The sequence below is a fragment of the Enterobacter cloacae complex sp. IR5459 genome, from assembly GCF_049238005.1.
In the GTDB taxonomy this organism is placed as follows: domain Bacteria; phylum Pseudomonadota; class Gammaproteobacteria; order Enterobacterales; family Enterobacteriaceae; genus Enterobacter; species Enterobacter hormaechei_C.
The window spans coordinates 1-56798 of the sequence record NZ_JBMKIG010000006.1; the positions used below are offsets into that span (position 1 = coordinate 1).

Consider the following 56798-nt stretch of genomic DNA (forward strand, 5'->3'; position numbering starts at 1 on the left):
AGCTGAACAGGAGGGACAGCTGATAGAAACAGAAGCCACTGGAGCACCTCAAAAACACCATCATACACTAAATCAGTAAGTTGGCAGCATCACCGAGCATTCGTAATCACCCTGATTTTGAGACTAAGTATAAAAATAATCCTGATCCACATAACAGAAACTTGGCTTTTGAAAAGATGCTCAAAGAGATTATGTTGCAACGACGTAAGGATGAGCTGGAACTTTATAAGCTGTTCGCAGGAGACTCAGCATTCAAAGCATCCTGGACGCAAAGCATGCAACGAATGATCGGAGAGTAAATAGTAGTGCTATTTTGCTGGAAACAATATCGGATTTGTTTGTAGTGAATTACTCAAGCTGGCCTCGAGTCTGTAGTTTTAATTGTGTAACTGCCCGTTGATGTGTTCATTCCAACAACAAAGACAGGCAATTTATGGACGAAAAAAACTCAGAGTCCTTGCGGTTAAACTGGTTAGAGGTCGCCGATCTCAACCAGTTTTGCCTGATGTTGACGAGTTAACTATATCAGCTCAAACTGTACAGATATTTTTATAAATAATCAGTGGCTGTCAGGTTTGATCTAATTTTGTTATTTATAAAATCTGTGATCTTCTTCCAAGTAATGACATAAAGTGCCAATTCTGGGGCATCCCCCCCAAACAAAACCTCACAACCCATTACTTTTCAATAGATTAAACGAAAAGGCGAGTCCGGCATAGAAAAAATGGTGTAAAACCCTGCTGAACAGAACGATATGGCTGGAGTTAAAATCACGATTTTCCTGGCGGAGGGTTATGCTTATATTATGTATGTTCTCTTTTTTATAGAAGTTATTAATAAAAAAATGGAGGAGAATAGAGACTTAATCTTTTACTTGAATTACTAAATATATCATGAACAATTGTATAAAATAAGTCCCGACGAAGACTAGGTAAAATGAAAGAATGATTGAATGTCTTTTGAGGTAATTCCTGATGCTGATTAAGAATGTAGAAATAAGAACGCCATAACGGCGTCCTTTAAAAATTAACAGGATTTATATTTTTGGTTTTATTAATGATTGTATCAATGGTATAATTAGCCATCCTGTTAGTTGTTTCAGGTAATCAACAACTGTACCATCCGATAATAAATAATGGAGAACAAATAAAATGAGTATTAAAAATATATTTTTGCAAGTTAAAAGTTTATTCAAATTTAAAGCTTTTATTCTGCCACGCATTGCGATTAGCGAACGCTTACGCGTCTCGGTGCTTTGCACTCGCAGTATCGCAATGCGTGGCAGAGCTTAGCATAATTTTTCAAATAAGTCAACATGTTAGTAATAATATCCTAATAAATTCTTGCTTCTTTATCCATAAATATTTTCATATCGCCCTCTAAATAATGTTCTACCTGTGCATTCCTCTTATGGCATTGATTTAAGTTCAAAATTATCTGAACCAATACTGTTTTTGTGAAAAAACTTTTTAACGAAATATGATGGCCTTGATAGACTACCTTTTGCTGACGTAAACACCCTTGAAATCCCCATGGTATAAGGGCTATAATGATTCCACATAGTCTGTCGTATGTCATTTAAGGTTAAGGAGTGCGTATGTCTGTTATAGCACTGGTCCGTCAGCGGATTAATCGCATGAGACGAGGTATACCGTTTTCTATCAGTGGGTTCTACCCGCTGGGAAGTCGCGCATCTGTACAGCAGGCTATGAGTCGTCTGGCAAAAGAAGGCATGATTGTTCGCGTGGATCGAGGATTTTACGCGCGACCGAAACCACTCAAGAATATTCCTTCCATCAAGATCGTAACCAGTGCTGAAAAGGTAGTAGCTGCATGGGCTAAAGAGCGTGGCTATAAAATTACCATTCAGGGGCTGGAAGCTGCTTATCGGCTGGGTATGCAGACGCAAGCTCCGGTTAAGCGTATTTACTGGTCGAATGGTCCAACTAGAGAGTTTAAGGTTGGCAACGAGACTGTGATTGTTCAGCACAAGTCAGAAAGTAAACTGAAGTGGCTGAATCGGCCTGAAGGGGAGTTGTTACGTGGGTTGCTGAGCCTGAGTGGAAAGTATGCCCGTCTGGAAGCAATCAAAAATGCTTTTAGCCGTCTTAATATCTCTTCCCGGGAAACTCGCGCGGCCATTGCTAAGAAATTGGTGAGTGAACCCGCTCTTCAGGGATGGCGTACTCAGCTTGAACTCTTTCGGCAGGCTATCTGATGAGCGGCATCTTTGAATTCTATAAAACTGAAGAAGGCCGGGACCAACTTCAGGAAATATTCACTTATGCTGCACAGAAGCACCCATTGAGTCTGGGGGCGAGTTTTCTGGAAAAGGATCTCTGGGTTACAGAGATCCTACGTCTTTTGTTTGATGAAGGATTTCTTCGTCCATACTCAGTCGCTTTTAAAGGTGGAACCTCATTAAGCAAGTGCTGGAATGTGATTGAGCGCTTTTCTGAAGATATCGATTTATCGATTCACTGGGCGGAACTTGCTGGTCATTCAGAAGAACAGGAACAAGAAGCCTGGAAAGCAAATACCCGTAGTCGAAGCCAGAATCAACGCTTTCGTGACCAACAGCAAGCAAGACTAGAAGAATGGACCGCGGAGTTAGTGGTAAAACTCAATCAGCGTTTCCAGTCTTATGGTATTTCCGGCCTGGAGGCTCGTTTAGAGGCGGAAAGTAGGGGAGAAAAGGTCGATATATTCTTTCCTCGTGTTCACGCTGATGCTGCGGCTTACCAGCGAGATCATATCTTATTGGAGTTCGGTGGTCGCAATCGGGGAAAGCCGACGGATACAATAACGGTAAGCAGTTATTTATCCGAAATAAAAGAGCTGGGTGAGCTGGAGTTGCCATCTGCAACAGTCCAGGCATATAACCCAGGTTATATTCTCTGGGAAAAAATTACCGCACTGCATCAGTTTTGTACCCAGGAAAAAGAGCTAAATGCAGAACGTCTATCCCGCCACTGGTACGATGTTGATTGCCTGTTACAGCATCAGTTTGCCGATCTTTATGATACAAAAGAAGCAATGCATAACGTGATTGAAATGAAGCAGCAGCGCTGGCCCTTTGCTGGTGTTGATTATACGTTGGTTGCAAAAGGTGAGCTATGTCTGGTCCCGGAAGATTCGGGGCGCCTTGCTGCTATCGCTGAAGATCATCGAATTGCTATTGAGGGCGGAATGTTTTTTAAGGAGCCTGACGGGTTTGATAAAATCATTGAACGTCTTCAGCAGGTTCAGGATGAATTTAATTGTGCGATGAAAAAAGATAATGGAATCTGATACGCTTAATTGCTAATTCTGTGATCTTCTTCCAAGTAATGAAATACAGTGCCCATTCTGGGGGCAAATCCTCAAAATAAATCCTCACAACCCATTAATTTTCAATAAATTAAAAGAAAAGGCGAGTCCGGCCTTCGCACTCATCCTCTAAACACCTCCCTACGATGCCACTCCACATATCCCTCCTTTGGATAGTTCCCTTTCACCACCGGCAGCGCAATTTGCTTTTCTGCAAAATCCCAGAACAACCGCCCAACAATCCCATTCCCATTCACCGCCTCAGACACGAGCACCCGCATACTCTCATCCAGTCAAATTGATCCCTTATCAAACGCCTTATGATGAATTGCACACAACGTCAGTCCGTTCGGGATCTCACATGGTCCGCCAAACTGCTTCCACATGATATGCGCGGCTTCAAGTCCAACAGAGGCGTTATCATGTCGCATGTTAAACCCGCAGATTGCACACTCATAGTTATAAGCTCGCAGCACCTGCTGGCGGAACAGCGGATCGCGAACCTTACGGATCTGCTGGATATCAAAACCCATCTCATCCGCGAGCTCTTCCTGAATGCTTTCAGGAAAGTGCGCTTCAAGGATCTGCTGCGCCAGCGAGCCGATCAGGTTTTTGTTCTTACCCAGTAGCGCAAAGTGTTCTTCATCAAACCCGCCTGCGACGTTATGTTCCACAAGTTCTTTAACGGGCGGTTGCTTACTGCCATTGGTCGAACAGAACTCAGTATTCTTCAGATCCCAAAATCTATCCCCTTTGAGCCGCCAGAAAGGCATATTCGGGTAATGAGCCTTTATCTGTGGACCTAAGCGTTCTACCAGACTAAGCAGCTTTTCGTGGAGCTCGGTTCCGTAATCAAACAGTCACGTATGCCCCTGCTGATAGTTCGCCAGAACATACAGAAGCAAAAAGGGCTTATGCGGCGCTCGCTATTCGCCTTTGCGCCAGATGGTGATGTCGGCAATTGCCTGTTCGAGAGTTTTGCTGGAAGCCATCGCGTTACGGAAGAAGGTAAATAATTGCGATGATGCTCGCAAAACCCGGACCAATCAACCCACAATCAACAAAAACATGACCTTACCGCACATAACACTATTTCCTGAATCCCCCTCGCAAATTCCAAATTTCCCCCAACCCAAACCGCTGTATCTATATTCAGCACGTTATAATGAGCACCAGAAATTACGCCGTACGGCAAAGGAAGTATCAAGGAATATTTAAAGAGAGAACTCGCGATATGAAGGTGCTGCAACACCCCCATACCGCTAACCACAAACAACTATGAAGGAGTTGAAAATGGCTGCGACGAATTTTAAGCCAGAGTTTACTATTTGCAAAACAGAATCAGACGCTTTCACCGGCATGATTGAAAACCGCGAGCTGGTACGCAAAAACAGCGCCCGCCGTCTGCACGGCAACCAGCCCAACGCGGCGCCCGTCCATCCCCGCGCGGAAACGCCGCAGGACAGTGCCGCCTGCTGCGAACTGTATGCGCGCATAGATATGAAATACCTTCTTCTGGGCGGCGAGTGGTTAACCCGTGCGGGCTTTATCGACGGCATGCCCGTAAAAATCCGCGCCATGAAAGACTGCATTGTGATTACGCCGCAGCATACAAGAGAATTATGGGGATGCCTGGAAGGTATGAGCGTGGTGAATATCAATAAGCAGAAAGTCGCGCAGTGGCTGAAGACCTTTCCGGGGGCGTTGAATGATACAGGTGATGTTCCGGTGATTAAGCGTGGGAGTGGGAAGGCTGTTTAAACTCAAACTAACGAGTGCGGGCATGTGAGCACATGCCGCACTACGCAAAATGTCACTCAATCATGATGTATTTGTTCTCTAACAGCCTTAACCAGTACAGCATGGAGTTCGCCAACGGTTAAATCGCGTATCACAGGTTCGGGAATGCCTCGTAACCTGCGAATCAAGCGGCATAAACCAAAGTAATCTATGCCCTCGGTGCTAAAAAGAAACTCGTTTTCAGCGAGGGAAAAAATTTTCTCATAACCATCTTCTTCAGTGACGAGCGTAACGCCAAACGCTTCCTCGCAGTCTTCAATCAGGGCATCGCCATCCATGCCGCATATATCGAGGTCGGCTTCGATTAGGGTGTTCTCATCAATGCGCTTGCGATGATGTCCCGAGGACTGACGTACAACCTCAATGACCTGCGAAAGAGTGGGGTACATTATGTTGGATTCCGTGGGTGAAGAAATGACGTAGACATTGATTAATAGACCGAATTAGCGTCTGGGACTTATTATTGAAGGTACAAAGAAAATCAAAACAATCCACGCAAACATCCCAATGATTTTTAACGGCCAGGGTTCGAATACATCAAAGCACACAATTGCTCCTATAACTAATAGTGGTCCTCCCAATAATTGCAGTATTCCTTCTAAGATAGATAACTTATGAGGCAATACACGATTCAGTAAAACGGCCATGAAATGTGCGCATCCTAAAGTGATGATTATAGCTATAGTGCATTCTTTCCAGTTATCAGTGACGCCCACGCATATGAGGCATAACACAATTACAAAAACACAAAGTAACGTATTCAGCATGGAAATAATAAACTTACTCATAGCAGTTGCCGTGGCGTTTAAAATATTAAGAGTCTATAAATATAGCGCTCTTAACAGAATAACAAACGACAATGGCTAATAATGCATTTCAGATTTTATTGCGCCTTGTTAATTTACGTAATAATCGAGTTAGCGGCTTCATGCCCATCCCACGCACTCCACCGCTAAACCTAACTTAACTAAATACCGGCACCCCCAGCCCAACCTTCACCTCCCTCAACGTCGCCTGCGTCACCCCCTGCGCCCGTTCCGTCCCGCGCTTCAGCATCGCCATCAGCTCTCCCTTGTCCTGCATATACATCGCCCTCCGCTCCCGCATCGGCGCAATCAGCTCCTGCAAACACCCCTCCAGCTCGTTCTTGCACGCCCGGTCACCCAGCCCGCCCGCCTGATAGTGCGCCTTCATCGCCGCCACTTTCTCCTTGTCCGGGTGAAACGCGTCGAGATAGGTAAACACCACGTTCCCCTCAATTTGCCCCGGGTCGCTCACCTTCAGGTGGTTCGGGTCGGTGTACATGGCGCTGACCGCGCGGTGAATGGTCTCTTCGCTGGCCGAAAGGTGCAGCGTGTTGCCCAGCGATTTCGACATCTTGGCGCTGCCGTCGATGCCGGGCAGGCGGCTGGTGTCGCTCAGCATCGCCTTGCAGTGGCGCAGCACCGGGGCGGGCAGCAGGCTGTTCATCTTGTGGACGATCTCGTTGGTCTGCTCAATCATCGGCAGCTGGTCGTCGCCGACGGGCACGCACTCGGCCTTGAACGCGGTGATGTCCGCCGCCTGACTGATGGGGTAGGCCATAAACCCGACCGGCAGCGAGCGGGCGAAGCCTTTCTGCGCAATCTCGTTCTTCACCGTCGGGTTACGCTCCACGCGGGCGACGGTGACGATGTTCATATACAGCATCGTCAGCTCGGCGAGGGCGGGCAGGGCGGACTGCAGGCAGATCGTGGTCAGATTCGGGTCGATGCCGGCGGCGAGGTAGTCGGCCAGCACTTCGGGGATGTTGTCGCGAATTTTCTGCGGGTTGCTGCCGTTGTCGGTCAGACCCTGCAGGTCGGCAATCAGCACAAACTGGCTGTGCGTCTGCTGGAGCGCCACGCGCTGGCGCAGCGATCCGACGAAGTGGCCAAGGTGCAGCGGGCCGGTTGGGCGGTCGCCGGTGAGGATAGTTGGTGCGTTCATAAAGACTCCTTAACGTTGTAATGCCGAAAGGGGTCTTAGATGTGAGAAAGCCGCCTTTCGGCGGCTATCTGAAAATGGGGAAAACTACTCCGTGCCGCCTTTAAGAAGGCAGCCACCAGCGGTTTACGGTGAGGACGGCGTGGTTTATGTTCATCTCTTTACCGTACCACGTCCGGCGCGAAAAACAAAAGGGCACGTCATGCTGCAATCACTCAACCACCTGACCCTCGCGGTCAGCGACCTGCAAAAAAGCGTCACCTTCTGGCACGAGCTGCTGGGGCTGACGCTGCACGCCCGCTGGAATACCGGGGCCTATCTCACCTGCGGCGATCTGTGGGTCTGCCTGTCGTACGACGAGGCGCGCCGGTACGTGCCGCCGCAGGAGAGCGACTATACCCACTACGCGTTTACCGTGGCGGAAGCGGATTTTGAACCGTTCTCGCAAAGGCTTGAGCAGGCGGGCGTCACCGTCTGGAAGCAGAACAAAAGCGAGGGGGCATCGTTCTATTTTCTCGACCCGGACGGGCACAAGCTGGAGCTGCACGTCGGCAGCCTCGCCGCGCGGCTGGCGGCGTGTCGCGAGAAGCCCTACGCGGGCATGGTGTTTACCTCAGACGAGGCTTGAGGCGCGCACCTTCAGCCTGCCCGCCAGCGTCACGTGCGTGGCGGCATCTTCCTGATTGCACAGGTACTCCACCGCCAGCCGTCCCAGCTCGCTGTAAGGCAACTGGATGCTGGTCAGCGGCGGGGTGAGCTGCTCGGAAATCTTCTGGTCGTCGTAGCCCGCCAGCAGCATGTCCTGCGGGATACGCACGCCATTCACCGCCAGCGCCTGGTAGCAGCCAATCGCCAGCCAGTCGCTGGCGCAGAAGATGGCGTCCGGGCGCTCGGCCAGTTCCAGCAGCGAAGCTGTCGCGGTGAAGGACTCGCTGAACTGCCAGTTGGTCTGGCGCACCAGGCCGTCGTCACACGCGAGTCCGGCCTGCTGTAATGCCGCCTGGTAGCCCGCCAGACGCTGGCGCGAGGCCTCCATCCAGCTCTCGCCGGTGATGTGGGCGATGCGCGTGGCCCCGCAGGCGATGAGGTGTTTAGTCACCTGGAAGGCGTTGGCATAGTCGTCCGGAATAAACGACGGCAGCAGCGGCGAGCCGGGATCGCGCTGGTTGAGCAGCACCAGCGGGATGCGGGTGCAGTCCTGGAAGGCCGTCATGTCCACCAGCGTGGTGACCGGAGACGCGAGAATAATCCCGATGCAGTTGCGCTTCTCCAGCTGGCGGATGATGTTCAGCGCCAGCTCGATGTCGTCGCCGTAGTCGTAGACGGTGAGCAGGGTCTCGTTACGCCACGCGGCTTCCCGCGCCTGGCTGATGGCGTCGATAAACGGGTCGAAGCTCTGCAGCGAGCTGACCAGCAGGGCGATCTCTTCCTGGTTGCGCGGAGCGTGAACGGCGGGGAGGCGGTCGTAGCCGAGCTCGGTGGCAACGCCAATCACCCGCTGGCGGGTGTCGTCGCTGAGCTTGATGTTGCGGGACTGGTTAAGCACCAGCGATACCGTCGCCTGCGACACCCCTGCCGCCCGCGCAATATCGTTCATCGTCACTTTCGTTTTTCGCTTCATCCGTCCTCTCCCTTTCGCGAATTCGCATCATACCCTAACCGCACGCTTCCGCGCCGTCGATCACGTTTCTCAATCATCGAAGCGTGAACTTTGTGAGGGACATCGCTTTTCTAAACGCCGTGATTTGCGCATTTATCCTGCAACTAATATTTATTAGCTAAATATTATCAGTAAGAGGACGCGTAATGAAAGAGCAGTGGAGCAGGGAGCAGGCACAGGCGTGGTATCAGCAGAAGGGCTGGCTGTGCGGGTTTAACTATCTGCCGTCGACGGCGGTGAACTGGACCGATATCTGGCAGGCAGAGACCTTTGATGCCAGCACCATCGAGCGCGAGCTGGGCTGGGCGGCGGACGCGGGCTATAACACCCTGCGCATCAACCTGCCGTTTATCGTCTGGGAGCACGACCGCGACGGGCTGATGGCGCGCATCGACCGCTTTTTGACGATTGCCGACAGTCACGGCTTCAGCACCATGCTGACCCTGATGGACGACTGCGGCTTCTCCGGCGACGAGCCGTACCTCGGCCCGCAAAAGCCGCCGGTGCCGGGCAAGCACAACAGCCAGGCGGCGGCGAGCCCGGGGCGCGACAAGGTTTGCAATCCGGACTGCTGGGCAGACATTGAACGCTATATCCGCGACGTTGTCCGCCAGTTCCGCGACGATAAGCGCGTGCTGCTGTGGGATCTCTATAACGAGCCGGGCAACCGAGGCATTTTCGCGACGGGCACGCAGGAGGTGCAGTACGACGCGAAGCTGGAGACCTGCGCCCACGCGCTGATGAAGCTCGCATTCCAGTGGGTGCGTGAAGAAGATCCGACCCAGCCGCTCACCGTCTGCGCGTGGCGTCTGCCGCCGGAAGAGGAGGGCGAGACGTTCTTTCAGCATCCGCTGGACCAGACCGCGCTGGCGCTCTCGGACGTGGTGAGCTATCACGCCTACACCAATACCGGGCGCATGACGGCGATTATCCAGCAACTTCAGGCGCTGGGCCGCCCAATCTTCTGCACCGAATGGCTGGCGCGTCACGTGGGCGGCACCATCGAAGAGCAGCTCCCGCTGATGTACATGGCAAAGGTCGCGCCGTATCAGTGGGGGCTGGTGCGCGGTAAAACTCAGACCTGGCTGCCGTGGCCGGTGGTGATGAAGGAGTCCACGGACTACTGCCGCCTCTGGTTCCACGACGTGTTCGAGGAGAACGGTATCCCGTTTTCACGCGCTGAAATTGCGCTGATGCAGAAACTGCGCAAAATCGCCCCGGATCCGCAGGGCTAATAATAACGACCCGGCGCGCTGTCGCCGGGCAACCAGGTACGCACTATGGCAACGACAATGAAAATACCGTCTCGCGAGTTATGGTCCTACTTTGGCTATGGTTTAGGTCAGTGTTTTAGCTTTGGTTTAGTGGGTTCGTTTATTAACTATTTTTACACCGACGTGCTGGGGATCTCGGCGCTGGCGGCGAGCACCATCTTCCTGATTGCCCGCGCGTGGGACGCGGTTCACGATCCGCTGTTTGCCAGCATTATGGACACCATTAACAGCCGGTTCGGCAAGTTTCGCCACTTTTTGCTGATCGCGCCGCTGCTGATCACCGGCGTCACGCTGCTGTCGTTCTATAAAATCGAAGCGGACATGACCACCAAAATCCTCTACGCCGGGGTGACGTATATCCTGTGGGGGACGCTGTACGCCATCTCCGATATCCCGTTCTGGTCGATGTCGTCGGTGATGACCAACGACTCCGGCCAGCGCACCCGCGCGGTGACGGCGGCGATGCTCGGGGTGAACGCCGGGATCGCTTGCGCCAACATCTTCTTCCCGAAGCTGGCGGCGTTCTTCGCCCAGTACAGCAACGATAAAGGCTACTTTATGGCGGCGCTGGTGATGATGCTGGTGGGCCTGCCGCTGATGCTCAACGGCTTTATGCAGATCAAAGAGCGCGTGCCGCCGAGCCCGGAAAAGGTGACCATCCGCGACACCTTCCACAACCTGCGCCAGAACAAGCCGCTGTTTATCGTCCTGCTGTCGTTCTTTTTCTGCGTGTTCCACAACGTGGCGGGCGGGCTGTATATCTACTTCTTTATCAATAATCTGGGCGACGGCAGCCTGCAGATGGCGATTGGCGTGATGGGGATTGTGGCGGCGGTGCTGTGCCTGGTCGCCCCGATGCTGACGCGCCGGATGCAGAAGCGGAAGCTGTTTATGATCCTCTGCGGGCTGGACGTGGCGGTGCGCGTGGTGATGTGGTTTGTCGGTTATCAGCAGGTGACGATGCTGTTCATTCTGCTTGGCCTGAGCACGCTGTTCGTGATGATGACCAACATCCTCACCTCGTCGATGATTGCCGACACCATCGAGTACGCGGAGTACCACACTAACAAGCGCTGCGCGGCGATCACTTTCTCCGGGCAGACCTTTACCGGCAAGATGTCGGTGGCGGTGGGCGGCGGGTTAATCGGCGTGTTTCTGACGATGATTGGCTACGTGCCGCAGGCGCAGGCCCAGAGCGATAGCGTGCTGGCGGGGCTGTTCTTCGGCATTTGTTTGTTACCGGCGATAGGCTCGCTGATCCGAATGGGGTTTATGTCGCGCTTTACCTTTACCGAAGAGAAGCATGCGGAGATTTGTCGGCTGCTGGCGGAGCGTCGGCATCATGTAGAAAATAGCCGTGCAGAGAATGAGCGGCTGGAGCGTCCGGCTCCGGCGAACTAAGAGAAATGGGCGCCTGTCATGCAGGCGTCCACTTCAGAACTTAATTCACGTCAGTTATCCCACAGCAATCACGCGCTAATTTCAATAATTGCTGAGTCATTGTGGCGGCATCTGCTGCTAAATCTACGGTGGCAAAGTGGATTTTATGCCCCTGTACCTCAACGAATTCGTAGAGCATTACATCGACGGCTGGATGAAGTAATAATCCAGCTGAACGGAGAGATAATGGATCTGTTCGGTTCTCCTGCGTTCGCAGATAGGTATAAATCTGGTAGATATAACCGCTGCGCAAGCTCTTATCGCGATACCAGCCTTTAGTCAGAATGTTATTAAATTTGGTGTCGATGATGACGCGCTGTGCAGGTTGCTTGTGCTCAAGAATAATGTCCGAGTTCATGGTTGGGAAAATACTTTCGCTCCCTGCACTTTGAGACGTTAATCCCCATTTCAACTCTTTTCCGGCAGCGACTGTCCAGTCTTTTTTGGGAAGATGGAAGTGATAGAAACCCGCCATACTTTTCTCGAACAGCTTGCGCATCCAGTAAGGGTCATCAGACGGCGTTGGCAACAGTTTTTGCCCCGCAGTTTGGGTTGGTAGCCATAATTCAAATGCCAGCTTCGCGGCATCGACCATGGCTTTATCCGCCGCATCGTGGCGGCCAAAGCGTGTGATTGACGGCAGTTCACCTTTACTGGGCATACCCCCCTCAATACCACGACGACGCAAATTGATTGCCATTGCGCGACATTGCGCAGCCAGCGGGCCGTTGCTGAGCAGCGGAACAAGGTGCTCTAACGCAGAGCGAACATAGCGATTTCGTGGTGTGTCCAGCGTCATTTCCTGAAACTGGCAGGCTACCTGTGCCCGCTCAAGCAATTGTCGACTGGTTGTGCGCAGAACATCAATGCGTCCCCTTACCCTGTTAAGCGTGGCGCGGCGAGTTTGGTATCCCATACTTAAATGCCTTAACAGCCGCTGCTCCACTTCGTGAAGCAGGATCCTGGCCACCAGCGCCGGGATCTCCTCCGGGTTGTTTTCAGCGGCAACCATGCTGCGCCCGTGGTGGCGAAACAGACTGGAGGCGTACAGCATCAATAGCCAGATATTCCGCAAAGGAATACGCGATACAGCTGCCCGAGCCTGCGTATCGTCACGTTTAGCAAGATCGGTCATACGCTGAGAAGTTCCTTTCTGGAATCCTGGACTTTCTCCGGCGCATCAAACCAGTATTCGGCAAGTAAAGGGCAGATTTCGGTTTCGACAACCTGCTCGTACCAGGCCATCCCGTCGTCAATTTTCAACCCCGCAGGTGGGGTAACATAGCTATGCCCGATACAAAATTGAGGTCCCAGGGCCGCATCCTTGGACAATTTTTCATTTAACGCGGTTAATTTGGATTCGATAAGGGCTAATGTTTCCAGGCTCACATTAAACCGTTGGTTAACCCATTTTTTCCACGCGTCGTTAAACTCGGGCTTTAGATCAATAAACGCAAAGCGGCGCCGTAATGCCAGGTCTAGCAGAGCAAGCGAGCGGTCAGCGATATTCATCGTCCCGATGATATACAGGTTTTCAGGAATGTAGGTTTTTTCATCCATATCAGATCGATATGAGAGCTCAAGCGCCTCGTTCGGCGTACGTTTATCCGCCTCCATCAGCGTCAGCGTTTCGCCAAAAATTTGCGCAGGATTGCCCCGGTTAATCTCCTCAATAATGACCACGTACTTAGTTGTCGGATCGTTTACTGCTTTGTCGATTGCATGGAGAAAAGGCCCGTCTACCAGTGCTAAACGTCCTTCATTGTTAGGACGCCAGCCTCGAATAAAGTCTTCGTAGGAGAGGGTAGGGTGGAACTGCACCGCGCTGATGCGCTTAGAGGTTTCCTCGCCCATCAGACAATACGCCAGACGGCGCGCAAGCCAGGTTTTACCGGTTCCCGGCGGGCCTTGAAGGATCAGGTTTTTTTTGGCCTGTAACCGCTGAAGGATGAATTGGATTTTTTCCTCTTCTAAAAAGCAGCCCTCATCGATCAAATTGCTTATCGTGTAAGGCTTGTGGGGGATTTCCGCGGGCACGTTCTCTTCAACCGTTTCCTCGGTGATGCTCTGCAATTCACCTTTATCGAAGTTGAGGTATTCATAATTGCCGGGGGTCTGAAACTCCAGTTCATCATCGTCACGTAGTTTTTGCAGATAATATGAAATGGATGATTCAATAGTATTGTTATTGGGATAATCCGCCTTAATCTCATCCAGATAGGCCTCTTTTAACTCCCTCAAAGAGAAAAAGGGGCTGTCTTTTCGTAGGCACAGCACCTTGATCTTATTGAGCAAATACGCTTTCCATGTCAGCCGCTCGACTTCATCATTTGACTGTTGCAAATCGATATTCCATGCCGCCAGAGAGAGTTCAGGGAAGGAGTGAACCGGATAGTTTGGCTGGGTAAAAGCCTTTTTGAGCGCCAGGGCTACGGTCTGATAGTTGTGTCCGCTACAGCGCCCTTTGGCACCTTTTTTAATGATTTTAATGTTCAGGACTTTCTGGATGTAGTACTGAGACTGGCTATCCAGCGTAGGGTAGAACCAGGGGCGTAGCCAGTACAATCCCATTGTCAGGTTCCAGCCCACATTGCGCACGTTAGATGCGGCGTCATAAGAAAAGAGGAAGTCAGCGGGATCGGCGTTTGGGGTGTCGGCGAAGGAGATTGCCTGAGAAAACATTTCCCACAGCGTATCGATGTCTTCAGGCTTACGTGATTTCTCATAGCCAAAGAACCATGATTTCTGATTGTTCAGTAGCGGAATACCGTCGAACGATTCAGGAACCTTTTCGCGTACGCCTATCAGTTTTGCCAGGCTGGCTGCGATATTTCTTCGGTTGGTAACGGTAAGCGAGCGATTAAACAAGCCCATAGTGGTGAAAGGACAAATGTCTTTCAAAGGATGGGGGACGCCATTAGCGGGCTTGTCCTGTAGGTGTGACATACTACCAATCTCAGCAGCAATGCGGTGAATACCCGCCACCAACTCCTCTCTTCGATTTCGCCAGGTCAGTAGCTGAGAGGCAAAAGCCTGATAAAAGTCTGCCCATTCGAATCTGACGTCTTGCTCAACTGCGTCCATATGCTCTCCAGTAAAATTACAGGCTTCAGTAACCTGGCGAATGAATTTTACGGGATTGTAAGCCTGAGTGAATAACTACCTAAAACAGTGATCTATAAGGGCATGCCGGATCAACATGCCCCTGGACGACATTACAGCGCCTTCACAAACGCCAGCAGATCTTCGTTGAGCAGATCCTGGTGGGTCAGCGCGAAGCCGTGCGGCGCGTTGTCGTACACCTTCAGCGTGGCGTTTTTGATCATCTCTGCCGCCAGCTTGCCGGTCGTTTCAAACGGCACGATCTGGTCGTTGCTGCCGTGGATCACCAGCGTCGGCACGTCGATTTTCGCCATATCCGGGCGGAAGTCGGTTTCGCCGAACGCGGTCACGCAGTCGATGGTGCCCTTCAGGGACGCCAACAGGGCGATGTTCAGCGTCTGGGTCAGGGCACCGGCGGAAACGGTCTGCCCGGCATTGATACCGTAGAACGGGGTGGCGAAGTCGCTGATGAACTGGGCGCGATCTTTACGCAGCCCGTCGCGAATGCCGTCGAACACGCTCTGATCCACCCCTTCCGGGTAGCTATCGGATTTGCCGAAAATGGGCGTGACCGCGCCCAGCAGGGCAAGACCGGCAACGCGTTCGCTGCCGTAGTTGTTGATGTAGCGCGTCACGTCGCCGCCGCCCATGGAGAAGCCCACCAGCGTCACGTCGCGCAGATCCAGCGTGGTGATCAGGTCGTTAATGTCGGACGCAAAGGTATCGTAGTCGTAGCCGTTCCACGGCTGATCCGAGCGGCCAAAGCCGCGACGGTCAAAGGCGATGGCGCGAAAGCCGCGCTCGGCCAGGTAGTTCAGCTGGCTGTCCCACATGTCGCCGTCCAGCGGCCAGCCGTGGCTGAAGAGAACCGGTTTGCCCGCGCCGCAGTCTTTGTAGTAAATCTGCGTGCCGTCTTTTGCCTTAAACGTTGCCATAGTGTGTTCCTGTGCAGGTGATGGTTGTGGTTATACCGGCGCGACCAGGTAGCGAATAGCCGGTGATGTTGTGCCCTGATGAAAAGCCAGAACGCGGCTCTGCAGCAGGAGGTCATTCATGGTGTGGCGTTCCTGCTGGCGCAGATGCTCAATCCACGAGCCCATCAGGAAGGTCTCGATAAACAGGCCGGGGCGCTCGATATCCTCGTACACCGCCCAGCTCATCGCCCCGGCGCGGCGTCGCACCCGGCGCAGCTCGTGCACCGCCTGCAAAAACGCTTTCGCGTTGTGCGGGTCAATGATGTACTCGTGCGAGACCAGCACCGGGCCGCGCTCGTTCGGCAGGTCGATCTCCTCGCCGTCCAGCGGCTGGCCGCTCAGGTCGAGGTTTAAATCAGGATCTTTCTCCAGCTTCCAGCGGAACACGGTGGCGCTTGCCAGCACCATCCCCAGCGTGGCGACCACCAGCGAGGTCGGGGTGCCGAACTGAGAGGCAATCTGCCCCCAGATGGCGCTGCCTGCGGTCATCGAGCCGAAGAACACCGTCAGGTAGACCGCCAGTGCGCGGGCCTTAACCCAGCGGGCGGCGCTGCGCTGCGCGCCGAGGTTCAGCGTCGAGAGCACCGCAATCCACGCGAAGCCGGTGAAGAACTCAAACAGGTTGAGCAGCCAGACGTGGCGCACGAACGCCAGCGCCAGCATGGTGAGGGCAAACGTCAGGCTGGCGGCCACCATCAGCCGGTCGGCGTTCAGCCGCTGGCGCAGGCGAGGCAGCAGAATGGCCCCGGCAATCGCCCCCAGGCCAATGCAGGCCAGCATTACGCCGTAGCCCGCCGGGCCTAAGCCCAGCTCGCGGCGCGCCACCAGCGGCAGCAGGGCCCAACCCGCGCTGCCGAAAACGAAGAAGGCCACGGTACGCACCAGCACGTTGCGCAGCACCGGCGCGGCGTGCACGTAGCGAATGCCGGAGCGCACCGCCGAGAAGAAGTGCTCTGGTGGCAAACGCTGCACGGATGGCGCCGGACGCCAGCGCCACAGCACCCACGCTACGCCGACCACGGAGAGCGCGTTCAGGGCAAACACCATCCACGGTCCGGCAAGCGACAGCAGAAAACCGCCCAGCGCAGGGCCAATTGCCCGGCTGATGTTCACCCCGAGCGAGTTAAGCGCCACGGCGGAACCCAGCTCGGGCTTGCTCACCAGATCGGGCACAATCGCCTGGAACGGCGGCGAGCTCATCGCCGCGCCCACGCTCAGCAGGAACGTCGCCAACAGCAGAACGGTAGGGGTGACGTGTCCGGTGAAGGAGAGCACCGTCAGCCCGGCGGCGGCGATGAACACCCACAGCTGGGAGAAGAGCAGGTATTTACGTCGGTCAACGATGTCCGCCATCACCCCGGACGGCAGGGCGAAGAGGAACATCGGCAGGCTGCTCGCCGCCTGCACCAGCGCGATATCCAGCGGATCGGCGCTGAGCGTCAGCATGCTCCAGTTGATGCCGACGTCGCTCATCCATGAGCCGACGTTAGAGACCACCGTGGCGATCCACAGCATGCGGAACACCGGCTGGCTCAGCGGCTGCCAGGGTGAAACCGTCGGTGCGGGCGTCGTCTCGACGTGTGCGTCGCGAACGTCGTTAACCTGGGTCATGCGAACCTCTCCGCTGCCTTACGCTGCAGCCGCCACTGGCCCGGCCCGGTGAGGGCAAGGGTGGTGAAGATAATCAGCAGCAGCCAGCCAAACTGCCCTTCGGCAATCGACCAGTTCGGGTGGACCGCCAGCATCGCCACCAGCAGCACGGCGATAATCGGCAGGCACGCCAGGCGGGTGTACACGCCCGCAATGATAAACAGCGGGCAGATCACCTCGGCGACAATCGCCGGGATCAGGCTGGCGTAAGGTCCGAAGCCGAACGGATCTTCAATGCGCGTCAGCTCTTCGCTGAAGTGCAGCACCTTCGGCAGGCCGTGGACGTACAGCAGCAGCAGGCTGCCGGTCAGGCGCAGAAAGAACAGCCCCGGATCGATCCGGGGCGAAGCGTCATTTTGTTTCATCAGAATGCAAAGCAGCTGCAACCCAGCGCCCCCCAGAAAGCGTTATCGTCGGATACCGGCATCGCTGACGTGCGGGCGAAGTCATGCTGGTGGCTGTGAACCCCGCACGGGCCGCTACAGTGGTGAGCCACACTGATACCCACGCGTGCGGCCTGCGGCGGCGCGCTGCGGTAGTGGCCCGGCACCTTGACCACCGGGGACCACTCGGGCAGGACCGGAATGGCCGGCGGCGCGAGCGGGCCAAAGGTGCCTGCGGCATAGACGATATCGCCGTTCACCACGGTGAGGACGGACTCGATGCCCTTGATCTCCTCCTCCGGCACGCGGAAGTAATCTTTGCTGAGCACCGCCAGGTCGGCGAGCTGGCCGACCTTGATCTGCCCCTTCTGGTTCTGCTCGCTGGAGAACCACGCGCTGCCCTGGGTCCAGAGCATCAGGGCGGTATCGCGATCCAGGCGGGCGCTGTGGTCGTACATCAGCATCCCGCCGACGGTGCGGCCGGAGACCAGCCAGTAGAGCGCGGTCCACGGGTTGTAGCTCGCCACGCGGGTGGCGTCCGTCCCTAAGCCCACCGGCACGCCGGTCTCGAGCATTTTCGCTACCGGCGGCGTGTGGCGGGTGGCTTCGATGCCGTAGCGCTCGGCAAAGTATTCGCCCTGGAAGGCCATGCGGTGCTGGACGGCAATGCCGCCGCCCAGTTCTTTGATGCGGTCGATGTTGGCCTGGGTAACGGTTTCCGCATGGTCGAAGAACCAGTGCAGGCCGTTGAACGGAATGTCGCGGTTCACCTTCTCGAAGACGTCCAGCATGCGGCTGATGGATTCGTTGTAGGTGGCGTGCAGGCGGAACGGCCAGCGGTGCTCCACCAGATGGCGCACCACGCGCTCCAGCTCGTCCTCCATGCCCGGCGCGAGGTCCGGGCGCGGCTCGAGGAAGTCTTCAAAATCGGCGGCGGAGAAGACCAGCATCTCGCCCGCGCCGTTGTGGCGGAAGAAATCGCTGCCCTGGCCCGGCGTGAGCATGTCGGTCCATTTTTCAAAGTCTTCCAGCTCGTGGCCCGGACGCTGGGTAAACAGGTTGTAGGCGATGCGGATGGTCATCTGCTTTTTCTCGTGCAGCTCGGCGATCACCTCGTAATCTTCCGGGTAGTTCTGGAAGCCGCCGCCCGCGTCGATGGCGCTGGTCAGCCCCAGACGGTTCAGCTCGCGCATGAACTGGCGGGTGGAGTTCACCTGCTGCTCCAGCGGCAGCTTCGGCCCTTTGGCCAGCGTGGCGTAGAGGATCATGGCGTTCGGACGGGCAATCAGCATCCCGGTCGGGTTGCCGTTGGCGTCGCGCTGGATCTCCCCGCCCGGCGGGTTTGGCGTCTCTTTGGTGTAGCCGACCACCTTCAGCGCGGCGCGGTTGAGCAGAGCGCGGTCGTACAGGTGCAGAATGAAGACCGGGGTATCCGGCGCGGCGTCGTTAATCTCGTCCAGCGTCGGCATGCGGCGCTCGGCAAACTGGAACTCGCTCCAGCCGCCCACCACGCGCACCCACTGGGGCGACGGCGTGCGCAGGGCCTGCTCTTTCAGCATCCGCAGGGCGTCGGCGAGCGACGGCACGCCTTCCCAGCGCAGCTCGAGGTTGTAGTTCAGCCCGCCGCGGATCAGGTGCAGGTGCGAGTCGTTCAGGCCGGGGATGGCGGTGTGGCCTTTTAAGTCGACCACCTTAGTGCCGTCGCAGTGGTGTTGCATCACCTCGGCGACGGTACCCACTTCCAGAAATTTTCCGTCGCGCACGGCAACGGCTTCCGCGACGGGGTTCTCGCGATCGACGGTGTGAAACTGGCCGTTAACCAGAATGAGATCGGCTTTACCGAGGGTAACCATAACTGCTCCTGACTGAGAGGGGAATGGTCAGGATTATGGGAACCGGTTTCGGCAAAGATCCAGTTATACAATAGGATAGGTATACCAAAGTATAACTATACCTAAGGTTAACTATACGAAGAGATAATTACACCACAGCGCTGTGGGTCATAGGATGAACGCGATTTTATCGGCGTGCTGTTCGCGGCGATTTTAACCTTTAACCTCACTGGATAATCTTATGACCACTTCTAAGCTCGAAGTCTTAACCCCTGCCAACTGTCAGATCATCTTCATCGACCACCAGCCGCAGATGGCGTTCGGCGTGCAGTCTATTGACCGCCAGGTGCTGAAAAATAACACCGTGGCGCTGGCGAAAGCGGCTAAGGTGTTCAACATCCCAGCCATCATCACCACCGTTGAGACTGAAAGCTTCTCCGGCAATACCTATCCGGAACTGCTGGACGTGTTCCCGGGCCAGGACATTCTGGAGCGTACCTCCATGAACTCCTGGGACGACCAGAAAGTGCGTGACGCGCTGAAGGCCAACGGCAAGAAGAAAGTGGTTGTCGCCGGTCTGTGGACCGAAGTGTGCAACAACAGCTTTGCCCTGTGCGCGATGCTGGAAGGCGACTACGAAATTTATATGGTGGCAGACGCCTCCGGCGGCACCTCCAAAGAAGCCCACGACTTCGCGATGCAGCGCATGATCCAGGCGGGCGTGATCCCGGTGACCTGGCAGCAGGTGATGCTGGAGTGGCAGCGTGACTGGGCGCGCAAAGAGACCTACACCGCGGTGATGGATATCGTGCGCGAGCACTCCGGCGCGTACGGCATGGGCGTGGATTACGCCTACACCATGGTGCACAAAGCGCCGTCTCGCCAGAAGAGCGAGCACCGCACCTTAGCGCCGGTCCCGGCTCGCTAAGTCCCGTCGGCGGGCTGGTCCCTCATCCGGCTCGCCGCGCCTTTTTCTCTGGAGTTCTCAATGAGTACAGGGTTGATATCCCTTGCGGCAGGCGTGTTGATTGGCCTGATGTATGCCGTGCTGAAGGTGCGCTCCCCCGCGCCGCCCGCGCTGGCGCTGATTGGCCTGCTGGGGATGCTGGCAGGTGAACAGGCGATGCGTCATCTTTTATCCCGCGATAATCCGGCTGCCGTGCAGGTGACGGTTCCCCACGTTCAGCACCCGACCGGAGCGTCATCATGAAGGCCTGGATTATTTCGCTGGTGTGCGGGGCCGCGGCTGGGGTACTTTACGCCCTGCTCGACGTACATTCCCCGGCGCCGCCGGTCGTCGCGCTGCTAGGCCTGTTCGGCATGCTGGTGGGTGAACAGCTGATCCCCATCGGACGGCGTCTGGTGAGCCGCGAACCGCTGACCCTGGCCTGGTTTCGTCATGAATGCGTACCGAAAATCAGCGGTACTGCGCCCCCCGCGCCCGCGAAGGAAAGCCGCGACGCGTAACGATTTGTTTGAGGAAAGACAGCATGACGCTGCCGTGGCGCATTGCCATCATTGATGACGAACGCTCTGTTCGCAGCGGGCTCAGTAACCTGCTGCAATCGGAAGGGTATGCTACCGATACCTTCGATTCGGCAGAGGTGTTCTTGAGCCACCCTCTCGCCCTGTCCGGCGCGTCGCTGGTGATCGCCGACATCAAGCTGCGCGGCATGAACGGCATCGAGCTGTTTGAGAAGCTGCGGTTGCTGGCCATGCCGCCACCGCCAATACTCTTTATCTCCGGCCATGCTGATGAAAATATGCAGCGGTATGCACTCAGTCTGGGCGCCGCTGCATTTTTGCGTAAGCCGATTAACATCGATATTCTGCTGGATCATATTCAGCGGGAGCTGACCCGCCGACAATAAGGATCGCGGATGAACGAACATACGTCGCCTGCATTTTGGCCCGCCCGGGGTAGTCTCCATGAAGGGCGGGCTTTTGTTCTGAAAGAGGATGTCATTTTTACCGTGCTGGCGCAGGAGGGCGGCATCTCCTGGATGAACGGGCGGCATCCCCAGTCCGGCGGTTCGTTTATTATTGCCACCGCGGTCAGCGATGAAGAAGAGGAGCGGGCAACGCGGCTGCTGAAAAACGAGTTTGCCCTGCGCGATCGCCTTCATGACGGCTGGGCTATCCGGCCCGTCGCTTCAACCCAGTACCGCGGACGTTTTGCGCTGGTCTACGCGCCGTTCTGCTTTGAACTGCTGGCGTGCCGGGCAGGTAAGGCGATTTCCGGGATCGCCCGCTTTATCGAGATGGCGATCCGCATCTGCGGTCCCCTGCGCCAGATGCATCAGCACAACCTGATCCACGGCGATATCAAACCCGGGGCGATCTTCGTTCATCACGACGCCACCTGCCGTCTGTGCAGCTTCGGTCTTTCCTGCGGCACCTCCGACGCCTTCTCCCAGTCCCGGCTTGCCGCGTCTGGCGGCACGCCCGCCTACATGTCACCGGAACACACCACGCGTACCCGGCGCGCCGTTGACAGCCGGAGCGATCTCTACAGTCTGGGGATCGTGCTTTATGAACTTCTGACCGGGCGATTGCCGTTTGAACTGAGCGCTGATGACCAGACCAACTGGGCGCATTATCACATTGCCTCTGAACCGCTTGCGCCGGGTCGGGTGCGCCCGGACGTACCCGGCATGTTGTCGACCATTATCCTTAAGCTGCTGGAGAAGAATCCGGAGAATCGCTATCAGACCGTCGACGGGCTGATTGCCGACCTCAGGCGCTGCCAGGCGACGCTGACCGTTGAAGGCGAAATTGTCGACTTTATTCCCGGCCAGCAGGATCGCTCTCCGGCGATCCATCTGGCCGATTCGCTTTTCTCTGCGCATCCGCAGGCCAGCGACGTCATCGCCGCGTTTGAGCGGGTCAGCCAGAGCGGTGCGCCGGAACTGGTGACGATTGGGGGACCTTCGGGGATCGGCAAATCTTCCGTGATCGCCACCACGCTGAAATCGCTGCAACAGCGCAAGGTGCTGCTGGCGGTGGGCAAGGTCGATCAATATTCTCCCACGCTGCCCTACGGCGTGCTGAGTTCGGCGTTTCGGACGCTCACGCTGCACCTGCTCGGGCTGCCAGCCGGGGAGGTGGCGACGTGGAAAATCCGTCTGTCGCGCGCGCTGGAAGGCTTCGAGGAGTTGGCCGTCAGCCTGGTGCCGGAGCTGAATTTACTCCTTGAGAACAAACCGCGTTTCTCCGCGGATACCTTTTCCATCGACGCGCGGGCGCGCTTCGGCCATATGGTGCTGGCGCTGGTGAAAACTTTCGCCACCCAGGGCGCGCCGCTGGTGCTGCTGCTGGATGATGTGCAGTGGATCGACGCCGCCAGCCTGCGAACGCTCGATCACCTGCTGCGCGCCTGCGGCGCCATCCCGCTGCTGGTGGTGGTGGCGCACCGCGATCTCAGTTCGCTTTCTGATCCCACCTTGCAGACCGCGCTGGCGAGCCTGCCGGAGGCGGCGCAATACGCCACGACGATTGTGCCGCAGCCGCTGTCGGTGAAGGCCGTGGCGCGCTGGCTCGGGGGAATTTTTCATGCCCGCAGTACGGGCACCGCCGATCTTGCCACGCTGATCCATGAAAAAACCGGTGGCAACCCGCTGTTTGTGCAGGAATTTTTCCGCCGCATCGTCGATGACGGACTGGTGGTGCACAACAAATATCAGGGGAAATGGCATTACGATCTCCAGGCCATCCGCGCCCGGCACTACACCGAAAACGTGGTGACGCTGGTACTTGAACAGCTCAAGGAGATGCCCGACGAGACGCGCCGCCTGCTGGGCAGCATCGCCTGCCTCGGCTGCACGGGCGAGCTGGAGATGCTGTGCCGCGTGGTGGGGCGGTCGGCGGCGGAAATCCGCTACGCGCTTCACCCGGCGGTTACTGCTCAGCTGATTGTGCTGACGGAGAAAGAGTACACTTTTACTCACGATCGGGTGCAGGAAGCCGCCTTTGCCCTGCTGGATGAGGGCGAGAAAAGCCATCTGCACCTGACCACCGCCAGCCTGCTGGCGGATGCCGCACGGCAGACGGCGGGCAACGAACTGCTGTTCCGCGCGGTTCACCACGTCAGCGCAGCGCTGGACTGCATCCAGCCTGCACCCCAGCGGCAGCGATTCCGGGAGCTGAGCCTTCAGGCCGCGCGGCGTGCGAAGCGTACCGGCGATTACCTTTCCGCCTTAAGCTATATCCAGACCGCCAGAGCGTTGGGGAATGCGGGCCCGGTCTCGGACTTTATGCTGGATATCGAAGAGGCGGGCTGTGAGTTTGCGCTCGGGCACCTGGAGCGTACGCGTGCGCTGTGCGATGCGATCCTCGGTTCACCGGGCGGGCTGACGGAGAAAGCGCTGGCCGCCAACCTGCTGGCGGAAGTGTATATGCGCCAGTCGGAGATCCGCCTGGCGCTGGAGGCGTCGTTATGTTGGCTGGGCGTGTTCGGGATCCAGATCAGCCGCTACCCGGAAAATGCCGAATGTGACGAGGCCTGGCAGCAGTTCTGTCAACGCACCGCCGACGCGCCGCTGAACCCGTTTTCTCAGCTTAAGCTGATGGAGAACGCAGAGACCGAAGCGGTGATGAACCTGCTTTACAGCGCCAGTATTTTCGCCAGCTTTACCTGCCCGCGCCTGCACTTTTTACTCCTGTGCCGGATGATGCACCTCACGCTCGATCACGGCATCACCGGCGCCTCCACCACGGCGATGGCCTGGTTTGGCGTGCTGATTGGTCACCGCTACGCCGAATACCGTCTCGGATTTGAGTACGGCACGCTGGCTCGTGAGCTGGTGAACCGCCACGGCTATGATGCCTATGAAGCCAAAACTCTGCTGCCGCTCGATCAGCTCAGCGTCTGGACCCAGCCGCTGTCGTACACTATCGAGTGCGCAAAGGCCTGCTTTACCTCGGCGGTGACCCACGGCGACATGACGATGGCCTGTTTCGCGGCCTGTCATCAGATCATTAACTTCCTCTCCCGGGGCGATCATCTGGATGGCGTGCTGACCAGCATCGATCGCGGTCTGGCCTTTGTGCGCAAAACGGATTACCAGGACATTGAAACCGTTCTGCACATTCAGCGCCGCTACGTGGAGTTTTTACGCACGCCGGTGACGGGCCCATGGAGCGCCGCCCAGGCGCTGCCTGACGATCTGCTGCCCGCGCCGCCGGAGCAGGCGCCCGAGCAGACCTCGACTATGCTGTTCTGGTACTGGCTCTATCGCGGGATGGCGCACTTTTCCTGCGGCGAATACGCCGACGCACAGGCGGATTTAGAGAGGGCGGGCTGGTATGCGTGGTCCGCGCCGGGTCATATTCATCTGCTGGATTACCATTTTTACAGCGCGCTGGCGCTCTCCCGCCAGCTCACGCCGGAGACCTTCTCGGCGGATTATCGCCGCAGTATTCATCACCATTACGACAAAATTGCCCTCTGGGCGCGGATCAATTCGGGCACGTTTGCCGATAAAGAAGCGCTGATTTACGCCGAAATCGTCCGTCTGGACGGCATGAACAGCATCGCGCTGGAGCAGTATGAAAAAGCGGTGCGGCTCTCGCGGGAGGGCGGCTTTAACCCGATCAATGCCCTGGCGCACGAGCTGGCAGGGCGTTTCTCGCTGGCCTGCGGCTACCCGACCGCCTCCGACGCCCATTTCCGCGGCGCGATTGCCGCCTGGGGGCGCGCCGGGGCGCAGGCCAAGGTGCGCCAGCTGGAGCAGGATTTCCCGCATCTGCTGGCCTCCGGGCAGAGCCGCGCGTATGACACGGCGGCCTTCGCCCAGAACGAGGTGATCCGCGATTTACAGAGCGTCATCAAAGCCTCACGCGCCTTGTCCGAAGAAATTAACCTCGAGCGTTTAATTGAAAACCTGATGACGCTGCTGCTTGAACGGGCCGGGGCGCAGCGTGGCCTGCTGCTGCGCGTTAGCGATAATCACATCCCGGAGATCGAGGCCAGTGCCTGGACCAGTACCGACGGGGTGCGGGTACGCATCCTGAAGGCGTCACCGATGGCGACGGACATGCCGCTGTCGGTGCTGGCCGCAGTGATCCGCACCGGGCAGGAGATCCGCACCGGCAAACCGGAGGAGTTCCACCCGTTCAGCCAGGATCCGTATCTGGTGACGTCCGGCGCCGCCGTGATGTGTGTCCCGATGTTCAAACAGGCGCGGCTGGTGGGGGTGCTGTATCTGGAAAACCGCCTGATGCCGGAAGTGTTTACCGCCGAACATTCGCGCGTGGTCAGCCTGCTGGGCGCGCAGGCGGCGGTTTCGCTGGAGACGGCGCGGCTTTACGCCGAGCTGCTGGCGGAAAACATCCAGCGCCGACGGGTGGAGAAAGAGCTGCGCGCCAGCCAGACCTCACTGATGCTGGGCGAGCAGATCAGCCATACCGGCAGTTGGCGCTGGGAGCTGGTGCAGGATCTGATGTTTATGTCTGAAGAGTACGCCCGTATCCTTGGCCTGCCGGAGCAGCAAAAGATGATCTCAATGGCGGAGTTTTTAACCTTCGTGCATGAGGACGATTATGGCCGGATCAGCACCCTCGTTAACCAGAGCGTGCGCGACGGGCTGTCGATGCGCGCGGAGTTTCGCATTATCCGCACCGACGGCTCCGTTCGCTACATCCTCGGGATTGGCGATCCGGTCGGCGTCGGCAGCGAAGTGAATGAGTATTACGGCATCATTACCGACATCACCAGCCAGCGGGCGGCGGAAGATGCGATGCGGGTGGCGCAGGCGGATCTGGCGCGAGTCTCACGGGCCACCACCGTCGGGCAACTGACCTCCTCGATCGCGCACGAGATCAACCAGCCGCTGATGTCGATTGTCTCGAACGCCGGCGCGAGCCTGCGCTGGCTCAACCGCGATCCGGCGCGGCTGGACAAAGTGCGCGAGGGGCTGGAGGAGATCGCCGCCGAGGGCGAGCGGGCAGGGGAGATCATTCGCAGCATTCAGTCTCTGACGCGCAAACAGGACCCCACGTTTACGCGTATTGATCTGCACTTCCTGATCCACCACATCATTATGCTTTCACGCAGCGAACTTGAGCTGCGACACATAAGCGTTGATTATCTTCTGAACGCTGACGACAGCTTTATCATCGGCGACAGCGTGCAGATCCAGCAGGTGCTGCTTAACCTGGTGATGAATGCGATGGAAGCGATGGCGGAAGTGACGGATCGCCCGTGCAGCATCACGATCTCCACCGCGAACTGCGGCGAGGGGAAGGTGATCTTTGAGATCGCCGATACCGGCAGCGGCATTGAGCCGGAGCTCACCGAGCGGATCTTTGACTCGTTCTATTCGACCAAAGCGCAGGGAATGGGGATGGGGCTGACCATCAGCGCCAGCATCATTGAACGGCACCGGGGGAAACTGAGCGCGCGCCGCAGAGAGCCGTACGGCACGGTATTTACCTTCGCGTTGCCGCTTGCCGGACAGGAGGAGTAACGGTTATTCCACTGGTTGATGTTTGGTCAGGCGCTCGACGGCCCTGACCAGTTCGGCCACGGAGCGGACCTGCATTTTCTCCATTACCCGGCGGCGGTGCACTTTCACCGTGATCTCACTGACGCCCAGCTCGGCGGCGATCTGCTTGTTGAGCTTGCCGCTGATGGCCAGCTCAAGCACCTCATGCTCGCGCGGCGTGAGGGACATGTGGCGCTGCTTCAGGGCGTAGTGCTCTTTGACGCGGGCGGCGTTGTGCTGTGCCAGTCTGAGCGCGGATTCGATGGAGCCGATGAGCGCGCTGGATTCAACGGGCTTAGTGAGAAATTCGTAGGCTCCGCCTTTGATCGCCCGGACGGACATAGGGATGGTGCCGTGACCGGTGAGAAAGATGATCGGTATTTCCCGCCCGCTGGCTTTCAGCGCATCTGCGACATCAAATCCGGTTATCGTGGGCATCTGCATATCGAGGATCACGCAGGAGGGCAGATCCTCAAAGGGATGGCTGAGAAAGGCTTCTGCTGAGGAAAAGCCAAGGGCGTGCATATCCGCGGATTCCAGCAGCCTGACAACGGACTGTCTGACTGTGTCATCGTCATCAACCACATAAACAATGTGTTCCATTCACCGCCCCGGTGTGTGATCAGTAAATCATCGACAATAAAATAGCGCCTTTTTGAACGTAAGCGACTGTTTGCTATCCTCATTCATACTAACACATTAATTATTATTATCATTTACCAATATGAAGATGATATGAAAGTGTAATAAAAATGTGGCGAATTAGTTAGGAGTGGAGCGCTGTTTTTAGTGACCTTTCCGGGGGCGGAGCCAGCGCACGACACGCGATGTTTTGTGTGAGGACGCCGACGGGTAAAACAGGCTACACTCTGATTTTGAGCGCGACAAGCTGAGGACATAACGATGCACTACACACTGAAAAGCAGTGACGATAAAGAAAAAGCGGAAGGAACAAACGGCGCGGGCGCTCTACAGCAAAAACTGCTGGAATCCCGTTCGATTGTCATCTCCGGTGAAATCAACCAGGAGCTGGCTCAGAAAGTCATCACTCAGATGATCCTGCTGCAAAGCGTCAGTAACGATCCGATCAAGCTGTACATCAACAGCCAGGGCGGCCATGTGGAAGCGGGTGATACCATCCACGACTTCATTAAGTTTATCCGTCCGGAAGTACACGTTATTGGCACCGGCTGGGTGGCAAGCGCCGGGATCACCATCTTCCTGGCGGCGAAAAAAGAGCACCGCTACTCGCTGCCAAATACCCGCTTTATGATCCACCAGCCGCTGGGCGGCGTGCGCGGTCAGGCAACGGATATTGAGATCGAAGCGCGGGAGATCATCCGCATGCTGGAACGTGTGAACAAGCTGATTGCCGACGCCACCGGCCAGCCGCTGGAGAAAGTGAAGAAAGACACCGACCGTAACTTCTGGATGTCACCGGCGGAAGCGCTGGACTACGGCATCGTGGGCAAACTGATCACCCATTATGACGAGCTGAACCTGGATTAAGTTTTAGCCTGCGTGTGCGTCGGGTGACGGCTTCGCCTTACCCGACCTACACGCGCTCGATTGACCCATGACAAGTTCCCCCTCTGCTTTCTTACCTATAATCGCGCCTGTTTACCCTCTCACTGGTGCTAACCATGGCGTATCAACTGAACCTGAACTGGCCGGAATTTCTTGAAAAATACTGGCAAAAACAACCCGTTGTACTGAAAAATGCCTTCCCGAATTTTGTCGACCCCATTACCCCTGATGAGCTGGCGGGTCTGGCGATGGAGCCGGAAGTCGATAGCCGCCTGGTAAGCCACGCTAACGGCAAGTGGCAGGCGAGCAATGGCCCGTTTGAGCATTTCGATAACCTCGGTGAAACCGGCTGGTCCCTGCTGGCGCAGGCGGTGAACCACTGGCATATGCCCGCCGCAGAGCTGGTGCGTCCGTTCCGCGTCCTGCCGGACTGGCGTCTCGATGACCTGATGATCTCCTTTTCTGTCCCGGGCGGCGGCGTTGGGCCGCATATCGATCAGTACGATGTGTTTATCATCCAGGGGATGGGCAGCCGCCGCTGGCGCGTGGGTGAAAAGCTGCCGATGCGTCAGTTCTGCCCGCATCCGGCTCTGCTACATGTCGATCCTTTTGAGCCGATCATCGACGAAGATCTGGCGCCGGGCGATATCCTCTACATTCCGCCTGGATTCCCGCATGACGGCTTCACCCATGAAACCGCGCTCAACTACTCTGTCGGTTTTCGCGGGCCGAACGGTCGCGATTTGATCAGCAGCTTTGCCGACTATGCGCTGGAGAACGATCTGGGCGGCGAACACTACAGCGATCCGGATCTGACCTGCCGCGAACACCCGGGCCGCGTGGAGCAGTACGAGCTTGATCGCATTCGCGAGATGATGATCGACATGATTAGCAAGCCGGATGATTTCACGAAATGGTTTGGCAGCTTCGTCTCCACGCCACGTCACGAGCTGGATATTGCCGCCGCCGAGCCACCGTATTCCGCAGAAGAGGTGCTGGACGCGCTTCAGGGCGGCGAAACGCTGTCGCGCCTGAGCGGCCTGCGCGTGCTGAACGTTAACGGCAGCTTCTTTATCAACAGTGAACAGCTGGAAACGGCGGATGTGAACGGGGCAGACGCGCTGTGCCGCTACACCCAGCTCGGCCAGGCCGAGCTGGGTGACGCACTGAATAATCCGGCGTTTGTGGACGAACTCACCGGGCTGATTAACCAGGGGTACTGGTACTTCGACGAGTAACATGAGGCGGCGTTTAGTCAGCCTAAACGCCGCTACGTTCAAACCAGCATATTACACGCCTTCCAGTAGTTCAAAAGCCGCTCGTCGTCGCGCTCTTTCTCCGCTTTGATTTTCATCGCCTGGGCGAGATTCTCTCGCGATAACTCATGGCCTTTTTGCACGATGTCTAAAACCGCTTCACCAAGAGCCAGCGAAATTTCTGTCCGATTGTTGCGAATCGTCATAAATACCTCCTCGTTGGTTGCGATAAGTTAATTATGAACGGGAAATAATCAGTCGGTAATAATTCATCTCATTCTTATTTTTTCATTTCGGCGTTAAGTAGAATGAATATTCGGTTCTGTCAATGATGTTTCAAAATGCTAATAGGGCGTTTAAGCCTTAATTTATGCGCTACAGTTAATTTCGTGCAACAGGCAAATAACCGAAACAGGAGAATAATTATGGTAGATAAAAGCGCAATTAAGGATCACACTCAGGTTGTCGCCAGCTGCGGAACGCACGTCGGGGTTGTGGACCATCTTGATGGTGAGCGTATCAAGCTTGCGAAGAGCGATCCGGAATCGGGCGGCAAGCACCATTTTATTCCTCTCGGCTGGGTTGATAAAGTCGAAGATAATAAAGTTGTCCTGACCAAAAACCATAAAGAGGTTTTTGCTGAGTGGCAGGAAGCATAAATATATCTCTCGCAAGGAAATATATGCCTTCGCTCCGGCTTCGTCCGGAGCGTAATAGTGTCTGCGCCCGGTGATTGCTGCCATTGCAAATGGATGGTACTGTTTTGCCTGTCCTTTCCCGATGCAGGCCCCGAATGATGCTCCAGAGTGAAAATAAATCAGCGAAACGCATATTTTTTGTTGAAGATTTTCAGGTATTCGGCGAGCGCTATGGCATCGACTACCGTTTCCCCCAGTTAAAAGAGGCGCAGGTCAGCGGTAGCCCCGTGTTGCAGGGGAATGTTGAAGAGATGATGCTCTCGTCCGGCATTTCGCTGACCCATTCCGACGTACGTGTATTACAGCCCTATGAAACCACCTCTCGCCACAGCAGCCCGCTCTATATGCTGGTGGTGCTGGAAGGGTGCGTGACGCTCACGCTCAATGGTATCAATTATCCCGTCCGCCCGGGCATGGCGTTCAGCTCACGTCTGAGTGAAGATCAGGTAATGAGCGCGCGTCACGATGCCGACAGCACGCTGAAAACGCTCTCGTTTGGCGTGTACCCGCACGATGCCGGACGTGAAGCCTTGCTTGAGTCATTGCTTCTGGAATGGCAAAGCCTGAATGCACCCGCGTTTGTCTGGCAGGTTCCCGAGTTTGTGATGTCAGGTATTCTGCATGCGCAGCGGCAGGGGGTAAGCGTGCTTTCACGCAAGCTGTTGCTTGAGGGGCTGATGTATCAGCTGCTCGGCCATGGCCTCAACCAGCGCCAGCAGCCTTGCCCAAGCCGCCCTGAGCATGCGCGTCTTGAACGCGTGCGGAGCCTGCTGGAACAGTCTCCTGAACGGGATCATACTCTCGCGCAGCTGGCAGCCCTGGCTGCAATGAGCCCAAGCAGCCTGCGCAGCAAGTTCCGTCAGCGCTACGGCTGCACCCTCTTCGATTATCTTCGCGACTGTCGCCTTGCGCTGGCGCGCCGCTATCTGCTGGAAGGCCACAGCGTGCAGCAGGCGGCCTGGATGTGCGGGTATCAGCATGCCACCAACTTCGCCACCGCGTTTCGTCGTCATTACGGGATTTCTCCGGGCGACGTGCGCAAACTCCGCTAACGTAATTTCGCCCATCGCGCGAATGCATCCCGTGCGGTTTAGCATCGCGCATACGTAACCTGGCGGCGCGCATAGCCGTTTGCACTCTCAAAAAGGTAATAATTCTTATTAACAATAAGAAATATCTCTGGAGAGGGTTATGTTTGCTAAATCGCGTCTGGCACTGCTGGTGGGATGGGTTACCGGTAGCGTCGCTTTTCCTTTACTGGCACAGGATGCCCAAAAAACTGACACCGTGGTGGTGACCTCGCAGATGCAGTCTGCGGCCACCAAGCTTGAAACACCGGATATTGAAACCCCGCAGTCGGTCTCTATCGTCACGCGCGAGCAGTTCGAAGAGCAGGGCGCAACCAGCGTACGTCAGGCCGTGAGCTACACGCCGGGGGTCTACAGCAACCAGATCGGGGCGTCAAACCGCTTTGACTACATGGTGCTGCGCGGCTTCTCGGACGGCAGTCTGGACAACGTCTACCTCGACGGCCTGAAGATGATGGGCGACACCAATTCCCACAGCTCGCTGGTGGTTGACCCGTGGTTCCTGGACAGTATCGAAGTCGTGCGCGGTCCGGCCTCCGTGCTCTATGGCCGCTCATCGCCGGGCGGGATTGTGGCGCTCACCTCCCGTAAGCCATCGTTCGATCCTGGCGGGGAGATTAAGCTCTTCGCCGGTAACAATAACCAGCGTGGGGCGATGTTCGACGTGACCGGCCCGGTTGATGATAACGACCGCGTGGCGGTGCGCCTCAGCGGGATGACCCGCTATGCTGATTCCCAGTTCGATCCGCTCAAAGAAGAGCGTTACGCCCTGATGCCGAGCCTGACCTGGCGTATCACCGACAACACCCGTCTGGATCTGATGGCCTACCTGCACCGCGATCCGGAAGGCGGCAGCCACTCCGGCCTGCCATATGAGGGCACCGTTGTACCGCACAGCGGTAAGAAAATCTCCAACACCTTCTTCGAGGGCGAGGACGATTACGACAAGTACGATCGTCGGGAAAACATGGTCGGCTATAACATCGAGCACCTGTTTGACAGCGGCTGGTCTGTGCGCCAGAAGCTGCGCTACCTGCACACCAAAGTCGAGCTGAACCAGGTGTATGCCGCAGGCTGGCTGAATGACACCGAGCTGAATCGCGGCTATTCCGGCTCTGACGAGAAGATGAACGCCATCACCCTGGATAACCAGGTCGACGGCAGCTTCGACACCGGGGAGGTGAACCACCGCGTGCTGATCGGCATGGACTATCAGGACCGCACCAACAACGTCACCGGCTACTACGGCGGCTTCCCGCCGATTGACGCTTTCCATCCTGTTTACGGCGCGAAGCCGGACTACATCACCCAGTACAGCAGGGAAAAACACAAGCTGCGCCAGACCGGCTACTACCTACAGGATCAGATGTCCATTGACCGCTGGCGCCTGACGCTGGGCGGGCGTTACGACCAGGTGAGCGTGTCGAACGTCGACAACTTTAACCACACCCGCAGCGATCTGGATAAAAACAACTTCAGCAGCCGCGCGGCGCTGCTGTATCTGTTTGATAACGGCGTTGCGCCGTACGTCAGTTACTCTACCGCCTTTACGCCGACCAGCTTTGCCGACGAGCAGGGCAATATCCTGGATCCGATGAAGGGCAAGCAGTGGGAAGCGGGCGTAAAGTATGAGCCAGAGGGGATGAACAGCCAGTTCAGCGCCTCGGTGTTCCGCATCAACCAGAAGAACATTGCCACTAAAGAGGAGCCGACCGATCCGTACCGTTCCATTGGTGAAATCGAATCCGAAGGCGTTGAGCTGGAGGCGATTGGTCAGCTGACCGACAGCCTGCGTATGCAGGCGGCGTACACCTACACGGATATTCGCTACAAGAAGAGCAGCCCGGAAGAGGAGGGCAAGCGCGCCGTTTATGCCCCGCGTAACATGGCCAGCGCCTGGCTGAGCTACGCCGTCAAAACCGGCCCGCTGGACGGCCTGACCGTCGGCTCCGGCGTGCGCTATGTCAACGGGATCGCCAGCGATCGCCAGAATACCCATACGCTTCCGTCGTACACGCTGGTGGATATGACCGTGGGGTATGACCTGTCGAAAGTGGGGCTCACGGGCGTGAGCGCGCAGTTGAACGTCAATAACCTGACGGACAGAAGCTACGTCGCGGCCTGTAACTCTCTCTCTTACTGCTACTTCGGTGCAGAACGCAGCATTGTGGGCAGCGTTTCGTGGAAGTTCTGAGTTGTTGATTTTGCCGGGGGGCGGGAGCGGTTTTCTCCCTCTCCCTGTGGGAGAGGGGCGGGGTGAGGGCAAAATGCCGCACTACTCCTCCATCGCAATCACAATCGCTTCACCCATCTTTTTCAATGCCTCGCGATTTTTGTCTGTCGGCGGCAGCGCTACGTTGATCCGCAGGCAGTTGCGGTACTTCCCGGAGGCGGAAAACAGCGACCCGGCCGCGGCCTGGATCTTCAGCCGGCACAGCTGCTTGCTGACGCACACCATATCGACCGTCTCCGGCAGCTCAACCCACAGCAGGAAGCTGCCCTGCGGGCGGGTGACGCATATCTCTGCCGGAAAATACTGCCGCACCCAGCAGGTGTAGGTCTCCATATTCTGCTGATAAATCTGGCGCATACGCCGCACGTGGCGATGGTAATGGCCGTCGCGGATAAACGCCGCCACCGCCATCTGCGTGCCCGGCACGTTAAACCCGCCCGCGGCGTACTTCATGTGCATCACCCGATCGTAATAGCGCCCCGGCACAATCCAGCCGACGCGCAGGCCCGGCGCCACGGTCTTGGTAAACGAACTGCATAACAGCACGCGACCATCAATATCCATAGAATGAATGGTGCGCGGACGCGGATACTCCGCCGCCAGCTCGCCGTAGATATCATCCTCAACAATCACGATATCGTGCCGCTGTGCCAGGGCTAAGACCTGCTTCTTCCGCGCCTCCGGCATGATAAACCCGAGCGGGTTATTGCAGTTTGGCACCAGGATCACCGCCTTGATCGGCCACTGCTCCAGCGCCAGCTCCAACGCTTCGATGCTGATCCCGGTTTCAGGATCGGTGGGAATTTCAATGGCCTTGATGTCAAAGCCGCGCAGCATCTGCATGGTGCCGTGAAACGACGGCGATTCCACCGCCACGATATCCCCCGGTTTGCACACCGAGAGCAGGGCGATCGACAGCGCGCCGTGGCAGCCGTTGGTAATGACAATTTCGTTTGCCGCGACGGTGGAGCCGCCGTCCAGCATCAGGCGGGCGATTTGCTCGCGCAGCTCCAGGCGCCCGTCGAGCACGTCATAGCTCAGCATCTCGCCGGGGTTATGCTGCGCGATGCGGCTCATCTCGCGCCACAGGGGCTTCAGGCTCGGCTGGTTAATATCCGGCGAGCCGCCGCCAAAAGAGATCATCTCTTTGTCGGCGCGGGCGTCCAGCAGCATCATCACCTCATCCCACTGGGTAACGTCCACCGGGCGCTGTACCGGACGGGTCATCGCCGGGACGGGCGGCTGGGCTTTGCGTTTCGAGACGAAATAGCCGGAGCGCGGCTGAGGCGTGATCAGCTGGAGGTTTTCGAGGATCTGGTAGGCCTGCTGTATGGTGCTGATGCTCACGCCGTGCTCCTGGCTCAGCGTGCGTACCGACGGCAGACGTTCGCCGCTGCGATACAGCCCTTGTTCAATGCGTTCCGCCAGGAGGTTGGCCAGATGTTGATAGCGTGTCATGCTGTATCCTTTGTTTTCACCATACAGAGCATTAAACCAGTACAGATGGATGAATAAACCACCATGCAGATACCGTTTTAGTGGATCTGTATGGTAAACAAAAGCAGTTTTTGAATCTGTATTGTACTGGCCGTTTTCCATGATGATAACCCCACTGGCACAGCGAGGAGAGCATCATGGAATTCTACGAGAATCGTTCAAAACGTCCGTTTATCGCGTTTGTCTGGGTAGCGAAAACGCTGCGTAACTGGTATCGCATCAACCGTACCCGCCGTATTCTGAGCCAGATGAGCGACGAGCAGCTCAAGGACGTCGGGTTATCGCGATATGATGTGTGAGCATAGGGTTGCCTGGTGGCGCTACGCTTACCGGGCCTACAGGAGACCGTAGGCCCGGTAAGGCGCAGCCGCCACCCGGCGGTTTTCAGCTCAACAGTTCTAGCGTCTGCCGTTTCGGCCTTTCCAGCAAATCCAGCGCCTCCTGATACGACCGCACGTTGTTATAGCCCATCACCAGCCCGTAGCGTTTTCCTGATCCGTGATACCACGCCGAAAGCGCATTGACCTGCAATTGCTGTTCCTGCCAGCAGCGGGCGATCTCCCGGTCAGCGCTTCCCTTTGCGAGGAACGCGACAATATGCATCCCGCCGTCGTTTTGCTCGGTGAAAAACAGATCGCCATAGACCTCACGCAGGGCGGCAATCATCCAGTCGCGGCGGGTCTGATAGAGCGCGCGCATCTTTTTCAGATGACGGAAAAAATGCCCTTCGTTGAGAAACGCGGTGAGGATCTTTTGCGTCAGCACCGGCTGGCCGCTGGTGAGGATGTCCGCGCTGTCGGTAAACGCGCCGACGGTGCTGGCGGGCATCACCACGTAGCCCATGCGCAGCGATGGCATGATGGTTTTGCTGAAGGTGCCCATAAAGATCACCCTGTCATGCTGGTCGAGGCTTTTCAGCGACGGCAGCACTTTGCGGGTGTAGTGAAATTCGCCGTCATAATCATCTTCGATAATCCACGCCTCGTTTTGTGACGCCCAGTCGAGCAACTGCTGCTTGCGCGGCAGGGAGAGCGTCACCGCCAGCGGGCTCTGGTGAGACGGAGTAACGATGGCGAAGCGGGCATCGTGGTGATTACGCAGCAGGTAGTCCGTATCCATCCCTGCGCGATCGACCGGCACGGTGTGCAGGCGGGGCACAATGCGCTTGAGCAACTGCTGGCCCATAAAGTAGCCTGGATCCTCAAATACCACCTTATCGCTGCGGCTGGCGAGCGTGTCGAGGATCAGGCGCAGGCTGCCGCTGTAGCCGCTGGTGATCATTACCTGTTCCGCAGTGCAGGATAACCCGCGCGAGATATTGAGATAGCGGGCTATCGCCTCGCGCAGCGGATACCAGCCCAGAACGGGCGGGTTGAGCATTTCATCCTGACGCATGGCGCGCGTCGCCTGGCCCGCCAGCAGCAGCCATTTTTTATAGGGGAAGCTGTCGAGCGCGGGAATGCCGGGGCGCAGAAAACCGGCCCGTTCGCGCTGGCTAATCAACGACGCCGGCAGCGTGCCGGTCGCTTGTTCTGTGGGGGCGTTTTGCGCGGGCAGCAGAAGATCCGGATTCACCCGCGTCCCGCGCGCGCCCTGGCTCACCAGATACCCTTCGCCCGTCAGAATGGCATACGCCGTCTCGACGGTTTTGCGCGCCACCTTCAGCTCTTCCGCCAGCACGCGGATGGCAGGTACCCTGTCGCCCGGCTTCAGCACGCCGCGCATGATGTTGTCGCGATAGCGGGAATAAATCTCGTGATAGCCCGGCTTCATGTCCTACCTCATTTCACGATTTTTGTATCTTTTTACTATGTCATGAACGGCGTAGATTTGCTTCATCGCATGACACATGCCGCACAAAAAAGAGGAAAGACAATGAGCACTCGCGTAAATCACCACAAAGCCACACCTGCACTCACCAACGCGCTTTCCGCCCTGAGCATGGAAGTGGCGAAAACCTCTATTGATCCGGCGCTGAAGCACCTGATCGACATTCGCGTGTCGCAGCTGAACGGCTGTACGTTCTGTCTCGATATGCACTCAAAAGAGGCGAAAATTGCCGGCGAGCGCGAGCTGCGCCTGTACCATCTGGCGGCCTGGCGCGAGTCCCCGCTGTTCAGCGCCCGTGAAAAAGCGGCGCTGGCCTTCACCGAAGCGCTGACCCAAATCGGCGTTCACGGCGTGAGCGATGCGCTGTACCGCAGCGTGGCGGAGCACTTCTCCGACGTGGAGATTTCAGAGCTGAACTTCGCCATCGTGGCGATCAACGCCTGGAACCGCCTGGGCATTACCTCCCGCATGGAGCCGGGCTCGCTGGATGCGGCGTACGGGCTGAACAAGGCTAACCTGGAATAATCCCGCGCTCGCGGATCATCGCCACCAGCGCCCGCAACCCCGGCGGGACGTGGCGATGGCCGGGGTAGTACAGGCGCAGCCCGGCAAACGGCTGCGCCCAGTCGTTTAAGACGCTCACCAGCTCCCCGCTTTTCAGTTCGTCCTGAATATAGATTTCCGGTAAAAATCCCACCCCTAACCCCGCTTTTACGGCGCGGATCGAGGCAAAAAGATCGGACGTCGCAAAGCGCGGCGGCACGGCAAGGGCGTACGTTTCCCCCCGACGGGCCAGCTCCCAGCGGTAGATCCCGCCGTGGGCCATACGCATGCCGATCCCCTGATGTGAAAGCAGATCGTCCGGCGTCTCGGGTATGCCGTGACGGGCGAAATAGTCCGGCGTGGCGGTCACCAGCTGGCGGATCTCACCGGTCAGCGGCACGGCGATCATGTCCTGCGGAACGGACTCTTCGAGGCGGATCCCCGCGTCATAACCTTCCGCTACGATGTCGATCATCCTCGCTTCGCTCACCGTTTCCACGCGCATTTTCGGGTAGCGGATCATGAAGTCGATCAGCAGCTGGTCCAGAAACAGGGTGCCGATATGGTTCGGCACGTTCAGACGCAGCGTTCCGGCGGGTTCCCCGGTGTCGCTGTGGATCTCCTCCCCGGCGAGACGGATCTCCTGTAGCGCCGGGCCGATACGCGCCACGTAGCGCTGCCCGGCGTCGGTGAGCGCCACGCTGCGGGTGGTGCGGTTGAAAAGTCGCGTCTCAAGGCGGCTCTCCAGCCCGGCGATGGCGTTGCTGACCGCCGTGGCGGACATCCCCAGTTCCTGCGCCGCGCCGCGAAAGCTGCCGCGCCGCACCACCGCCATCACCACTTCCAGCTCTGTCAGACCTGAACGATGCATAGATTATCCTGAAAATCGAAACAACCCTTGCAGCATAGCGTGGATTATCGCAACGGAGAAGCCGTGACAGACTGGGCTCACACAGCCTGAGGAGGTTTATATGCACACCATCGAACAGATCTTTATTAACGGCGAGTTTGTTACCCCGCACGGTACCGAACGGTTTGATTTGTACAATCCGGCGACGGCGCAGGTCATCGGCCAGGTTCGCCTGGCGGATGAGGTTGACGCTGAACGCGCTATCGCGGCGGCGAAAGCGGCGTTTCCGGCGTGGTCGCAGACCACAAAGCAGGAACGCATCGCCGCGCTGAAGCGCATGCACGCCGCCGTGGCCGCTCGTCACGACGCTCTGCTGGAAGCGGTCATTGAAGACTACGGCGCGCCCGCCTCGCGCTCGGCATGGATGGCAAGCTATCCGGCAGAGGTGATTGCTCAGGCCATCGAGGCGCTGGAGGCATTTGAGTTTGTCACCTCCGCAGGTGCCGCAACGGTGCAGATGACGCCGCTCGGCGTGGCCGGGCTGATTACGCCGTGGAACAGCGATGCGGGGTTTATCTGCGGCAAACTGGCGGCCGCGCTGGCGGCGGGCTGCACGGCGGTCATCAAGCCGAGTGAAATGAGCGCACTGCAAACGCAGATTGTCACCGAAGCGCTGCGCGACGCTGCGCTACCGCCGGGCGTGTTTAACATCGTCACCGGACGGGGTGAGACGGTCGGTGACACAATCAGCCGCCATCCGGACGTCGCGAAAATCTCGTTCACCGGTTCCACGAATACCGGCAAGGCGATCCTGCGCAACGCGGCGGAAAGCTTTAAGCGCGTGACGCTGGAGTTGGGCGGTAAATCACCGACGATCCTGCTGGATGATGTGGATCTGGCGCAGGCGATCCCGCTGGTGATCCAGGCCGGGTTTATGAACAGCGGGCAGGCGTGCGTGGCCGGGACGCGCATTCTGGTGCCTTACTCGCGCAAAGCGGAGATCGAAACCGCGCTGGCGCAGGCCGTGGCGGCGATGAAATCCGGCGACCCGCGCAACAGCACGACAGACGTCGGCCCGATGGTCAGCGAAAAGCAGTGGCTGCGGGTGCAGGGCTATATCCGCAAAGGAATCGAAGAAGGGGCGCGCCTGCTGGCGGGCGGCGAAGGGCGACCGGAAGGCACGCGGGACGGCTGGTTTGTGCGTCCGACGCTGTTTGCCGGCGTGAACAATCGGATGACCATTGCCCGCGACGAGATTTTCGGCCCGGTGCTGTGCGTAATCCCTTATCTGGACGAGGCGGAGGCGATTGCCATTGCCAACGATACCGAGTACGGCCTGAGCGCGATGGTGCTGGGCGGCGATGTGGACCGCGCGCGACGCGTGGCACAGCAGATTGTTTCCGGTCGCGTGCTGGTGAACACCCTGGCTCATGAACCGAAAGCGCCGTTTGGCGGGTTTAAGCACTCCGGCGTGGGGCGCGAGATGGGCGAGTGGGGGATCCGCGCGTTTATGGAGCCGAGGTCGGTTCTGGGCTAAAGCTTCGCTCTTTACCGAAGCATTGTGCTTTTCCATCCTGCATTCTCTCCTCAACATCACAGCGGAGAGACCATCATGATCGCAGTCCTTTTCGAAGCCAAAGCCGCGCCTGCCCATCAGGCGCGCTACCTCCAACTTGCCGCAGAGCTTAAGCCTTTGCTGGCCGACATCGACGGCTTTATCGATATCGAACGGTTCCAGAGCCTGACGACCGACGGCAAAATCCTCTCCCTTTCCTGGTGGCGGGATGAAGAGGCCGTCCGCCGCTGGAAGCAGAACGTCTTCCATCAGGCGGCGCAGGCCGAAGGACGGGCGTCGATTTTCTCTTTCTACCGTATTCGCGTGGCGCAGCTGGTGCGGGAATACAGTTCCGAAACCGGAGGGCACGCGGATGTATGACGTTCACGTGATTTTCCGCGACGGGCCCGGCGAGCTGGCGCGCTTTGGACAGCTGTTGGGGCGCAACGGCGTGGGGCTTGAGGGTGGCGGCGTATTCGGTACCGATGCCCATTTCCTGGTGGAGGACGGGGAAAAAGCCCGCCGTGTGCTGCTCGACGCCGGGTTTACCGTGCAGGCGCTGCGAAAGCCGGTGATCAGAAAGCTTAAGCAGGAGCGTCCTGGCGAGCTGGGCGAGATAGCGGCGGCGCTGGCGGCACGCGGCGTGTCTATCCTGACTCAGTACAGTGACCATGCGAATCACCTTATTCTGCTGACGGATGATGATAAGCTGGCCGCTGAGATCACCACACCCTGGGCGACGAATGTTAAAGACGAGCTTACCCTCTGATAACAGCGCGATGCTGGAAAAGGCGATTGCCGCGGTGGCGGCTGCAATGGCCGATCCGTCGCGCGTGAAGATGCTTTGTGCGCTAATGGACGGGCGTGCGTGGACGGCCACTGAACTGAGTGCGGCGGCAGACGTTGCGCCGTCGACCGCCAGCGGGCATCTTGCCCGGCTGGTTGAAGGGCAGCTAATTACCTGCCTGTCGCAAGGGCGGCATCGTTATTATCGTCTTGCCGGGCACGACGTGGCGGCGCTGGTGGAACAGATGATGGGGCTTTCGTGGAGCCGCATTACCCCGCCGGAAACCAGCGCGCCGAAAGCCATGCGTGAAGCCCGGACCTGCTACGACCATCTCGCAGGCGCGGTGGCGGTGCAGATCTATGATTTCATGCAGGCGGAAGGCTGGCTGGAGGCTGACGGTTCCGCATTGACCCTGTATGGTCGGGAGCAGTTCCTGGCGCTCGGTATTCCGTTAAGCGCTCATCCGCGTCGGAAGGCCTGCTGCGCCTGCCTGGACTGGAGCGAGCGGCGGTTTCATCTTGGCGGTGAGGCGGGCGCTGCGCTGCTTATCCACATGGAAAGCAAAGGCTGGATCCAGCGGGTGGCGGGTTATCGGGAGGTGGTGGTGACGGCTTCGGGGAAAAGTGCCGTCAGGAAGCATTTTAGCCGCTAAACGCCGCTGCGGGCTGATGCCCTCACCCCGACCCTCTCCCACAGGGAGAGGGAGAACATCGTTTCTCAATTCCTGCGCTTTAACTTCTCGTTTCTTGATACTTATCCTGATAACTATTATCGTGATGGCGTACTACGAGAGGGCTCCCCATGAGTGAAGAAGATCTGTTTAGCCGCAGGCCGATGGGCATGCGGATGGCGATGATCGTGCGTCAGTGGCGCGCAGTCATCGACGACGCCATTCTCGACACCGGGTTAACCCAGTCGAGCTGGACGGTGATGATGCAGCTTCATCAACTCGGGGATAACGTCTCGGTCAGCGAGCTGGCGGAAGTGCAGGGCATTGAACTGCCTCCCCTAATGCGCACGCTGACACAGCTGGAAAAGCAGGGCTACCTGCTGCGCACCGTCTCGCCGTATGACAAGCGTATCCGGCTGCTGACGCTGACGCCTGAGGGAAAAGCCATTCTTGAAAGGCTCTCTCAGGTGATTGAGACGTTCCAGGCGCGCGTATCGCAAAACATCGCGCCGGAACATATCGATATTTTCAGCGCTACTCTCAATCAAATCGCCTGCAATTTGCGGACAATCCGCGAAGAAGATAATAAGACCGAAAAATAATGACTCCTGAACAAAAGTTTGCCCGCTGGGTAAGGGTGAGTATTGCCTCTTTCCTGCTGATGTTTGTTTACTTTATCGTCGCGGATATCTGGATCCCGCTGACGCCGGACTCCACCGTGATGCGCGTGGTGACCCCGGTGTCTGCCCGCGTCTCCGGGTATGTGGCGGCGGTACATGTCCATAACAATAGCCAGGTTAAGAAAGGCGATCTGCTGTTTGAGCTCGACGCCACGCCGTTTCGCAATAAGGTCGAGGCGGCGCAGATCGCGCTGGAACAGGCGCGTCTGTCTAACGATCAGCTGGATGCGCAGATTGCCGCAGCGCAGGCCAGCCTGAAAACCGCCGTGCTGACCGCGCGTAACGACAAAGTGACATTCGACCGCTACCAGAAACTGAGCACCTTGCAGAACGTATCGCAGGCGGATCTGGATAAGGTCCGTACCACCTGGCAGAGCAGCGAGCAGTCCGTCAGCTCGATCCAGGCGAATATTCATAACCTGCGCATTCAGCGCGGCGAGCGGGATGAGCACCGTAACGTGACGCTGCAAAAATACCGTAACGCGCTGGATGAAGCGGAGCTGAATCTTGGCTGGACGAAGGTCTACGCCGAGGCGGACGGCACGGTCAGTAACCTGCAATTAAGCCCCGGTTTTTACGCCTCATCCGGTTCGGCTGCGCTGGCGCTGGTGAACACCCGGATCGATATCGTGGCGGATTTCCGCGAGAAGAGCCTGCGTCATACCCATCAGGGGACCGACGCTGCCGTGGTGTTTGACGCCTTCCCGGGGCACGTTTTCCGTGCCCACGTTACCAGCAGCGACGCGGGGATCCTCGCCGGACAGGAGGCCGTAAACGGTCAACTTTCTGAACCGGAAACCTCCAACCGCTGGGTGCGTGATGCCCAGCGTATGCGCATTCACGTAGCGCTGGACGAAGCCTTACCGAAGCCGCTGCCGACCGGCGCGCGCGCCACCGTGCAGCTCTACAACAGCGAAGGGCCGTTTGCGCGATTCTTCTCCGGGATGCAAATCCATCTGGTGAGCCTGCTTCACTATGTCTATTAGCACCCTGGCACGGGTATTTACCCCGCACGGCAACATCGTCTATACGGCAAACGACTTTCGCCAGACCCTGCGTATCGTCTTTGCCGGGATGATTGCGCTCAGTATTTCGAGTTTCTACAACACCAGCTACGGCGTGTTTTTTGTGGTCTACCCGATCATGCTTCTCTCGCTGGTACCGGTGTTTAATCGCCACGTGGCGAAGCAGTTTATCTTCAGCGCCTCGCTGAACTGCGTCGAAATGGTGTTGATTATCGGCTATCTGTCGCAGTGGCCGGTCATCATGACGCTGGTGGTGTTTGCCCTGTACGTGATGCGTTTTCGCTTTATGAGTAAGGGGCCGCTGTTCCTGTTCGGCTCGATGGGCGTGGTTTGCCAGAGCGTGATGCTCAACTTTATGAGCTACCCCACCACCAACTGGCACACGCTTTTATTCTCTAACATCGAAGCGAGCGTGATGGCGGTGTGCCTGAGCGCGCTGATGAACTACCTGCTGCCGGACGTGGAGCCGCGTAAGCCGCCGCCGCTGATTGAGAAAGACGACGCCCGCGTGCGCCACGAGTCGCTGCTATCCGGCACCGTGGCGACGCTGATTTTCGTCGTGTTCCAGATTAGCGACTTAAGCGATTCGCTTTCGGCGCTGATGGCGGGGATTTTGATCCTGTTCCCGATGCACTATCGCGGCTCGGTTATCAGCTCCATCTGGCGCGTGGTTGGCGTGGTGCTGGGGTGCCTCTATATCCTTGTCGTCCAGCTTATCCTCTACGATCACAGCAGCCATATGCTGCTGATGATGCCGCTGATTGGCCTTGGTCTGGCGTTTGGCGCGCGTCTGCACGTAATGGAGAAGGTCGGCGCCGGGGTAGGCTTCGCCAGTATCACCACCATCGGCATTATGTTCGGGCAGAACATGCACCCGGACAGCGACCTGGTGTTCAGCGATCTATACCGCATCACCTCCGTTACCTTCGCGCTGGTGGTCACGCTGACGATGGTCTTTGTGGTGCACCTGATCCTGAATCGCTTCGAGGCGACGCGCTACGTTATCGCGCCGCCAGAAGCGGATTAATGCCCCAGCACGGCGGGTAGCTGCGAGAGCAGAAACAGGATCAGGCCAATCGTACCGCCCACCAGGGTACCGTTAACGCGAATGAACTGAAGATCTTTACCGATATTGAGTTCTATCTGACGTGACATGTCTTTGGCATCCCAGCTTTTCACCGTGTCGCTGATATGGCGCGTCAGGAACGCGGCGAAATCCGGCGCCACGCGGTGTGCGGCCTGCTCCAGATGCTCATTCAGCGACGCCCGCAGGCTGGCGTCGTTGGTCAGCGTTTCGCCAAACCACAGCCCGGCGTTGGCGATACGCTGCTTCACGCGGGAATCATCGCTCTGCATGTCATTTTTCAGCCACTGGCGCAGGTCAGCCCACATTTCCCCCAGATAGCGGTTAAAGGCCTCATCATTCTTGAGGTAGTGTTTGATATTCTCGGCTTTCGCCGTCATCTCCGGATCGTTTTTCAGATTGTCGATGAACTTGATCGTGGCGCGGTCAAACGCCTGACGGATCTGGTGCGTACGGTCGTGGCTGATATCGTCCAGCAGCGTGTTCACCGCGTTCGACACCATCTCCGCGCTTTGATCGCCCAGCCACTCGGTGGGCAGCACCATGGCCTTGCGCGGATGCTCGGTCTTAAGCCAGTGAACGATCTGGTCAGCAATAAATTCCCGCGTGCTTTCCCGCTGAATCAGGGTAATCAGGCGGTTTATGATGGCGTCCAGCAGCACCTGGTGACGGTTGTTTTTGGTCATGCTTTCCAGCATGACGGCGCTGGTCTCGGTTAAATCGACCTTGTCGATAGCCTTATGCACCGCGCGTTTGAGCAGGCGCTGGATGCGCCCATCGTCGGTAAGTTCCAGAAAACCGCCCATCACCTGCACCAGATGCTGCCCCACGCGCCGGGCGTTATCGGGCTGGCTGAACCAGGTCCCAATCATCTGTGCGGGCTCGTAGCGACGGATAAGATCGACAAGGGATTGCGTATCGAGAAACTTTTCCTGCACGAACTGGCCGAGATTGTCGCCGATGCGGTCTTTATTGCGCGGGATAATCGCCGTATGGCGCGAGATAAAGGGAATGGGCACCCGGCGGAACAGCGCGACAACGGCAAACCAGTCCGCCAGCGCGCCAACCATCGCCGCCTCGGCAATGGCCTTTACGCCGCGCACCCAGAAGGTTTGCGGCATGAACAGGGTGGTGATAAACGCTGCGACGGCAATCAGCAGCAGCGACAGCGCGAGAAGCTTGGCGCGTTTGAGTTCGGTATGCTTTTCCATGGGTTAAGGATAGAGGATGATGGAGGTAAAATGCAAAATGTGCTATCTGGTGAAGAATTAAAATTCCTCTTTTAACTGACAGATCAGAAGATTTGTTGCATTCTCTTTCTGGTTCGGAGTATTCGTTTCTCATAGCTAATAATAATCTATTTTCTGGGGTATATAAAATGAATTTACTGTATCGTTTTATAAATGGAATAAAAAATAAATCCTTGGATTTATATTTGTTCCTTTTCTTTGCAGGTTGTTTTGTTTTGTTGAAAATAAAAGATCCAGTTCGGGTTTATTTGTCATATGCATTATTTATTGGCCTTTTAGTCATGCTGTATTTAAAAAGGCAGCGTGCCCGGGAAATTATTATTCATTTTATTCGGTTCGAAAGTGGCGATGTTGTAAATAAGTTGGCTGGATGGGCGTCGCTCCTTGCCTGGGGTGCGTTTCTTCTTTTTCCTTTTGCAATAAATATACAGTTTGGTTTTCTTGCAAAAGTACTATTGGTGATGTTCTCCATTTTTATTGTTATTAGCAGCGTTTTAACAATCTTTGTTCTCGAGAAAGATGGCCATGAGAAAGTAAAAAATATACGGGTTATGTTATTTTCATTTATATCAATCTGTTATGTTTTATCTAGTGCGTTCTCGGCAAGTTTATTTCTTCAGTTGAGTAATATGGATTTATCATCCAGTCCATGGCTGGAGTTTACATGGAAGCTCAGTTCATTTTTTGTATTGATATTTTTTATATTACAGTTGACTACTTACGTAATATTCATCGTGACTGCTGATCATGCAAAAGGATATAGACTTTTTACTATTTTGGGTGCTTTAATGCTAACGAGTTTAATCGTATTATTTGTCTCAAGCAGGCCGGATGTAGTAGCATATTATGTTTTAAAATATTCTACTGGCAGTGAATGGCGGAGTGATTTTACATGTGAGAATGAAAAAATATCACGCCCTAACGAGAGATATTTCGGTTATAATACCGATAAGTACACAGCTTACTTTTTCAATCGTAACGGAAAGTGGGGGTTCGATGAGATAACTTGTTTTAAAAACTCGCAAGAGGGGAAAGGATATACTGTAAAAAATGTATCGACAGAAAATATCCCTCATTGGGTGAAATAATTAAAATCACAGTTCCCCCTGTCGGTAAACGAAAGGGGGAAAACGTATAAGAACCCTCCGTATATACCCAACTTTACCTTCATAGTCAGACAGATTGACTACCCTTAATACCCTAAGCGGTAAAACAAGGAGATTCGATATGGCTTACCAGACAGTAAATCCTGCCACGAACCAGCTCATCAAAGAATATCCCTCTCACACTGACGCAGACGTTGAAGCGGCGCTGAAGGCAGCCGATGCGCTCTATCACTCCGACTGGGCGAAAGGTGACATAAGCCAGCGCCTGCCGGTGCTGCATAAGCTGGCGGACCTGATCGACGAACGCGCGGAGGATCTGGCGAAAATCGCCAGTCAGGAGATGGGTAAGCTCATCGAACAAAGCCGCGGTGAAGTGAAGCTATGCGCGCAAATCGCCCGCTACTATGCTGACAACGCGAAGCAGTTCCTGGCCCCGGTGAAGTATGACTCTGAACTCGGGGAAGCATGGGTTGAACATCACCCCATCGGCGTGCTGATGGCCGTCGAACCATGGAACTTCCCATACTATCAGCTGATGCGCGTTCTGGCGCCAAACCTGGCGGCGGGCAACCCGGTGATCGCCAAGCATGCCAGTATCGTGCCGCACTGTGCAGAAACCTTTGCACAGCTGGTACGTGAAGCGGGCGCGCCGGAAGGGGCGTGGACCAACCTGTTTATCTCGTCCGAACAGGTGGCGAACATCATCGCCGACGATCGCGTACAGGGGGCGGCGCTGACCGGTTCAGAAAAAGCGGGTAGCGTGGTTGCGGCACAGGCTGCGAAACATATCAAAAAATCGACCCTTGAACTGGGCGGGAACGACGTCTTCGTGGTGCTGGACGATGCGGATCTGGAGAAAGCCGTGAAGATCGGCGTTAACGCGCGGCTTAATAACGCCGGGCAGGTCTGTACCGCGGCGAAGCGCTTTATCCTGCATGAAAAGATTGCAGACGCCTTCCTGAACAAATTCACCGAGGCGTTTAAGCAGGTGAAGATTGGCGATCCGCTGGACGAAAGTACCACGCTGGGGCCTTTGTCATCCAAAGACGCGCTGGAGACGCTAACTAAACAGGTTAACGAGGCGGTGAAAAACGGCGCGAAGCTGCACCATGGCGGCAAGCCGGTGCAGCGTGACGGGAGCTTCTTTGAGCCGACCATCCTGACGAATATCTCGCGCGATAACCCGGCGTATTTCGAAGAGTTCTTTGGTCCGGTAGCGCAGATTTATGTGGTGAAAAACGACGACGAGGCGGTTGCCCTGGCGAACGACTCCCACTACGGTCTGGGCGGAGCGGTGTTCAGCCAGAACATCGAGCGCGCGAAGAAAATGGCGTCGCGCATTGAGACCGGGATGGTGTACATCAACTGGCTCACCGATACGGCGGCAGAACTGCCGTTCGGCGGCGTAAAACGTTCGGGTTACGGACGCGAGCTGTCGGATCTGGGGATCAAAGAGTTTGTGAACCAGAAGCTGGTGGTGGTGCGTAAGTGACGTAGTAATAAAAAACCTGCCGAAGGGCAGGTTTTTTTATCTATCAGGTGGCTTAGAAGCTCACGCCGCCGCCGAAGTAAGCGCCGTCTACCAGCGTGTGGTTTGGACGACCGTCTTTGCCATCAACGCTCACGTGGCGGTAGCCCACTTTCAGCGTAACCGGTTTGACCGGGGTCCAGCTTACGCCGCCGTTAGCTTCAACGTAGTTCTTCACGCTGTTGTTCAGTCCGTCTGGCGCAACGTAGCCTTCACCGAATACCCTGATGCTGTCGGTCAGGGCAACGTTCACACCGCCGCCGACCGGGAACGCCACGCCGTTATCGCCTTTCTTCGGGCCAACGTAGAGGGCCTTAGCGCCTGCGTTCAGCATTACCGGGCCGACTTCGAAATTGTAGCCTGCGCCCACGCCACCGGTCGTGGTGCCGTCGTCGGTGTTTTTCAGCCAATTACCTTCGGTGTACAGACCGGAGGTTGATTTGCCCATTTCCACATTCAGATTGGTAAAGTTTTTACCCTGCTCAATGCTGCCGCCCATTGCCAGTGCGGAGCCCGATACGGCGGTGAGAGCAGAAAGGATGAGAACGTTAAGCTTTTTCATGCGTGTTTCCTCGTCATCAAATTAATCTGAGGGCACCTTAACAAGGGATGTTTATGACTGCAAATGTGATGGGTATCGCATTTTTATGCTGTTTTTGTTGGGTTTTTTAATCTTAAATGTTGATGAGATGTTTTTATGGCAGATCGTCAATCCTCAATCCATTCGTGTTTAGGGAAAGTTTATATTTTTGGCTAAACGTTTAATGAACGAGGCGAAGAAAGCCGTTTGAGGTGAATTAATTAAGTTTCTAATAATTTCCAAAAGTATTTCGGCTGTCACAGATCAAGACAGAGGTTTACATTTCTGGTGATTGCTATACCTATTTCTTTGCCGATCCGCTGTCTTTTCATGTCATTTTTCTGACACGTTTCTTCATTACGTTGTTGGCTTCACTTACTGGATGCTAACAATATGAAAAGAAAAATTATTCCTGTGCTTATCGGTTGTGCGCTCTCTTTCTCTGGACTGGCTGCGCAGCCTACCGCTGAGCGCTATATCGTCAGCTTCCCTGACGGCTCCCATGTGAAATACAGCGGCGCGTTTACCGATGCGTTCCCGAACGGGCTCCCGGTGGGGATGGGTTCTGGCCTGCTGTTTACGGGCAAGCAGGGCGATGCGCTGACGTTTGCGACCGTGACCGATCGCGGTCCTAACGCGGATTCGCCAAAAATGGGGAAAAACGATGCCAAAATCTTTGTTACCCCGGATTTCGCCCCGCTGCTGATGACGATCCGCGTGCAAAACGGTAAAGCGGAGGCCGTGGACGCGCGACCGCTGCATGACGATAAAGGCGAGATCAACGGCCTGCCACTGCAAAGCGGTGTGATTGGTTCCACCAATGAAGTCGCGCTAAGCGACACCTTAAAAGTACTGAAAGGCGATAACCGCGGGCTGGATACGGAAGGCATCACGCCGGACGGGAAGGGCGGCTACTGGCTGTGCGATGAGTATGGCCCGTTCCTGATTAACGTCGACAGTAAAGGGAAAATCCTCGCGATCCACGGTCCGCAGGCGACGCAAGGGGAGAAGTCCATCGCGGGCGGTCTGCCAAACGTTATCAAATGGCGTCAGGCAAACCGGGGCTTCGAAGGGCTGACCCGCATGCCGGACGGACGCATTATCGCCGCCGTGCAAAGCACGCTGGATATTGACGGGAAGAGCAAAAAACAGGCGCTGTTTACGCGTCTGGTGAGCTTCGATCCGGCGACCGGGAAAACCGCGATGTACGGCTACCCTGTCGACAGCACGGCCTACAGCAAAAACAGCGACGCCAAAATCGGCGACATAGTGGCGCTGGATAACCACACCATCCTGCTGATTGAACAGGGTGAGGATAAAAATGACGCAATGCGTAACTTCATCTACAGGGTGGATCTGAGCAAGGCGAGCGATCTGGCCGCCTTCGACAAGCCGGGCGAATACCCGGAGTTTGACGATGAGAAAACGCTGGCGCAGCGCGGCATTACACTTGCTGAAAAAACGCAGGTGGTCGATCTGCGTGCGCTGGGCTGGCAGCAGGAAAAGGCCGAAGGACTGGCGCTGATTGACAGCAAAACGCTGGCGGTGGCGAACGATAACGACTTTGGCGTGAAGGTGGCGATGCACAACCCGGCCGAGGGCAAGAAGCTCAAGGATTATCGGGTGAACGCGGAAGGCAAGCTGACGCTGGATGATAAACCGGTGGAAACCACGCTCAGCGTGAAGCCGCTGAAGAAGCCGGAGTCCGACAGCGAGCTGTGGATTGTGACGCTGCCGGAGGCGTTGAAATGAGAGCGGATGGTTAATCAACCGTTTTTGGAGTAATGCAGCACTATGCCCATGCGTCTATGGGTATAGTGTTTTTTTTGTATATTATTCAAAAGGTTAGGTGTGAATTTTTTCAAGGCTATCATTTTTTGTATGATTGCTAAACAAATTAGAGAAAGTACTGGGGAAGGCAGCTATTATTTGTTATCTTATGTATTATAAGTATTTTTGAGCTCGATAAATAATGATGAACCCAACCATTCTTAATTTAAACGAAAATATATTGGGCGTGCAAGTAACGAATTTTAATCTCGATGTTGAAGTTCAATATTCAGCAGTTGTTTATGGTGTCGATGAAAATTTTCTAAAGCACTGTGGGATCTCGATGTTATCAATTGTGGAAAAAACTTCGGAAGTTCCATTGCATTTTTTCATTATTACAGATAAAAACAATGAAGTTGAGTTTTCCAGATTGCAGTCTATTATCAAGAATACTCAACATGCACTGACAATTATTATTGTATCTGCTGACGCGCTGGATGTTTTTCCTAAGAATTCAATTTTCCCGGCCTCAATATATTTCCGTCTCCTGGCTCCGTATTTAATTAAAGAATATCGTTATTTTTTATATGTTGATGCCGATATTATAGCGCTGGATAGCATTTATGATCTATTAGAAAACCATAAGCCGATAAATAATATTTGTTGTGCTGTCATGGAGCCGGAGCATCAGACTGCTCTTTCAGAATCTATTAATATGCCTGGTTGCGATTATTTTAATTCTGGCGTTCTTTATGTTGATGCCAGAACGTGGAATGAAAATAAAATATCGCATAAAGTTTTTGAATGCTTACTGGAGCGCGGGGCTGACTTTAAGTATTTTGATCAAGATGCTCTTAATGTTGTCCTGAACGAGAAAATAATGTTTATAGATGGCAAGTATAATTGCCAAATAAAGGCAGGACACAAAAAGGAAGATTTCATGCGTGAACCACCCAATGAAACAGTTTTGTTACATTATGTTGGTAGCGATAAACCATGGCAGTTATGGAATCAACAGCAAATAAGCACCTACTATCGTAAATATAAAAAAATGTCACCCTGGTGTGATGTTGAAGATGTTAGTCCACGTTGTGCGAAAGAACTAAAGAAATGCTATAAAACGCTTAATAATAAGAAACAGTTTATTGAAGCTTTCTGTATGTTTGTTCGTTATCATTTGGCTCGTTTCTTGGAAAAAAGGCAAACTAAACATGTTAAGTCGTGAATACATTAAAAGGTTAAATGTTAACATTATTTTCATTCTTATTGTGTTTACAGTTGGAAGCGATCTTTTTATAGAGGCTTATCCAAGAAAGCTATTTTACATTAGTTGTTATCTTTCTATTTTTGGCCTTCTTTTTTTGGAAAGTTGGAAGGGTTTTCGTCAATGGCTATTGAGTAATAAAATCGCAATAGCATTTTTGTTGAGCATTGTGCTTCTCGGTGCCAGTAAGCTAATTTGGTCAATGATATTTCCATCGACACATTTACAGGATATTAAAGATAATTATTATGCTGGCGGAAAGTTGCTCATCCTGTCAGGAGTAATAGCATTTTATTTGCTTAAATCCGTAAATGTAATTTCAATCCAAAGCTGGAAATTCGCTGCTTGCACTAGCGTTGTTCTAGGTTTATTCACCGTTTGGTTTGGTTACCAGGAGCAAGTGACTGGTATAACCAGAATTAAATTACTAGCCGATGCTGCTACGACTACTGCTTATATAATGGTTGTTCAGTCAGTTCTGTGTTTTTCTCTTATTAAAAAAGCAGTTTCAAATCAGCTTTACCGTACTGTATTTTACATTGCTACATTTTTCATATTCTCTTATTTATTACTGATGACAGAAACCAGAGGCGCTATAGGCACTTTTTTCATTGTCTGCTTCGTCCTGGCATGTTTTGAATTGAGAAATGTAAAGCCTCGTTATTGGTTTTTAGCATTACTGGCAATATCCGTAATTGGTGGAGGTATAGCTTATAAGATGCAAAAGAGAATTGTTGAGGCTTATGATAATATCCAACAATTACAAAAAAATAATGCTAACACATCTTTAGGAGCACGTTTTGTTATGCTTGACGCAGGACAGCACGTAGCGAGTTTATCACTTTTTGGTCAGGATGCAGAACAGCGTTATAATAATGCAAGAGAATATATTGAACAAAACTATAAAAGTGCGGAAGCAGTCAGGGCTATAAAATATCATTTCCATAATGATATAATTGAAAGCTTTAGCTTACAAGGGTTTTTAGGCGTCATTGCTATTATATTGTTTTATGTGTCTGGTTTTTTAGCTTCTTGCGAAAAAAAGAATAAGTTCAATGTTGGGTTGCTGCTTTATATGTCAGCGCTATTTCTTATGGGATTGACAGATGTCCTCTTTATCCAACGAAATACAGCAATGGTAATTGGTGCTTGTGCTGTAATCTTACTTCTCTGCCAGAGAGATGAGAATAAAAAAATCGAAAGTGTGAGACAGTAATTAAATCAGGGCCATTAAAAATTGGCCCTGATGTATCTTATTTCTTCAGCCCCGCAAACGCTGCCCGAATTTCTTCTTCCGGCAGCTGTATTCCAATAAACACCATCACGCTGTGCGGCGTTTCATCGCCCCACGGGCGATCCCAGTCGGCGCTGTACAGGCGCTGCACCCCCTGGAACAGCAGGCGGTTCGGCTCGCCGTCGATCCACAGCATCCCTTTATAGCGCAGCAGCTTGTCGGCAAACGACAGCAGCAGGTTTTCCATCACGCGGGAGACCTCGCTGATGTCTACCGGGTAGTCCAGCTCCACCACAATCGACGCCACGTCGTTTTGCTTGTCGGACATAAAGTGAAAGCGCGGTTTCGCGGTAACGTTCTCTTCCAGCATAAAGCCGTTGGTGTTGAACAGCTGAGCGAGATCGATATCGCCGTGCGTCACCGTATAAATGGGCGCACGCGAGTTGATGCGCGTCAGGCGCTCGCGCAGTTTTTCGCTTTCACCTGCCACGTCGGTTTTGGTCAGCAGGATGCGGTCGGCGTAGCCCACCTGAGACTGGGCGATGGTGAACTGGTTCATCTGCTCGTCGGCGTGTACCGCATCCACCAGAGCGATGACACCGTCCAGCAGGTAGCGCTGGCAGATGATCTCGTGGGAGAAAAAGGTCTGAATAATCGGGCCGGGGTCGGCCATGCCGGTGCACTCGATCACCAGACGGTCGAAGACGATGTCACCGCGATCGCGGCTGTCGAGCAGGTCCAGCAGGGCGTCTTCTAATTCGTTAGAGCGGGTGCAGCAGATGCAGCCGTTGGTCAGGGTTTTGATCTGGGTGGCGCGGTCGCCAATCAGCTGATCGTCAACGGAGACTTCGCCAAATTCGTTTTCGATGACGGCGATTTTGAAGCCGTGCTGCTCGTTCAGAATGTGGCGCAGCAGGGTGGTTTTACCGGCGCCGAGAAAACCGGTCAGCAGGGTAACGGCAATCGGGGTCATGGTTTCTCCTTTAGCAGCAGCGGACGCCGCCTTCTCCACTTCCGCCGTAGCGCGCTTCCTGACGCTCGCGGAAGAATTCAGTGTAAGTCATGTACGGCTTATCCGGATGGTTGGTCTTCATATGCTCAACGTAGTTGTCATAGTCCGGAATGCCAATCAGCATTTTCGCCGCCTGACCGAGGTATTTTTTTGCTTCGCCTAAGTTACCAAACATTGAGGGTTCCAGATAGAAGAAGCCCGGAGGCGCGCAGCGATCCGGGCCTACAGTAACATGCTTAATTAATGGTGTGAGGAGGTCTTCACGCCGCCTTCCGGCACCGGCACGTACGGGGTTTCTTTGTCCGTACGGCCCTCAACGTTACGCACTTTCATCCAGGTTTTGATGCCGTAGAAGATGATGCTGTACACCACCACCAGGAACAGAATGCTCAGACCCGCGTTGGTGTAGTTGTTCACCACGATATGGTTCATGTTGGCAATCTGCTGCGCGGTCAGATCCGCGCCGCCTGCGGCAATCTTCTCTTTGTACTGGTTAGCCATGAAGAAGAAGCCTTCCAGCTGCGGGTTGGTGCTGAACAGTTTCAGACCCAGCGCCCAGGTAGTGCAGAGCAGCAGCCACAGCGCAGGCACCACGGTGACCCAGATGTATTTGGTGCGTTTCATCTTCACCAGGACAACGGTACCCAGCACCAGGGCCACAGCCGCCAGCATCTGGTTAGAGATGCCGAACAGCGGCCACAGGCTCTTAACGCCGCCCAGCGGGTCAACAACGCCCTGATACAGCAGATAACCCCACAGGCCTACGCAGCCCGCGGTACCCAGAACACCGGCGACCAGAGAGTCGGTTTTCTTCAGGAATGGCACGAAGTTACCCAGCAGATCCTGCAACATGAAGCGGCCTGCACGCGTACCGGCATCCAGCGCGGTGAGGATGAACAGCGCTTCAAACAGAATACCGAAGTGGTACCAGAAGCCCATGTCCGCCCACGGCAGCACTTTGTGGAACACGTGTGCGATACCCACCGCCAGCGTTGGCGCGCCACCTGCGCGGTTCAGCACGGACGGTTCGCCGATGTCTTTCGCGGTCTGCATGATCTGCTCAGGCGAAATTACGAAGCCCCAGGAGCTGACGGTCGCCGCCGCGTGTGCGCTGGCGTCTTTCAGCTGCGCCAGGATCAGCGCGGTATTTTCGCCGCCCATCTCATGCAGGTTTGGCATGGTGATGCCGAGACCCGCTGGTGGGGTGTTCATCGCAAAGTACAGACCTGGCTCGATAATCGACGCTGCAACCAGCGCCATGATCGCCACGAAGGACTCCATCAGCATCGCGCCGTAACCGATGAAGCGCGCGTCGGTTTCGTTGGCCATCAGCTTCGGCGTGGTGCCCGAGGCGATCAGCGCGTGGAAGCCAGACACGGCACCGCAGGCGATGGTGATAAACAGGAACGGGAACAGAGCGCCTTTCCACAGCGGACCGGTACCGTCAATGTACTGCGTCACCGCTGGCATTTTCAGCTCAGGATTGATGATCACAATCCCGATTGCCAGCCCGACGATCACGCCGATTTTCAGGAAGGTCGCCAGGTAGTCGCGCGGAGCCAGAATCAGCCACACCGGCAACAGCGCTGAGATGAACGCGTAACCGATCAGCGCGAAGGTGATGGTGGTGTCTTTAAAGGTCAGCGCCGGGCCCCAGTACGGGTCGTGCGCAATCACGCCGCCGAAGTAGATGGAGGCGACCAGCAGCACGATACCGATGACCGACACCTCGCCAACGCGGCCAGGGCGCAGGAAGCGCATGTAGATGCCCATGAACAGCGCAATCGGTACGGTAGAGCAGACGGTGAAGACGCCCCACGGACTTTCGGCCAGCGCTTTCACCACGATCAGCGCCAGCACCGCGAGGATGATGATCATGATCAGGAAGCAGCCAAAGAGGGCGATGGTGCCCGGCACGCGGCCCATCTCTTCTTTGATCATCTCACCCAGCGACGAACCGTTACGGCGCGAGGAGATAAACAGCACCATAAAGTCCTGCACCGCTCCCGCCAGCACCACGCCCGCCAGCAGCCAGAGCGTACCCGGCAGGTAGCCCATCTGCGCGGCCAGTACCGGGCCGACCAGCGGACCCGCGCCTGCAATGGCGGCGAAGTGGTGACCAAACAGCACGTAACGGTTGGTTGGCACGTAGTTCAGGCCGTCATTGTTAATGACCGCCGGGGTGGCACGCGTCGGGTCGAGCTTCATGACCTTCTGCGCGATGTATAAGCTGTAGTAGCGATAAGCCACAAGGTAGACGGAAACCGACGCGACCACGATCCACAGGGCGCTGACGTGTTCGCCCCGGCGTAATGCGACAACCGCCAGACAGAAAGCACCGAGGATCCCGAGTAAGGCCCAGGGCACGTGCTTCAGTAGTTTTTTAGTATCCATAGTAAGACCTGGTTTTTTATGTAAAGAAAAAAGGGTCAGGGTTTGTTGTGAGGAGGTATTGATTAATGCTGGAGCGATCGTGCCAGATCCTCGCGCGTATAAAGCACGGTAAATAGGTGAGTGGTTGAAAGCGATGCGTGAGCGGTCAAAAGCGAGGGTGAGTGGTTAAGGCTCACCCACGGTGGAAGAAAATATGTGATTGAGATCACTGAGAATAATCTACCTCTGCGGGGTTTCGTCGTTCGCTTCAGGGCAGTGCACGCAGCGGCAGGTCTGATACGCAGGCAGCAGCTGATAGCGCCCTTTGCCGTCGTGTTCAATAATCGGGGAAAGCGCCTGCAAATCGCGGTACACCGTGCGTTCGGTAATGCCAAATTTTTGCATCAGATCGCGGCGATTAACGCTTCCGTTGCGGTGCAGGGCAATAATGATGTCAACCAGACGTTCAGCCGAGCGGCTTCGGG

At 55.6% G+C, this 56798-nt stretch carries 50 protein-coding genes and 2 pseudogenes (1 of these 52 running past the window's edge); 31 read left to right on the forward strand and 21 right to left on the reverse strand.

What is annotated here, in order from left to right:
* Positions 1 to 95: 95 nt before the first annotated feature.
* The 3 genes and pseudogenes from ACOTX4_RS13745 to ACOTX4_RS13755 form a co-directional block, all read left to right on the forward strand.
* A pseudogene (locus tag ACOTX4_RS13745) lies at positions 96 to 299 on the forward strand (hypothetical protein); the annotation flags it as partial.
* 1298 nt (positions 300 to 1597) lie between these two features.
* Entirely contained in the window at positions 1598 to 2218 is a 621-nt protein-coding gene (locus ACOTX4_RS13750; protein ID WP_044713052.1) for a DUF6088 family protein, read from the forward strand.
* Positions 2218 to 3291 carry a nucleotidyl transferase AbiEii/AbiGii toxin family protein gene (locus ACOTX4_RS13755; protein ID WP_058656290.1) on the forward strand — a complete coding sequence of 358 codons (1074 nt, stop codon included), beginning with the start codon at positions 2218 to 2220 and terminating at the stop codon, positions 3289 to 3291. Before ACOTX4_RS13750 ends, ACOTX4_RS13755 begins: the two co-directional genes overlap by 1 nt.
* Before the next feature lie 140 nt (positions 3292 to 3431).
* Here ACOTX4_RS13755 and ACOTX4_RS13760 read toward each other — a convergent pair.
* Positions 3432 to 4301: pseudogene (locus ACOTX4_RS13760) on the reverse strand (phosphorothioated DNA-binding restriction endonuclease).
* 301 nt (positions 4302 to 4602) lie between these two features.
* On the opposite strand from ACOTX4_RS13760, the gene ACOTX4_RS13765 reads away from it, so the two are divergent.
* A complete protein-coding gene (locus ACOTX4_RS13765; RefSeq protein ID WP_421635392.1) occupies positions 4603 to 5070 on the forward strand; it encodes a SymE family type I addiction module toxin in 468 nt (155 codons plus the stop codon).
* Between the two features lie 56 nt (positions 5071 to 5126).
* Here ACOTX4_RS13765 and ACOTX4_RS13770 read toward each other — a convergent pair whose 3' ends face one another.
* Positions 5127 to 5498: a hypothetical protein gene (locus tag ACOTX4_RS13770; RefSeq protein ID WP_045331672.1), complete on the reverse strand. Its 372-nt coding sequence runs from the start codon at positions 5496 to 5498 to the stop codon at positions 5127 to 5129.
* Positions 5499 to 6072: 574 nt separating this feature from the next.
* A complete protein-coding gene (gene trpS / locus ACOTX4_RS13775) occupies positions 6073 to 7077 on the reverse strand; it encodes a tryptophan--tRNA ligase (protein ID WP_045331674.1) in 1005 nt (334 codons plus the stop codon).
* Positions 7078 to 7276: 199 nt separating this feature from the next.
* On the opposite strand from trpS, the gene fosA reads away from it, so the two are divergent.
* Positions 7277 to 7702: a FosA/FosA2 family fosfomycin resistance glutathione transferase gene (gene fosA / locus ACOTX4_RS13780; RefSeq protein WP_045330267.1), complete on the forward strand. Its 426-nt coding sequence runs from the start codon at positions 7277 to 7279 to the stop codon at positions 7700 to 7702.
* Here fosA and ACOTX4_RS13785 read toward each other — a convergent pair.
* On the reverse strand, positions 7688 to 8695 hold the full coding sequence (locus ACOTX4_RS13785) for a LacI family DNA-binding transcriptional regulator (protein ID WP_045331677.1): 1008 nt from the start codon (positions 8693 to 8695) through the stop codon (positions 7688 to 7690). The genes fosA and ACOTX4_RS13785 overlap by 15 nt on opposite strands.
* A 185-nt stretch (positions 8696 to 8880) precedes the next feature.
* Between ACOTX4_RS13785 and ACOTX4_RS13790 the strand changes: the two genes are divergently transcribed.
* Positions 8881 to 9969, forward strand: a complete 1089-nt coding sequence (locus ACOTX4_RS13790) for a cellulase family glycosylhydrolase (RefSeq protein WP_045331680.1) — start codon at positions 8881 to 8883, stop codon at positions 9967 to 9969.
* A 45-nt stretch (positions 9970 to 10014) separates the two neighbouring features.
* Positions 10015 to 11409: an MFS transporter gene (locus ACOTX4_RS13795; RefSeq protein WP_045331683.1), complete on the forward strand. Its 1395-nt coding sequence runs from the start codon at positions 10015 to 10017 to the stop codon at positions 11407 to 11409.
* Between the two features lie 40 nt (positions 11410 to 11449).
* Here the strand turns inward: ACOTX4_RS13795 and mcrC are convergent, their stop codons facing one another.
* The 6 genes from mcrC to ACOTX4_RS13825 all read right to left on the reverse strand — a co-directional run bounded on the left by mcrC (position 11450) and on the right by ACOTX4_RS13825 (position 19410).
* The gene (gene mcrC / locus ACOTX4_RS13800; RefSeq protein WP_045331685.1) at positions 11450 to 12583 is read right to left on the reverse strand and encodes a 5-methylcytosine-specific restriction endonuclease system specificity protein McrC; all 1134 of its coding nucleotides are present in this window, start codon (positions 12581 to 12583) and stop codon (positions 11450 to 11452) included.
* On the reverse strand, positions 12580 to 14532 hold the full coding sequence (locus tag ACOTX4_RS13805) for an AAA family ATPase (protein WP_045331688.1): 1953 nt from the start codon (positions 14530 to 14532) through the stop codon (positions 12580 to 12582). The genes mcrC and ACOTX4_RS13805 overlap by 4 nt, the downstream gene beginning before the upstream one ends.
* Before the next feature lie 131 nt (positions 14533 to 14663).
* A complete protein-coding gene (locus tag ACOTX4_RS13810) occupies positions 14664 to 15485 on the reverse strand; it encodes an alpha/beta fold hydrolase (protein WP_045331689.1) in 822 nt (273 codons plus the stop codon).
* A 30-nt stretch (positions 15486 to 15515) separates the two neighbouring features.
* Positions 15516 to 17135 carry an MFS transporter gene (locus ACOTX4_RS13815; RefSeq protein WP_045331692.1) on the reverse strand — a complete coding sequence of 540 codons (1620 nt, stop codon included), beginning with the start codon at positions 17133 to 17135 and terminating at the stop codon, positions 15516 to 15518.
* A complete protein-coding gene (locus tag ACOTX4_RS13820; protein ID WP_022646920.1) occupies positions 17132 to 17539 on the reverse strand; it encodes a DoxX family protein in 408 nt (135 codons plus the stop codon). The genes ACOTX4_RS13815 and ACOTX4_RS13820 overlap by 4 nt, the downstream gene beginning before the upstream one ends.
* Positions 17539 to 19410 (reverse strand): amidohydrolase, encoded by a 1872-nt coding sequence (locus ACOTX4_RS13825; RefSeq protein ID WP_045331696.1) that lies wholly within the window; start codon positions 19408 to 19410, stop codon positions 17539 to 17541. The genes ACOTX4_RS13820 and ACOTX4_RS13825 overlap by 1 nt, the downstream gene beginning before the upstream one ends.
* Before the next feature lie 220 nt (positions 19411 to 19630).
* Here ACOTX4_RS13825 and ACOTX4_RS13830 point away from each other — a divergent pair, with 220 nt between their 5' ends.
* Genes ACOTX4_RS13830 through ACOTX4_RS13850 form a run of 5 tightly spaced genes read left to right on the forward strand, consistent with a single transcriptional unit; the run spans position 19631 to position 26855 of the window.
* On the forward strand, positions 19631 to 20317 hold the full coding sequence (locus ACOTX4_RS13830; protein WP_045331699.1) for a hydrolase: 687 nt from the start codon (positions 19631 to 19633) through the stop codon (positions 20315 to 20317).
* A 60-nt stretch (positions 20318 to 20377) separates the two neighbouring features.
* On the forward strand, positions 20378 to 20599 hold the full coding sequence (locus ACOTX4_RS13835; protein ID WP_003863054.1) for a DUF1427 family protein: 222 nt from the start codon (positions 20378 to 20380) through the stop codon (positions 20597 to 20599).
* Positions 20596 to 20856 (forward strand): XapX domain-containing protein, encoded by a 261-nt coding sequence (locus ACOTX4_RS13840; protein ID WP_023324098.1) that lies wholly within the window; start codon positions 20596 to 20598, stop codon positions 20854 to 20856. The genes ACOTX4_RS13835 and ACOTX4_RS13840 overlap by 4 nt, the downstream gene beginning before the upstream one ends.
* Positions 20857 to 20879: 23 nt before the next feature.
* On the forward strand, positions 20880 to 21260 hold the full coding sequence (locus ACOTX4_RS13845; protein WP_003863058.1) for a response regulator transcription factor: 381 nt from the start codon (positions 20880 to 20882) through the stop codon (positions 21258 to 21260).
* A gap of 9 nt (positions 21261 to 21269) precedes the next feature.
* Positions 21270 to 26855 carry a trifunctional serine/threonine-protein kinase/ATP-binding protein/sensor histidine kinase gene (locus tag ACOTX4_RS13850; RefSeq protein ID WP_063937906.1) on the forward strand — a complete coding sequence of 1862 codons (5586 nt, stop codon included), beginning with the start codon at positions 21270 to 21272 and terminating at the stop codon, positions 26853 to 26855.
* 3 nt (positions 26856 to 26858) lie between these two features.
* On the opposite strand, the gene ACOTX4_RS13855 is transcribed toward ACOTX4_RS13850, so the two are convergent.
* On the reverse strand, positions 26859 to 27476 hold the full coding sequence (locus ACOTX4_RS13855) for a response regulator transcription factor (protein ID WP_003863061.1): 618 nt from the start codon (positions 27474 to 27476) through the stop codon (positions 26859 to 26861).
* A gap of 300 nt (positions 27477 to 27776) precedes the next feature.
* On the opposite strand from ACOTX4_RS13855, the gene ACOTX4_RS13860 reads away from it, so the two are divergent.
* Positions 27777 to 28382 carry an ATP-dependent Clp protease proteolytic subunit gene (locus ACOTX4_RS13860; RefSeq protein ID WP_003863062.1) on the forward strand — a complete coding sequence of 202 codons (606 nt, stop codon included), beginning with the start codon at positions 27777 to 27779 and terminating at the stop codon, positions 28380 to 28382.
* A gap of 134 nt (positions 28383 to 28516) precedes the next feature.
* Positions 28517 to 29638, forward strand: a complete 1122-nt coding sequence (locus ACOTX4_RS13865) for a cupin domain-containing protein (RefSeq protein ID WP_045331707.1) — start codon at positions 28517 to 28519, stop codon at positions 29636 to 29638.
* 38 nt (positions 29639 to 29676) lie between these two features.
* Here the strand turns inward: ACOTX4_RS13865 and ACOTX4_RS13870 are convergent, their stop codons facing one another.
* Positions 29677 to 29862: a hypothetical protein gene (locus tag ACOTX4_RS13870; RefSeq protein ID WP_003863066.1), complete on the reverse strand. Its 186-nt coding sequence runs from the start codon at positions 29860 to 29862 to the stop codon at positions 29677 to 29679.
* A 219-nt stretch (positions 29863 to 30081) separates the two neighbouring features.
* Here ACOTX4_RS13870 and ACOTX4_RS13875 point away from each other — a divergent pair, with 219 nt between their 5' ends.
* The 3 genes from ACOTX4_RS13875 to foxA all read left to right on the forward strand — a co-directional run bounded on the left by ACOTX4_RS13875 (position 30082) and on the right by foxA (position 33636).
* Positions 30082 to 30315, forward strand: coding sequence for a DUF2171 domain-containing protein (locus ACOTX4_RS13875; protein ID WP_003863067.1), 234 nt, complete (start codon positions 30082 to 30084; stop codon positions 30313 to 30315).
* A gap of 134 nt (positions 30316 to 30449) precedes the next feature.
* On the forward strand, positions 30450 to 31406 hold the full coding sequence (locus tag ACOTX4_RS13880; RefSeq protein WP_045331710.1) for a helix-turn-helix domain-containing protein: 957 nt from the start codon (positions 30450 to 30452) through the stop codon (positions 31404 to 31406).
* A 121-nt stretch (positions 31407 to 31527) separates the two neighbouring features.
* Complete coding sequence (gene foxA, locus ACOTX4_RS13885) at positions 31528 to 33636, forward strand: ferrioxamine B receptor FoxA (RefSeq protein WP_114138433.1); 2109 nt, start codon at positions 31528 to 31530, stop codon at positions 33634 to 33636.
* Between the two features lie 81 nt (positions 33637 to 33717).
* Here foxA and ACOTX4_RS13890 read toward each other — a convergent pair whose 3' ends face one another.
* Positions 33718 to 35133, reverse strand: a complete 1416-nt coding sequence (locus ACOTX4_RS13890; protein ID WP_003863072.1) for a PLP-dependent aminotransferase family protein — start codon at positions 35131 to 35133, stop codon at positions 33718 to 33720.
* A gap of 176 nt (positions 35134 to 35309) precedes the next feature.
* Here ACOTX4_RS13890 and ACOTX4_RS13895 point away from each other — a divergent pair, with 176 nt between their 5' ends.
* Positions 35310 to 35471 (forward strand): DUF1127 domain-containing protein, encoded by a 162-nt coding sequence (locus ACOTX4_RS13895; protein ID WP_003863073.1) that lies wholly within the window; start codon positions 35310 to 35312, stop codon positions 35469 to 35471.
* 85 nt (positions 35472 to 35556) lie between these two features.
* Here ACOTX4_RS13895 and ACOTX4_RS13900 read toward each other — a convergent pair whose 3' ends face one another.
* Positions 35557 to 36945 (reverse strand): PLP-dependent aminotransferase family protein, encoded by a 1389-nt coding sequence (locus ACOTX4_RS13900; RefSeq protein WP_045897432.1) that lies wholly within the window; start codon positions 36943 to 36945, stop codon positions 35557 to 35559.
* Positions 36946 to 37047: 102 nt separating this feature from the next.
* On the opposite strand from ACOTX4_RS13900, the gene ACOTX4_RS13905 reads away from it, so the two are divergent.
* The gene (locus ACOTX4_RS13905; RefSeq protein ID WP_003863077.1) at positions 37048 to 37527 is read left to right on the forward strand and encodes a carboxymuconolactone decarboxylase family protein; all 480 of its coding nucleotides are present in this window, start codon (positions 37048 to 37050) and stop codon (positions 37525 to 37527) included.
* Here ACOTX4_RS13905 and ACOTX4_RS13910 read toward each other — a convergent pair.
* Positions 37514 to 38416, reverse strand: a complete 903-nt coding sequence (locus ACOTX4_RS13910) for a LysR family transcriptional regulator (RefSeq protein ID WP_003863079.1) — start codon at positions 38414 to 38416, stop codon at positions 37514 to 37516. The genes ACOTX4_RS13905 and ACOTX4_RS13910 overlap by 14 nt on opposite strands.
* A gap of 100 nt (positions 38417 to 38516) precedes the next feature.
* On the opposite strand from ACOTX4_RS13910, the gene ACOTX4_RS13915 reads away from it, so the two are divergent.
* The 7 genes from ACOTX4_RS13915 (at position 38517) to ACOTX4_RS13945 (ending at position 44139) form a co-directional block, all read left to right on the forward strand.
* Positions 38517 to 39932, forward strand: coding sequence for an aldehyde dehydrogenase family protein (locus ACOTX4_RS13915; protein ID WP_063937908.1), 1416 nt, complete (start codon positions 38517 to 38519; stop codon positions 39930 to 39932).
* Between the two features lie 75 nt (positions 39933 to 40007).
* Positions 40008 to 40331, forward strand: a complete 324-nt coding sequence (locus ACOTX4_RS13920) for an antibiotic biosynthesis monooxygenase family protein (RefSeq protein ID WP_003863082.1) — start codon at positions 40008 to 40010, stop codon at positions 40329 to 40331.
* The gene (locus ACOTX4_RS13925) at positions 40324 to 40719 is read left to right on the forward strand and encodes an amino acid-binding ACT protein (protein WP_022650340.1); all 396 of its coding nucleotides are present in this window, start codon (positions 40324 to 40326) and stop codon (positions 40717 to 40719) included. The genes ACOTX4_RS13920 and ACOTX4_RS13925 overlap by 8 nt, the downstream gene beginning before the upstream one ends.
* Complete coding sequence (locus ACOTX4_RS13930; RefSeq protein ID WP_032608444.1) at positions 40694 to 41389, forward strand: ArsR/SmtB family transcription factor; 696 nt, start codon at positions 40694 to 40696, stop codon at positions 41387 to 41389. The genes ACOTX4_RS13925 and ACOTX4_RS13930 overlap by 26 nt, the downstream gene beginning before the upstream one ends.
* Before the next feature lie 149 nt (positions 41390 to 41538).
* On the forward strand, positions 41539 to 42009 hold the full coding sequence (locus ACOTX4_RS13935) for a MarR family winged helix-turn-helix transcriptional regulator (protein WP_003863089.1): 471 nt from the start codon (positions 41539 to 41541) through the stop codon (positions 42007 to 42009).
* Positions 42006 to 43073 (forward strand): HlyD family secretion protein, encoded by a 1068-nt coding sequence (locus ACOTX4_RS13940; RefSeq protein ID WP_086527941.1) that lies wholly within the window; start codon positions 42006 to 42008, stop codon positions 43071 to 43073. Before ACOTX4_RS13935 ends, ACOTX4_RS13940 begins: the two co-directional genes overlap by 4 nt.
* Positions 43063 to 44139 carry a DUF2955 domain-containing protein gene (locus ACOTX4_RS13945; RefSeq protein WP_063937910.1) on the forward strand — a complete coding sequence of 359 codons (1077 nt, stop codon included), beginning with the start codon at positions 43063 to 43065 and terminating at the stop codon, positions 44137 to 44139. The genes ACOTX4_RS13940 and ACOTX4_RS13945 overlap by 11 nt, the downstream gene beginning before the upstream one ends.
* Here ACOTX4_RS13945 and ACOTX4_RS13950 read toward each other — a convergent pair.
* Positions 44136 to 45407 carry a DUF445 domain-containing protein gene (locus tag ACOTX4_RS13950; protein ID WP_032608445.1) on the reverse strand — a complete coding sequence of 424 codons (1272 nt, stop codon included), beginning with the start codon at positions 45405 to 45407 and terminating at the stop codon, positions 44136 to 44138. The genes ACOTX4_RS13945 and ACOTX4_RS13950 overlap by 4 nt on opposite strands.
* 167 nt (positions 45408 to 45574) lie before the next feature.
* On the opposite strand from ACOTX4_RS13950, the gene ACOTX4_RS13955 reads away from it, so the two are divergent.
* Together ACOTX4_RS13955 and ACOTX4_RS13960 are read left to right on the forward strand one after the other, a co-directional pair.
* Complete coding sequence (locus ACOTX4_RS13955; RefSeq protein ID WP_052687536.1) at positions 45575 to 46534, forward strand: hypothetical protein; 960 nt, start codon at positions 45575 to 45577, stop codon at positions 46532 to 46534.
* Positions 46535 to 46673: 139 nt separating this feature from the next.
* Entirely contained in the window at positions 46674 to 48044 is a 1371-nt protein-coding gene (locus ACOTX4_RS13960; RefSeq protein WP_003856617.1) for an NAD-dependent succinate-semialdehyde dehydrogenase, read from the forward strand.
* 52 nt (positions 48045 to 48096) lie between these two features.
* Here the strand turns inward: ACOTX4_RS13960 and ACOTX4_RS13965 are convergent, their stop codons facing one another.
* A complete protein-coding gene (locus ACOTX4_RS13965) occupies positions 48097 to 48642 on the reverse strand; it encodes a YfaZ family outer membrane protein (RefSeq protein WP_003856615.1) in 546 nt (181 codons plus the stop codon).
* Positions 48643 to 49053: 411 nt separating this feature from the next.
* Between ACOTX4_RS13965 and ACOTX4_RS13970 the strand changes: the two genes are divergently transcribed.
* The 3 genes from ACOTX4_RS13970 (at position 49054) to ACOTX4_RS13980 (ending at position 52910) form a co-directional block, all read left to right on the forward strand.
* Positions 49054 to 50412, forward strand: a complete 1359-nt coding sequence (locus ACOTX4_RS13970) for an esterase-like activity of phytase family protein (RefSeq protein ID WP_421635393.1) — start codon at positions 49054 to 49056, stop codon at positions 50410 to 50412.
* Between the two features lie 220 nt (positions 50413 to 50632).
* Positions 50633 to 51655 carry a glycosyltransferase family 8 protein gene (locus ACOTX4_RS13975; protein ID WP_045342560.1) on the forward strand — a complete coding sequence of 341 codons (1023 nt, stop codon included), beginning with the start codon at positions 50633 to 50635 and terminating at the stop codon, positions 51653 to 51655.
* A complete protein-coding gene (locus ACOTX4_RS13980; RefSeq protein ID WP_045331727.1) occupies positions 51642 to 52910 on the forward strand; it encodes an O-antigen ligase family protein in 1269 nt (422 codons plus the stop codon). Before ACOTX4_RS13975 ends, ACOTX4_RS13980 begins: the two co-directional genes overlap by 14 nt.
* Before the next feature lie 37 nt (positions 52911 to 52947).
* On the opposite strand, the gene yjiA is transcribed toward ACOTX4_RS13980, so the two are convergent.
* From yjiA to ACOTX4_RS14000, 4 genes are all read right to left on the reverse strand, one after another.
* Positions 52948 to 53901 (reverse strand): GTPase, encoded by a 954-nt coding sequence (gene yjiA / locus ACOTX4_RS13985; protein ID WP_003856612.1) that lies wholly within the window; start codon positions 53899 to 53901, stop codon positions 52948 to 52950.
* A 10-nt stretch (positions 53902 to 53911) separates the two neighbouring features.
* On the reverse strand, positions 53912 to 54115 hold the full coding sequence (locus ACOTX4_RS13990; RefSeq protein ID WP_003856610.1) for a YbdD/YjiX family protein: 204 nt from the start codon (positions 54113 to 54115) through the stop codon (positions 53912 to 53914).
* A gap of 65 nt (positions 54116 to 54180) precedes the next feature.
* Positions 54181 to 56334, reverse strand: coding sequence for a carbon starvation CstA family protein (locus ACOTX4_RS13995; protein WP_023315335.1), 2154 nt, complete (start codon positions 56332 to 56334; stop codon positions 54181 to 54183).
* A 219-nt stretch (positions 56335 to 56553) separates the two neighbouring features.
* A protein-coding gene (locus ACOTX4_RS14000) for an HTH domain-containing protein (RefSeq protein ID WP_023315336.1) crosses the window boundary here: on the reverse strand, positions 56554 to 56798 show its 3' portion. It continues 13 nt past the right edge of the window; 245 of the gene's 258 nt are visible here — the last part of the coding sequence; the start codon falls outside the window, past its right edge; the stop codon is at positions 56554 to 56556.

Bases quoted from the DNA above. Each gene is read 5' to 3' on its own strand.
- ACOTX4_RS13860 (WP_003863062.1), top strand. From the start codon at position 27,777: ATGCACTACACACTGAAAAGCAGTGACGATAAAGAAAAAGCGGAAGGA.
- ACOTX4_RS13870 (WP_003863066.1), bottom strand. From the start codon at position 29,862: ATGACGATTCGCAACAATCGGACAGAAATTTCGCTGGCTCTTGGTGAA.
- ACOTX4_RS13980 (WP_045331727.1), top strand. From the start codon at position 51,642: ATGTTAAGTCGTGAATACATTAAAAGGTTAAATGTTAACATTATTTTC.
- yjiA (WP_003856612.1), bottom strand. From the start codon at position 53,901: ATGACCCCGATTGCCGTTACCCTGCTGACCGGTTTTCTCGGCGCCGGT.
- ACOTX4_RS13930 (WP_032608444.1), top strand. From the start codon at position 40,694: ATGTTAAAGACGAGCTTACCCTCTGATAACAGCGCGATGCTGGAAAAG.
- trpS (WP_045331674.1), bottom strand. From the start codon at position 7,077: ATGAACGCACCAACTATCCTCACCGGCGACCGCCCAACCGGCCCGCTG.
- ACOTX4_RS13960 (WP_003856617.1), top strand. From the start codon at position 46,674: ATGGCTTACCAGACAGTAAATCCTGCCACGAACCAGCTCATCAAAGAA.
- ACOTX4_RS13970 (WP_421635393.1), top strand. From the start codon at position 49,054: ATGAAAAGAAAAATTATTCCTGTGCTTATCGGTTGTGCGCTCTCTTTC.
- ACOTX4_RS13975 (WP_045342560.1), top strand. From the start codon at position 50,633: ATGATGAACCCAACCATTCTTAATTTAAACGAAAATATATTGGGCGTG.
- ACOTX4_RS13955 (WP_052687536.1), top strand. From the start codon at position 45,575: ATGAATTTACTGTATCGTTTTATAAATGGAATAAAAAATAAATCCTTG.
- ACOTX4_RS13915 (WP_063937908.1), top strand. From the start codon at position 38,517: ATGCACACCATCGAACAGATCTTTATTAACGGCGAGTTTGTTACCCCG.
- ACOTX4_RS13805 (WP_045331688.1), bottom strand. From the start codon at position 14,532: ATGGACGCAGTTGAGCAAGACGTCAGATTCGAATGGGCAGACTTTTAT.
- ACOTX4_RS13785 (WP_045331677.1), bottom strand. From the start codon at position 8,695: ATGAAGCGAAAAACGAAAGTGACGATGAACGATATTGCGCGGGCGGCA.
- ACOTX4_RS13935 (WP_003863089.1), top strand. From the start codon at position 41,539: ATGAGTGAAGAAGATCTGTTTAGCCGCAGGCCGATGGGCATGCGGATG.
- ACOTX4_RS13845 (WP_003863058.1), top strand. From the start codon at position 20,880: ATGACGCTGCCGTGGCGCATTGCCATCATTGATGACGAACGCTCTGTT.
- ACOTX4_RS13830 (WP_045331699.1), top strand. From the start codon at position 19,631: ATGACCACTTCTAAGCTCGAAGTCTTAACCCCTGCCAACTGTCAGATC.
- ACOTX4_RS13850 (WP_063937906.1), top strand. From the start codon at position 21,270: ATGAACGAACATACGTCGCCTGCATTTTGGCCCGCCCGGGGTAGTCTC.
- ACOTX4_RS13790 (WP_045331680.1), top strand. From the start codon at position 8,881: ATGAAAGAGCAGTGGAGCAGGGAGCAGGCACAGGCGTGGTATCAGCAG.
- ACOTX4_RS13945 (WP_063937910.1), top strand. From the start codon at position 43,063: ATGTCTATTAGCACCCTGGCACGGGTATTTACCCCGCACGGCAACATC.
- ACOTX4_RS13965 (WP_003856615.1), bottom strand. From the start codon at position 48,642: ATGAAAAAGCTTAACGTTCTCATCCTTTCTGCTCTCACCGCCGTATCG.
- ACOTX4_RS13755 (WP_058656290.1), top strand. From the start codon at position 2,218: ATGAGCGGCATCTTTGAATTCTATAAAACTGAAGAAGGCCGGGACCAA.
- fosA (WP_045330267.1), top strand. From the start codon at position 7,277: ATGCTGCAATCACTCAACCACCTGACCCTCGCGGTCAGCGACCTGCAA.
- ACOTX4_RS13865 (WP_045331707.1), top strand. From the start codon at position 28,517: ATGGCGTATCAACTGAACCTGAACTGGCCGGAATTTCTTGAAAAATAC.
- ACOTX4_RS13765 (WP_421635392.1), top strand. From the start codon at position 4,603: ATGGCTGCGACGAATTTTAAGCCAGAGTTTACTATTTGCAAAACAGAA.
- ACOTX4_RS13900 (WP_045897432.1), bottom strand. From the start codon at position 36,945: ATGAAGCCGGGCTATCACGAGATTTATTCCCGCTATCGCGACAACATC.
- ACOTX4_RS13750 (WP_044713052.1), top strand. From the start codon at position 1,598: ATGTCTGTTATAGCACTGGTCCGTCAGCGGATTAATCGCATGAGACGA.
- ACOTX4_RS13815 (WP_045331692.1), bottom strand. From the start codon at position 17,135: ATGACCCAGGTTAACGACGTTCGCGACGCACACGTCGAGACGACGCCC.
- ACOTX4_RS13895 (WP_003863073.1), top strand. From the start codon at position 35,310: ATGGAATTCTACGAGAATCGTTCAAAACGTCCGTTTATCGCGTTTGTC.
- ACOTX4_RS13795 (WP_045331683.1), top strand. From the start codon at position 10,015: ATGGCAACGACAATGAAAATACCGTCTCGCGAGTTATGGTCCTACTTT.
- ACOTX4_RS13925 (WP_022650340.1), top strand. From the start codon at position 40,324: ATGTATGACGTTCACGTGATTTTCCGCGACGGGCCCGGCGAGCTGGCG.
- ACOTX4_RS13770 (WP_045331672.1), bottom strand. From the start codon at position 5,498: ATGTACCCCACTCTTTCGCAGGTCATTGAGGTTGTACGTCAGTCCTCG.
- ACOTX4_RS13840 (WP_023324098.1), top strand. From the start codon at position 20,596: ATGAAGGCCTGGATTATTTCGCTGGTGTGCGGGGCCGCGGCTGGGGTA.
- ACOTX4_RS13820 (WP_022646920.1), bottom strand. From the start codon at position 17,539: ATGAAACAAAATGACGCTTCGCCCCGGATCGATCCGGGGCTGTTCTTT.
- ACOTX4_RS13990 (WP_003856610.1), bottom strand. From the start codon at position 54,115: ATGTTTGGTAACTTAGGCGAAGCAAAAAAATACCTCGGTCAGGCGGCG.
- ACOTX4_RS13905 (WP_003863077.1), top strand. From the start codon at position 37,048: ATGAGCACTCGCGTAAATCACCACAAAGCCACACCTGCACTCACCAAC.
- ACOTX4_RS13825 (WP_045331696.1), bottom strand. From the start codon at position 19,410: ATGGTTACCCTCGGTAAAGCCGATCTCATTCTGGTTAACGGCCAGTTT.
- ACOTX4_RS13855 (WP_003863061.1), bottom strand. From the start codon at position 27,476: ATGGAACACATTGTTTATGTGGTTGATGACGATGACACAGTCAGACAG.
- ACOTX4_RS13995 (WP_023315335.1), bottom strand. From the start codon at position 56,334: ATGGATACTAAAAAACTACTGAAGCACGTGCCCTGGGCCTTACTCGGG.
- mcrC (WP_045331685.1), bottom strand. From the start codon at position 12,583: ATGACCGATCTTGCTAAACGTGACGATACGCAGGCTCGGGCAGCTGTA.
- ACOTX4_RS13835 (WP_003863054.1), top strand. From the start codon at position 20,378: ATGAGTACAGGGTTGATATCCCTTGCGGCAGGCGTGTTGATTGGCCTG.
- ACOTX4_RS13950 (WP_032608445.1), bottom strand. From the start codon at position 45,407: ATGGAAAAGCATACCGAACTCAAACGCGCCAAGCTTCTCGCGCTGTCG.
- ACOTX4_RS13875 (WP_003863067.1), top strand. From the start codon at position 30,082: ATGGTAGATAAAAGCGCAATTAAGGATCACACTCAGGTTGTCGCCAGC.
- ACOTX4_RS13910 (WP_003863079.1), bottom strand. From the start codon at position 38,416: ATGCATCGTTCAGGTCTGACAGAGCTGGAAGTGGTGATGGCGGTGGTG.
- ACOTX4_RS13920 (WP_003863082.1), top strand. From the start codon at position 40,008: ATGATCGCAGTCCTTTTCGAAGCCAAAGCCGCGCCTGCCCATCAGGCG.
- ACOTX4_RS13890 (WP_003863072.1), bottom strand. From the start codon at position 35,133: ATGACACGCTATCAACATCTGGCCAACCTCCTGGCGGAACGCATTGAA.
- ACOTX4_RS13880 (WP_045331710.1), top strand. From the start codon at position 30,450: ATGATGCTCCAGAGTGAAAATAAATCAGCGAAACGCATATTTTTTGTT.
- ACOTX4_RS13810 (WP_045331689.1), bottom strand. From the start codon at position 15,485: ATGGCAACGTTTAAGGCAAAAGACGGCACGCAGATTTACTACAAAGAC.